The following is a 57671-nucleotide window of genomic DNA, read 5'->3' on the forward strand; positions in this document are numbered from 1 at the left end:
GGCGGGTGCGGCGAAGATTCGCGTGACCTTCCAGGTCGACGCCGATGGCTTGCTCAGCGTGGCCGCCCGCGAGTTGGGTTCGGGCGTTGAGGCGAGCATCCAGGTCAAGCCGTCCTACGGCCTGACCGACGGCGAAATCGCCCGCATGCTCAAGGATTCGTTCCAGCACGCCAACGATGACAAAGTCGCCCGCGTATTGCGTGAGCAGCAAGTCGATGCCCAGCGTTTGATCGAAGCGGTGCAGGGCGCCCTCGATGTTGACGGCGAGCGTCTGCTCGACGCCGAAGAGCGCATGGTCATCGAGTTGCAGATGCAGGAACTGACCGAATTGATGAAAGGCACCGATGGTTACGCCATCGAGCAGCAGACCAAGCGTCTGTCGCAAGTGACCGATGCCTTTGCTGCGCGCCGCCTGGACTCGACGGTGAAAGCCGCGCTGGCGGGGCGTAACCTGAATGAAATCGAGGAATAACTGATGCCGCAGATCATTTTTCTGCCACACGCCGAGCATTGCCCGGACGGTATGGTTGTAGAGGCTGAGACCGGCAAGTCCATTCTCGAAGTCGCCCATGACAACCATATCGAGATCGAGAGCGCCTGCGGCGGCGTCTGTGCCTGCACCACCTGTCACTGCATCATTCGCGAAGGCTTCGACTCGCTGAATGAGGCCGATGAGCTGGAAGAGGACTATCTTGATCGGGCCTGGGGTCTGGAAGCGCAGTCGCGCCTGACCTGCCAGGCAGTCGTCGGGACTGAAGACCTGACCGTCGAAATTCCTAAATACTCGCTCAACCATGCAGCCGAAGCGCCGCATTGATTCAAGGAACTGGCATGAGTCTTAAATGGGTTGATGTGCTGGAAATCGCGATCCAGCTGGCTGAAAGCAAGCCGGATGTGGATCCGCGTTACGTGAACTTCGTCGATCTGCACCAATGGGTGCTGGCGTTGCCGGAGTTCAATGATGACGCTGCTCGCGGTGGCGAGAAGGTGCTTGAAGCCATTCAAGCGGCCTGGATCGAAGAAGCCGACTGAACGCACCGTACGCCGTTAGGCAATACCAAAGAACCCGCGTATAATTCGCGGGTTTAATTTTTCGCAAATTACCGTTTCTGGAGTTACACCATGGCTGTTCAACGTACTTTCTCCATCATCAAGCCTGACGCAGTTGCAAAAAACGTTATCGGCGAGATCACCACTCGTTTCGAAAAAGCTGGCCTGCGCGTTGTAGCTTCGAAACTGAAGCAACTGTCCAAAGCTGAAGCTGAAGGCTTCTACGCTGAGCACAGCGCTCGTGGTTTCTTCAACGACCTGGTTGCTTTCATGATCTCCGGTCCGGTTGTCGTTCAGGTTCTGGAAGGCGAAAACGCTATCGCTCTGAACCGTGAGCTGATGGGCGCTACCAACCCTAAAGAAGCTGCTGCCGGTACCATCCGCGCTGACTTCGCTGACTCCATCGACGCCAACGCTGTGCACGGTTCGGACTCCGAAGCCGCTGCTGCTCGCGAAATCTCGTACTTCTTCGCAGCTACTGAAGTAACCACTCGCTAAGCATTGGCTTATGAGTGAAGGTGAATCCATGACTACATCGACTGCAAAAACTAACCTGCTGGGTCTGACTCAGCTGGAAATGGAAAAATTCTTCGACTCAATCGGGGAGAAGCGTTTCCGTGCCGGTCAGGTAATGAAGTGGATTCACCACCTTGGCGTCGATGATTTCGACGCCATGACGAACGTCAGCAAGGCCTTGCGCGACAAGCTCAAGGCTATTGCCGAAGTTCGCGGCCCCGAAGTGGTCAGCGAGGACATCTCCAGCGACGGCACCCGTAAGTGGGTGGTGCGCGTGGCGTCCGGCAGCTGCGTCGAGACCGTCTACATTCCCCAGGGCAAACGCGGCACTCTGTGCGTTTCGTCCCAGGCAGGCTGTGCCCTGGATTGCAGTTTCTGCTCCACCGGCAAGCAAGGTTTCAACAGCAACCTCACCGCCGCCGAAGTCATCGGCCAGGTGTGGATTGCCAATAAATCGTTCGGCAGCATCCCGGCAACCGCCGACCGTGCCATCACCAACGTGGTGATGATGGGCATGGGTGAGCCGCTGCTGAACTTCGACAACGTCGTTGTCGCCATGCACTTGATGATGGACGACCTGGGCTACGGCATTTCCAAGCGCCGTGTGACCCTGTCGACCTCAGGCGTGGTGCCGATGATCGATGAGCTGTCCAAGCACATCGACGTTTCCCTGGCGTTGTCCCTGCACGCACCCAACGATGCGCTGCGCAACCAGCTGGTGCCGATCAACAAGAAGTACCCGCTGAAAATGCTCCTCGAGTCTTGCCAGCGCTACATGTCCTCCCTGGGCGAGAAGCGCGTGCTGACCATCGAGTACACCTTGCTCAAGGACATCAATGACAAGGTCGAGCACGCGGTTGAAATGATCGAGTTGCTCAAAAATGTTCCGTGCAAGATCAACCTGATCCCGTTCAACCCGTTCCCCCATTCCGGTTACGAGCGGCCGAGCAACAACGCCATCCGTCGTTTCCAGGATCAACTTCATCACGCTGGCTTCAATGTCACCGTGCGCACCACCCGTGGCGAAGACATCGACGCTGCGTGTGGCCAATTGGTAGGACAGGTGCTGGATCGCACCCGTCGTAGCGAACGTTATATCGCCGTGCGTGAGTTGAGCGCCGACAACGATATGGCGCAAGACGCTGCGAATCGCACTTAAGAGAGGATCTCTATGTCACTGCGCCTAGCGCTGCTTCTGCTGTTCGCCAGCCTGTCGGCTGGTTGTGTTCTGTCGGGTGATTTCAATCCGATGAAAACCAGCAAGGGGCGCGACGAGGCGCGTGCTGCTTACGTGCAGCTGGGCGTGGGGTATCTGCAACAGGGCATGACCGAGCGGGCGAAAGTCCCGTTGAAGAAGGCCCTTGAACTGGATAGCTCCGACCCGGATGCCAACGCGGCGTTGGGCCTGGTATTTCAGGCCGAAATGGAGCCTGAGCTCGCCGATCAACATTTTCGCAAGGCACTGTCCGGTCGTCCGGGCGATGCACGCATCCTGAACAACTACGGCAGCTTTCTCTTTGAAGAGAAACGTTACAAAGAAGCGTACGAGCGCTTTGAGCAAGCGGCTGCCGATAGCCTTTATCCTGAGCGTTCACGGGTTTTCGAGAACCTTGGCATGACTGCTTCAATGCTCGGCCAGCGTGACCTGGCCCAGCAGCAACTGGAAAAAGCCCTGCGCCTGAACCGACAACAGCCACGTGCGTTGCTGGAAATGGCTGAGTTGTCGTACGAAGACAGGCATTATGTGCCCGCGCGTGACTATTACGATCGTTTTAGCCTGCTCGCCGAGCAAAATGCACGTAGTCTATTGCTCGGCGTTCGGCTGGCCAAAGTGTTCGAAGATCGCGACAAGGCCGCCAGTTTTGGCCTGCAATTAAAACGACTCTATCCCGGTACGCCGGAATATCAGCAATACCTGTCGGAGCAATGATGAAAGCGGCGCATCCAGAAGTTGTAGCAGCGACTCGCGTAAACCCCGGAGAGACCCTGCGTCAGGCCCGCGAAGGCAATGGTTGGTCGCTGGCGGAAGTAGCGCTCAAGCTCAATCTCACCGTGAATTCCTTGAAGAATCTGGAAGACGGCGCTTTCGACAAGCTGCCTGGGCATACCTTTGCTCGCGGCTATATCCGTGCTTACGCCAAACTGCTGGGCATGGACCAGGCCGTTCTGGTGCAGCAGTTCGACCAGCACACCGGCACCGATTCCAAGGGCAGCAACGTGCAAGGCCTTGGGCGTATCGAAGAGCCATCGCGGGTTTCCCACACCATTTTGCGCATCGTCAGCCTGTTGCTGCTGATTGCCGTGGTGGGAGGCGGTTTTGTCTGGTGGCAGGATCAAACGTCGTTGCGCACCAAGGACCTGATTGGTCTGAGCCCAGAGCACGTCGAAGTCGAAGGCGCCGATGGCACCACACAGATCCATCCGCTCGACGAGCCGGAAGATCAGGCTGTGGTAGAAGGTCAGACCGAAGCCGGGACGCCTCTTGCACTGCCTGAAGGCCCGGCGACTAGCGACGTTCAGGCAAATGTTGAAGCGCCAGCTCCGGCTGCTCCGGTAGCCCCTGTAGTCGTGCCGGCTGCTCCGGTTGTCGCGCCAGCGCGCACTGCGCCGGCCCCGGTTGTTGCGACACCCGTGGCACCGGTCGCGCCTGTTGCGCCAGCGCCAGTCGTGGCCGCCGCGCCAGCACTAGCCGCTCCGGCTGCTGCACCGGCCGCTCCGGTTGCCGGTGCGGGTCAGGTTCGGATTCAGTTCTCTGCCAACTGCTGGACGCAAGTCACTGACGGCAACGGCAAAGTACTGTTGAGCGGTCTGAAGCGTAAAGGCGAAACCGCCGACGTCAGCGGCAAACCACCGTTTGCAGTACGCCTGGGCTATGCCCGTGGCGCACAGGTCAGCTACAACGGGCAAGTGGTCGATGTAGCTCCGTTCACCAGTGGCGAGACTGCTCGCCTGAAGTTGGGTCAATAAGTCATGCACGGCGAATCTCCAATCAAGCGTCGCGAGTCCCGCAAAATCTGGGTTGGTTCGGTACCGGTGGGCGGTGATGCGCCTATCGCTGTACAGAGCATGACCAACAGCGACACCAATGACGTTGCCGCCACCGTGGCCCAGATCAATCGTCTGGAAGCGGCTGGCGTCGATATCGTGCGGATTTCCGTTCCAGACATGGACGCCGCCGAAGCCTTCGGTCGAATCAAGCAACTGGTCAAGGTGCCGTTGGTTGCCGACATTCACTTCGACTACAAGATCGCCTTGCGCGTAGCCGAACTGGGCGTCGATTGCCTGCGGATCAACCCGGGCAACATCGGTCGTGAAGACCGTGTGCGCGCGGTGGTCGATGCCGCCCGTGACCGCGGGATTCCGATCCGTATCGGCGTCAACGCCGGTTCTCTGGAAAAAGACCTGCAAAAGAAATACGGCGAGCCAACGCCTGCCGCGCTGGTCGAGTCGGCCCTGCGTCACGTCGAGCACCTTGAACGCCTGAACTTCCAGGACTTCAAGGTCAGCGTGAAGGCCTCCGACGTGTTCATGGCCGTCGAAGCCTATCGTCTGCTGGCCAAGGAAATCGTCCAGCCACTGCACTTGGGTATCACTGAAGCCGGCGGTTTGCGTTCAGGCACAGTGAAATCCGCCGTGGGCCTCGGTATGCTGCTCGCCGAAGGGATTGGCGATACTATTCGCATCTCGTTGGCGGCTGACCCGGTCGAGGAAGTGAAAGTCGGCTACGACATTCTCAAATCCCTGCACCTGCGTTCCCGTGGCATCAACTTCATCGCCTGCCCGAGCTGCTCGCGGCAGAACTTCGATGTGGTGAAAACCATGAACGAACTGGAAGGGCGCCTCGAAGATCTGCTGGTGCCGCTGGATGTTGCAGTCATCGGTTGCGTGGTCAACGGTCCCGGCGAAGCCAAAGAGGCCCACATTGGCCTGACTGGCGGTACGCCGAACCTGATTTACATCGACGGCAAGCCGTCGCAGAAATTGACGAATGACAATCTGGTGGATGAGCTGGAAAGGCTGATCCGTCAGAAAGCGGCCGAAAAGGTCGAAGCCGACGCGGCAGTTATCGCCCGCGGCTGATCGAACGAATTAAGGAATTTTTGTGAGCAAGTCTCTGCAAGCCATTCGTGGCATGAACGACATCCTGCCCGAACAGACCCCTTTGTGGCGTCATTTCGAGGGCACCGTTTCGCGTCTGCTGGATAACTACGGTTACAAGCAGATTCGCATGCCGATCGTCGAATTCACCGAGCTGTTCAAACGCTCCATCGGTGAAGTGACCGACATCGTCGAAAAAGAGATGTACACCTTCGACGACCGTAACGGCGACTCGCTGACGCTGCGCCCCGAGGGCACGGCGGCGTGCGTGCGTGCAGTGCTTGAGCACGGCATCACGGGCGGTGGTCAGGTGCAGAAACTCTGGTACATCGGCCCGATGTTCCGCCACGAGCGTCCGCAAAAAGGCCGTTATCGCCAGTTCCACCAGATCGGTTGCGAAGTTTTCAACCTTGATGGTCCGGACATCGACGCCGAACTGATCGTGCTGACCTGGCGCCTGTGGGGCGAGCTGGGGATCCGTGACGCGGTCAAGCTTGAACTCAACAGTCTGGGCACCAGCGAATCTCGCGGTCGTTATCGCGATGCACTGGTGGAGTACCTGACAGCACGTCTGGACCAGCTGGACGAAGACAGCCAGCGCCGTCTGAAAACCAACCCGCTGCGGGTGCTGGATACCAAGAACGCCGATACCCAGGCGGCACTGCTCGATGCGCCGAAGATGGCGGACTACCTCGACGAAGAGTCGCGTACTCACTTCGAGGGCCTCAAGGCGCGTCTGGATGCTGCCGGCATTCCTTATGTGATCAACCCGAAGCTGGTGCGCGGGCTGGATTACTACAGCAAAACCGTATTCGAATGGGTCACCGACAAGCTCGGCGCCCAGGGCACCGTCTGCGCGGGTGGCCGTTACGACGGTCTGGTCGAGCAGATGGGCGGCAAGCCGACCCCGGGCGTTGGTTTCGCCATGGGCATCGAGCGTCTGGTGCTGCTGCTCGAAACACTGGAGCAGATCCCGGAAGAAATCTCCCGTCAGGTTGACGTCTACCTGTGCGCCTTCGGCGAGGCGGCCGAACTGGCTGCGTTGACGCTGAGCGAGCGGGTGCGCGATCAACTGCCTAACCTGCGTCTGCAGATCAATGCTGGCGCCGGCAGCTTCAAAAGTCAGTTCAAGAAGGCCGACAAGAGTGGTGCGTTGTACGCATTGATCCTCGGTGACGACGAAATGGCCCAGCAAGTGGTAGGTTTCAAACCCCTGCGTGGCCAGGGCGAACAACAAAGCATTGCCTGGGATGCGCTTGCCGCTCACCTGGCCACCTGCGTCGTGCAGGGTTGAAGCTGTCAAACAGCCGATTTAGCGAATAAGGAGTATTGGGGTGTCGAGTACCGAAGACGAACATCTGGCGGAATTCAAAGACTGGTGGCAGCGTAACGGCAAACCTCTAGTGACTGGCGGCCTGTTGGCGCTGGTCATCGTGTTCGGCTGGCAGGCGTTTCACAAGTATCAGAGCAATCAGTCGCAAGGCGCCTCGATGCTCTATCAGCAATTGCTGGAAACCACGCTGACCCCGGACGGCAAGCCTGACATGGCCCGCGTAGCGGACCTCGCCAACAAGCTCAACAGCGAGTTCGGCGGCACGGCTTACGCACAATACGGCAGCCTGTTCGTGGCGAAAGTCGCGGTCGACAGCGGCAAGCTGGACGACGCTGCAAGCCAACTCAAGGCTGTGACTGACAAACCTGCCAACCCGACTCTGGGCGAAGTAGCGCGTCAACGTCTGGCTCAGGTTCTGGCCGCACAGAACAAGGCTGACGAAGCGCTGAAACTGCTCGAAGGCGATGCCGACAAGGCATTCCTGGCCACTCGCGAAGAACTCAAGGGTGACCTGCTGGTCCAGTTGGGTCGTACCGATGAAGCCCACGCTGCTTATCAAAAAGCCAAGGCTGCGCTGTCGGATGAAGCGGCGGTCGGTGGCTTACAAATCAAGCTGGACGACCTGGCCAAAGGGGATGCGTGACGTGATCCGTTGGAAACATGCAGCATTGCTGGCTCTGGCCATTCTGGCCGCGGGTTGCAGCAGCAACAGCAAAAAAGAACTGCCGCCGGCTGAGCTGGTCAACTTCAAAGAAGAAGTTGTCCTGCAAAAGCAGTGGAGCCGTTCGGTCGGTAATGGTCAGGGCGAAACCTACAACATGCTGGTGCCGGCCATCGATGGCAATACCATCTATGCCGCCGACGTCAAAGGCATTGTGATGGCGCTGGATCGCATGAACGGCGACGTCAAATGGAAGAAAGATCTTGAACTGCCGGTGTCCGGCGCCGTTGGCGTGGGTTACGGGCTGGTCATGGTCGGCACGCTCAAAGGCGAAGTCGTTGCCCTGGATGCGAGTTCGGGTGAAGAGAAATGGCGCGCTCGCGTGACCAGTGAAGTCCTCGCGCCGCCAGCCAACAACGGTGACGTTGTAGTGGTGCAGACTCAGGACGATCGTGTGATCGGTCTGGATGCTGCCACCGGTAATCAGCGCTGGTTGTATGACAGCACTCCAGCGGTACTGACTCTGCGTGGCACCAGTGCGCCGATCGTTACCAACCGCCTGGCGATTGCCGGTCTGTCGACCGGTAAAGTCGTGGCGCTGGATATCTCCAACGGCGTGCCGGTCTGGGAGCAGCGCATTGCTATTCCACAGGGTCGCTCGGAGCTGGAGCGTGTGGTCGATATCGACGGTGGCCTGCTGCTGTCCGGCGACAAGGTCTATGTGGCCAGCTATCAGGGGCGCGTTGCGGCCCTGGACCTGCAAAGCGGTCGTCAGCTCTGGCAGCGTGATGCTTCCAGCTATGCCGGTGTCGCTCAAGGTTTCGGCAGCGTCTACATCAGCCTCGCTTCGGGTACCGTTGAAGGCGTCGACGAGCGTTCGACCACGTCTTTGTGGGCCAACGACTCGCTGGCCCGCCGTCAACTGTCGGCGCCGGAAGTGTTCTCCAGCTACGTTGCAGTCGGTGACCTGGAAGGTTACCTGCACCTGCTGAGTCAGGTAGACGGTCGTTTCGTCGGCCGTGAACGCATCGACAGCGACGGCCTGCGTGCCCGTCCGCTGGTGATGGGTGACATGATTTACGTGTATGGCAACAGCGGCAAACTGGAAGCCCTGACCATCAAGTAATGGTTTGACTATGCTTGGGGTTAATTCTCCAAGCGGCCTTGCTCTGCAAGGCTCGCAGCGCTTACAGGCGCTGCCCCGAGCACCAGCCGCTGCCTCGCAGCGGCTTTTGTATTTTCTGAAATAACGAAGTGGAGAGCCGCATGGTTCCCGTAATCGCCCTGGTGGGCCGACCGAACGTCGGCAAGTCCACCTTGTTCAACCGCCTGACCAGGACGCGTGACGCCATCGTCGGCGACTTGTCCGGTCTGACCCGTGATCGCCAATACGGTGAGGCCAAGTGGCAAGGGCGTTCCTACATTTTGGTCGACACTGGCGGTATCTCCGGTGACGAACACGGTATGGACGAAAAAATGGCCGAGCAGTCGCTGCTGGCCATTGAAGAAGCGGATGTCGTTCTGTTCCTGGTAGATGCCAAAGCCGGTTTCACCGCGGCCGACCAGATGATCGCCGAGCACTTGCGCAAGCGTAACAAGCGTTCTTACGTGGTTGCCAACAAGGTCGACAACATCGACCCTGAAATGGCCCGCGCCGAGTTCGCCCCGTTGGGCATGGGCCACGCGATCCCGATCGCCGGTGCCCACGGTCGTGGCATCACCCAGATGCTGGAAATCGCCCTGAGCGACTTCCCTAAAGACGACGAAGAGCCGGAAGACGGCGAAGAAGAAATCGTTGCCGAAGGCGAGGAAGCCAAGCGCATTCCTGGCCCGAGCGAAAAAGACGGTATCAAGATCGCTATCATTGGTCGCCCGAACGTCGGCAAGTCGACCTTGGTCAACCGCATGCTCGGTGAAGACCGGGTGATCGTGTATGACCAGCCAGGCACCACCCGCGACAGTATCTACATCCCGTTCGAACGTAACGACGAGAAGTACACGCTGATCGATACCGCCGGTGTGCGCAAGCGCGGCAAGATCCACGAAGAAGTCGAAAAGTTCTCCGTGGTCAAAACCCTGCAAGCGATCAAAGACGCCAACGTGGTGATCTTCGTGATGGACGCCCGCGAAGGCGTGGTAGACCACGACCTCAACCTGCTGGGCTTTGCCCTGGAAGCGGGTCGTGCGTTGGTGATCGCGATCAACAAGTGGGACGGCATGACGCCGAGCGAGCGCGACTTCGTGAAGGTCGAGCTGCAACGTCGGCTGTTCTTCGTCGACTTCGCCGACATCCACTTCATCTCGGCCCTGCACGGTACTGGCGTGGGCAACCTCTACGCGTCGGTGCAGAACTCGTTCAAATCCGCGGTCACTCGCTGGCCGACCAACCGCCTGACCCAGATTCTCGAAGATGCGGTCGGTGAGCACGCGCCGCCGATGGTCAACAACCGCCGGATCAAGCTGCGTTATGCCCACTTGGGTGGCGCGAACCCGCCGATCATCGTGATCCACGGTAACCAGGTCGAGAAGGTTCCAAAGTCTTACGTCCGTTACCTGGAAAACACTTACCGTCGCGTCTTGAAGCTGGTCGGTACGCCGATCCGCATCGAGTTCAAAGGTGGTGAGAACCCGTACGAAGGCAACAAGAACACGCTTACCGACCGTCAGGTCAACAAGAAGCGCCGCTTGATGACGCACCACAAGAAAGCCGACAAGAAGCGCCGCGATAAGCGATAAAGCAGCGGCAAGTTTTAAGCTACAAGCGACAAGTAAAAGCCGAGTCGTTTTAAAAAAAGGGTCCTTTTCAGGACCCTTTTTGCGGGTGGAAGTTTGACGCTTGACCGCTTGCAGCTTGTCGCTTGAAACTTGTAGCTCACCTGCAGGGGCCCACCGATGATCACCAGCAAGCTGCCGAATGTCGGCATCACTATCTTCACCCAAATGTCTCAGCTCGCGGCACAGACCGGCGCGATCAACCTGTCTCAGGGGTTCCCCGATTTCGATGCTCCGCAAGCCTTGTGCGATGCGGTCGGTCGGCACATCGCCAATGGCCATAACCAGTATTCACCGATGACCGGCCTGCCGGCGCTACGCCAGCAGGTGGCGGCGAAGATCGCCCGCAGTTATGGCGTAAACGTCAATGCCGATACCGAGGTGACCATCACCCCCGGCGCGACCCAGGCGATTTTCTGTGCCATTCAAACGGTTATCCACAGCGGTGACGAAGTGATCGTCTTCGATCCGGCCTACGACAGTTATGAGCCCTCGGTGGCGCTGGCCGGCGGTCGTTGCGTGCATGTGCCATTGGGGGGGAAGGATTTCGCCATCGACTTCCAGAAACTCGGCGAAGCGCTGAGCCCGCGGACACGAATGATCATCCTCAACTCGCCGCATAACCCGAGTGGTGCGCTGATCTCGCGCGCCGAGCTGGACCAGTTGGCCGCATTGATCCGCGACCGCGATATCTATGTGATCAGTGACGAGGTGTATGAACACCTGGTGTTCGATGGCGTGCCGCATGTCAGCGTATTGGCCCATGAAGAGCTGTATCAGCGTGCTTTTGTGGTCAGCTCGTTTGGCAAGACTTACCACGTCACTGGCTGGAAGACCGGCTACGTGGTCGCGCCACCGGCGCTGACGGAAGAACTGCGCAAGGTGCATCAATACGTCAGTTTCTGCGGCGTGACCCCGTTGCAGTACGCGCTGGCCGACTTCATGGCCGAGCATCCGGAGCATGTCGAAGAGTTGCCGGGTTTCTATCAGGCCAAGCGTGATCTGTTCTGTGATTTGCTGGCGCCTTCGAGGTTCAGTTTTACCAAGGTCACCGGGACCTATTTCCAGTTGGTCGACTATTCGCAGATTCGTCCCGACCTGAACGATGTCGACATGGCCAAGTGGATGACTCGTGAACACGGCGTGGCGGCGATCCCGATTTCGGTGTTCTACCAGCACCCGCTGCAGGAGCAGCGTCTGGTACGCCTGTGTTTTGCCAAGCGTGAGGAGACGCTGCGTCAGGCAGCGGAAAAACTATGCGCGATCTGACAGCCTTGCCCAATCTGAACGTTGCGCTAATCCAGACCACGTTGGCCTGGCATGACCGTCAGGCCAACTTCGAGCATTTCGAGCAGTTGCTGGAGCAGGCGCGGGGCGCCGACCTGATCATCCTGCCGGAGATGTTCACCACCGGCTTCTCCATGGAGTCGCAGACCCTCGCCGAAGGGGAGAACGGCCCGACCAGCAAATGGCTGCGAGTGCAGGCCGCCAGGCTTGATGCGGTGATTACCGGCAGCGTGATTGTCCAGGCCGCCGACGGCAGCCATCGCAATCGGCTGTTGTGGGCGCGGCCGGACGGTGAGGTCTTGCATTACGACAAGCGTCATCTGTTTCGCATGGCCGGCGAGCACAACCATTTCACTCCGGGCGAGCATCAGGTGCAGTTCGAGCTCAAGGGCTGGCGGGTGCGTCCACTGATTTGCTACGACCTGCGCTTCCCGGTGTGGAGCCGCGATGCGCAAGACACCGATTTGCTGCTGTACACCGCCAACTGGCCGGGTGCCCGTCGTCAGCACTGGAACCGTTTGCTGCCGGCGCGGGCCATCGAGAACCTCTGCTATGTCGCAGCGGTGAACCGGATTGGTACCGACGGTAAGGGCTTTGCCTATACCGGTGATAGTCAGGTGCTGGATTTCCAGGGCGAGACGCTGCTCAGTGCCGGTGAGGCCGATGGAGTGTTTCAGGTCGTTCTGAGCGCTGCGGAGTTGGCGGCTTATCGCACGCGGTTCCCGGCGAATCTGGATGCCGATACCTTTGAGCTGACCTGAGATATCCGCTGGCTGACAGTCCGTCATCGCGAGCAAGCTCGCTCCCACATTGGATTTGTACAGGTCCAACAATCAGCACATAACCCTGTGGGAGCGAGCTTGCTCGCGATGAGGGCCTGACAGGCAACGAAAACCTGAAGATAAAAAAGGCCCCGAGGTTTTCACCTCGGGGCCTTTTGCGTTTCAGCTGGCGGGTTACGCCGCTTTCGCTTCCGGCTGGCTCAGGGAGCGGTTCAGCGCGCTGAACAGGGCCTTGAAGCTGGCCGTGGTGATGTTTTCATCGATGCCCACACCATGCACCGCACGCTCGCCGTTCACGCGCAGTTCAATGTAGGCCGCAGCCTTGGCATTGGTGCCTGCGCCGATCGCGTGTTCGTTGTAGTCCATGATTTCCACCGGGATCGGCAGACCCGCCACCAGTGCTTCCAGGGCGCCGTTGCCCTTGCCACGCCAGTGCAGGTTGGTTTCGCCTTGGCCTTTGCTGGAGACTTCCACTTCGACGGCACTGTGACCGTTCTCTTCCTGCAAGCGATGGCTGACCAGCGCGTACGGCGTGTTGGCCTGCAAGTACTCGCTGTGAAGCAGAGCATGGATTTGCTGGGCGGTCATCTCAAGACCCAGGCGATCGGTTTCGCGTTGTACGACCTGGCTGAACTCGATCTGCATGCGGCGTGGCAAGTTGATGCCGTATTCCTGTTCCAGGAGGTAGGCGATACCGCCCTTGCCCGACTGGCTGTTGACGCGAATCACCGCCTCGTAGCTGCGACCGATGTCGGCCGGGTCGATCGGCAAGTACGGCACTTCCCACAGCGCGTCCGGTTTCTGCTGGGCGAAGCCCTTGCGGATAGCGTCCTGGTGCGAGCCGGAGAACGCGGTGTGAACCAGGTCACCGACGTATGGGTGACGTGGGTGCACCGGAATCTGGTTGCACTCTTCAACGACTTTGCGCACGCCGTCGATGTCGGAGAAGTCCAGCTCAGGATCAACGCCCTGGGTGTAGAGGTTCAAGGCCACGGTGACGAGGTCGACGTTACCGGTACGCTCGCCGTTACCGAACAGGCAGCCTTCGACACGGTCGGCGCCGGCCATCAGGCCCAGTTCGGTGGCCGCAACGCCAGTGCCACGGTCGTTGTGGGTGTGCAGGCTGATGATCACGCTGTCACGACGATTGATGTGACGGCCGAACCACTCGATCTGGTCAGCGTAGATGTTCGGTGTGGCGCATTCGACGGTAGCCGGCAGGTTGAGGATGACCTTGTGCGCAGGCGTCGGGTTCCAGACCTCGATCACGGCGTCGCAGACTTCCTTGGCGAATTCCAGCTCAGTGGCGCTGAAGGTCTCTGGCGAGTATTCGAAGGTCCACTCGGTGTTTGGTTGCTGGGCGGCATATTTGACGAACAGCTTGGCGGCGTTCACGGCGATGGCCTTGATCCCGTCCTTGTCCTGATTGAAGACAATCCGGCGGAAGGAAGGGGAGGTCGCGTTGTAGAGGTGAACGATGGCTTTTTTCGCACCGCGCAGAGATTCGAAAGTCCGCTCGATCAGGTCTTCACGGCCCTGGGTCAGCACCTGAATGGTGGTGTCGTCCGGGATGTGGCCGCCTTCGATCAGGGTACGCACGAAGTCGAAGTCGGTTTGCGAAGCGGCCGGGAAGGAGGCTTCGATTTCTTTCACGCCGACGGCGACCAGGGTTTTCCAGAAGCGCAGCTTTTTCACTGCGTCCATTGGCTCGATCAGCGACTGGTTACCGTCGCGCAAGTCGGAGCTGCACCAGATCGGCGCGGCAGTGATGGTCTTCGACGGCCAGGTGCGATCCGGAATGTCGATAGTCGGGAAAGCGCGGTATTTCGAAGACGGGTCTTTGAGCATGCTCATCGGGAAATCCTTATTGTGTGGGCCGAAAAAAGGCGGCCTGCCGGTGGGTCAAAAAAGCGTTGGATAAAACGTAAGACGAGGCACCGCGATTCAGCCCGGCAGTCGTGCGCTGACAAGGCACAGACTGCGGTGCTGGCGGAGCTGAATGAGGGTGTGAGAGGTTTTCATGTCTTCAACCCTAACCGCGAGGGTGAAAGATGGCAAGCAGTCGAAAAACTTTGAGAGGAATACTCGAAAATGGTTTTTTGGCGAGATTTTATTGCTGTGTATGGCTGCGATTGTTGTGTTGTTTGCGCGAGGGTAGGGCTAAGCGCAATTGAATATTTCAGGCGGCGGAAAGTTCTTCGGTGCCTGTGAAATTGTCATCGCGAGCAGGCTCGCTCCCACGGGGTATCGGTGTGACCACAGATTTGGTGAGCACCCCAAATCCACTGTGGGAGATTTCAGGGGGCGGGGAGTTCTTCGGTGCCTGTGAAATTGTCATCGCGAGCAGGCTCGCTCCCACGGGGTATCGGTGTAACCACAGATTTGGTGAACACCCCAAATCCACTGTGGGAGCGAGCCTGCTCGCGATGAGGCCAGTGGCCTTATCCAGGATTCAGGGTTGAAAAGCGCCGATGAAAATCGCCGGGTCCACTCGGGCGTCATTGAGGCTGACGTTCCAGTGCATGTGCGGCCCGGTGGCTCGACCGGTGGAGCCGACTTTGCCGACCACGCCGCCGCGCGCCAGTTGCTGGCCGACTTTCACGTCGATTTTCGACATGTGGCAGAACATGCTGATAAAGCCCTGGCCGTGGTCGACGAATACCGTGTTGCCGTTAAAGAAGTAGTTGCCGATCAGTATCACCTTGCCGGCCGCCGGGGTCTTGATCGGCGTACCGGCCGGCACCGCGAAGTCCAGCCCGGCGTGGGGATTGCGCTCTTCGCCATTGAAGAACCGGCGCACACCGAACTTGCTCGACAGCGGACCATTGACTGGTTTGTCCAGTAGCAGATTGCTGGGCGTTACCGGGCTGAAGCTGCGATAGGCGCGAATCTGTTCGTCCAGTTCGGCATCGATGCGTTTCAGGTCGTCCGGGTTCGGATTGACCTGACGCTGGTTCTTCAGGGTGATGTGCTGTTCCGGGTACTTCTTGTTGCCGACCATGAACGTCAGGTTACGACCGCCCGCGCTGAGTGCCTGGCTGCCGGGTTTGACGGTCAGGGGTACGCCGACAATCGCCAGCCAGTTGTTCTGTTCCTTGACCACCAGCACCGGTTTGCCTTGGTAGCTGGCCTTGGGCGCCTGAGCCGAAGTGCCCAGATCGACCACCGCCACGCCACCGGGCACCGGTTTGTTCAGCAGGCGCGTGATGTAGCTGTCGGCGTGGGCGTTGAAGGTCAGGCAAAGCAACAACAACGGTGCAAGAAAACGCGGCATGGATCAATCCAGTAAAGAAAGGGTGACAGGTGTCAGATGGTTGTCTTCGACCCGGACCTGCAATTCGCCTTCGCCAAGTTTGGCTTTCAGGCGTTGGCCGTTCTGGGTCTGCGCGGCGCTGCGGATCGCGTTGCCGCGCTCATCGAGCAAAATGCTGTAACCACGGCCCAGCGTCGCCAACGGGCTGACCACATGCAGGGTTTGCATCTGTGTTTGCAGTTGCAGGCGACGGGCCTTCAGGCCTTCGCGCATTGAGCGCGGCAGGCGCTCGGCGAGGCTGTCGAGGCGCTGGCGAAGCAGCGCCAATTGCCGTCCCGGATGTTGCCCGGCGAGGCGGGTTTCCAGGCGAATCAGCCGTTCGCGACGGGTATTGAGGTTGCGTTCGAAGGCCCGGCGCAGGCGCATGTCCAGGTCGTCGAGACGTTGCGCTTGCTGACGCAGGCGTTCGCCGGGGTGGCGCAAGCGACGCGATATGCCTTCCAGGCGCAGGCGATCACGCATCAAGCGGTCGCGGATACGCATCACCAGCCGTCGATGCAGGCTTTCGACCCGACGCACCAGGTCGCTGGAATCCGGCGCCAGCAGTTCAGCTGCGGCGGAAGGCGTCGGTGCACGGACGTCGGCCACGAAGTCACTGATCGATACATCGGTTTCATGGCCGACGGCGCTGACAATCGGGGTGACGCAAGCATCCACCGCACGGGCCACGGCTTCTTCGTTGAAGCACCAGAGGTCTTCCAGCGAGCCGCCGCCACGCGCGAGGATCAGCGCGTCGAAACCGCGGGCGTCGGCCAGCTTCAGTGCGCGGACAATCTGCGCGGTGGCTTCGCGGCCTTGCACGGCGGTGGGGATCAGGGTCAGCACCACTTGCGGCGCACGGCGGCGGAATACGCTGATGATGTCGCGAATCACTGCGCCGGTTGGTGAACTGATGATGCCGATGCGTTGCGGGTGTGCCGGCAGCGGTACTTTGCGTTCGGCACTGAACAGGCCTTCGGCGCTGAGTTTTTCCTTCAGCGCATCGAACGCCAGGCGCAGCGCACCGTCACCGGCAGGCTCCACGGTGTCGAGTATCAGTTGATAGTCGCCACGCCCCTCGAACAGCGAAACCTTGCCCCGGACCTTGACGGCCAGGCCATCCTTCAGCGCCTGACGGACCCGCGCAGCGTTCTGCCGGAAGAGTGCGCAACGCACCTGGGCGCCGCTGTCCTTGAGGGTGAAATAAATGTGGCCGGACGCTGGGCGGGCGAGGTTGGAGATTTCGCCTTCGACCCATATGTTGCTGAACACGTCTTCGAGCAACACCCGCGCGCGGCCGTTGAGCTGGCTGACCGTCAGGACCTCTCGGTCCAGGCCGAGTCTTGCAAAGGGATCTTTAATCATGGGGCGCAGTTTAATGGCATTCGACGCTCAATCTCCATGGCCGATTACCTTCTTGCTGAAGTGAACTCTGTGCGGGCTTGTGTGGGAGCGAGCTTGCTCGCGATTACGGTTTAACATCCAACACTATTATTGAATGTCACACCTCAATCGCGAGCAAGCTCGCTCCCACAAGGGGCTGCAGGCTAAAACCATCACAGTGATAAAAAGGAAGTTGCATTGCTGGAATTATTGAGTCAATGGGCCTTTGGCCCCACGGACTGGCTGGTGATCGGGCTGGGCATCAGCCTGGCCTATATCGTTTTTGGCATCGCCGGGTTTGGTACGGCGCTGGTGGCAGGTCCCATCCTGATTCTGTTCATGCCACTGTCGAAAATCGTGCCCTTGTTGGTGCTGCTGGATTTCGTCGCGGCATTCGGCAATCTGCTGCCGTCGCGACGCGATGTCGCCAAACCCGAATTGTTGCGGTTGCTGCCGTGTATGGCGGTGGGTTGCACGTTGGGGGTGATTTTTCTGCTGAACCTCAAATCCGATCTGTTGCTGTTATTAATGGGGCTGTTTATCAGCGCTTATGCGATTTACAGCCTGTGGGTAAAAGTCCGACCTGCGCAGTTGGCTGCCGCGTGGGCTATTCCGATGGGGACGGTGGGCGGAATGTTCGGGGCGCTGTTCGGCAGTGGCGGCTTTTTATATGCGATTTATCTGAACAGTCGCTTACCCAAGGACGCGGCCCGAGCGACCCAAAGTGCGCTGATCAGTTGCAGCACGGTGGTGCGTTTGAGCCTGTTCACGCTCGCCGGCGTTTATGCCGAGCTACCCTTGTTGGTACTGGCGGTGTGTTTGTTGCCGGCAATGGCGCTGGGGCTGTGGATCGGTCGACGGTTGACCATGAAGATGTCCCGCGAGGCCTTTGTGCGGCTGGTAACCTGGCTGGTGCTGGCCAGCGGCATTGCCTTGATCGGGCGCTATATCAGTACTTGACGGGATTTCGTCAGGGATTAAGCTGCCGGCCGCTCTATCGCCTTCGCGAGCAAGCTCGCTCCCACACTGGATCTCCTGTGGATACATAATTGTGTGACCACCAGAGATCACCTGTGGGAGCGAGCTTGCTCGCGAAGGCGTCATTCGGTACGCCGCAGAACATCCATTTGACGCAGTAGGCTGCACCCATGAATTCGCAAAGTATTATCGTCCCGAAAATCTCCACACTGCCGGTGCATGAGCCTCGGGCGCGGGCGATTGTGCGGTGGCTGGTGCGCAAGAACATCATTGAAGAACAACTCACCACCTGCGGTCGTACTGGCAATCGTATGGCCCACGCTATTGCGCCTGGCGCGCGGGCGGTGGTGTTGCATCCCGAAGCGCTGCCGTTTGGCGAGCCGATCAATGGGCTGGAAATCATCACCAAGCGCTGCATCTATACACCGGCCAAAGGGTTTCTCGAAGAGGCCGGTTGTGCGGAATGCCGTAAAGAGATTGGCGAAGCTCTGTTCGAAAGCCTCGAAGACTGGATGCCGGGGCGCACCGACAACTTCATCTGCCCTGAATGCGGGCATGAAGATGACATCAATGGCTTTCTGTTCCTGCAGGAGTGCGGGTTTTCGAACCTGGGGTTTATCTTCAATAACTGGGCTGAAGCCGGGTTCAAGCAGAGCTTCATCGACGAATTCGCCGAATGGCTGGACCTGCCGGTAAGTTGGGTGAAAGTAGAACTATAAACGCTGGACACATTGTAGGAGCTGCCGAAGGCTGCGATCTTTTGATCTTCAGTGCCCTCGCAGAGGCCAAAAGATCGCAGCCTGCGGCAGCTCCTACGGGAGCGATAATTCCCGTATATCAGTAATACCAATAATAGACAGAGTTTTGCATTGAGCCGGTGGGGGTGTCTGAGTATAATGGCGCGCTTCCATTTTCCCGCTCGGGAGCCCCCGCGATGCTGCGTATCAGCCAAGAAGCTCTGACCTTCGACGACATTCTTTTAGTGCCCGGTTATTCCGAGGTGCTTCCTAACGAAGTCAGTCTCAAAACCCGCCTTACCCGTGGCATCGAGCTGAATATTCCACTGGTTTCCGCTGCCATGGACACCGTCACTGAAGCCCGTCTGGCCATTGCCATGGCTCAGGAAGGCGGCATCGGCATCATCCACAAGAACATGACCATCGAGCAGCAAGCTGCCGAAGTGCGCAAGGTCAAGAAGTTCGAAGCCGGCGTGGTCAAGGACCCGATCACCATCGAGGCGGATGCCACGGTTCGTGATCTGTTCGAACTGACCCGCATGCACAACATCTCCGGCGTTCCGGTACTGCACGATGGCGACCTGGTCGGCATCGTCACCTCCCGTGACGTGCGCTTCGAAACCCGTCTGGATGCCACCGTTCGTGAAGTCATGACGCCCAAAGAGCGTCTGGTGACCGTCCGTGAAGGCGCCAACAAGAACGAAGTCCGCGAGCTGCTGCACAAGCACCGTCTGGAAAAAGTCCTGATCGTCGACGGCAAGTTTGCCCTCAAAGGCATGATGACCGTCAAAGACATCGAAAAAGCCAAGGCCTACCCACTGGCCAGCAAGGACGATCAGGGTCGTCTGCGCGTTGGCGCTGCGGTCGGTACCGGTAAAGACACCGGCGATCGCGTCGCGGCACTGGTTGCTGCCGGCGTTGACGTGGTGGTGGTCGACACTGCCCATGGTCACTCCAAAGGTGTGATCGACCGCGTTCGCTGGGTCAAACAGAACTTCCCTGAAGTCCAGGTGATCGGCGGCAACATCGCCACCGGCGCTGCTGCCAAGGCGCTGGCCGAAGCGGGTGCGGACGCGGTCAAGGTCGGTATCGGCCCTGGCTCGATCTGCACCACCCGTATCGTTGCCGGTGTCGGCGTGCCGCAAATCAGCGCCATCGCCAACGTCGCCGCTGCCCTTGAAGGCACTGGCGTTCCGTTGATCGCCGACGGCGGCATCCGTTTCTCCGGTGACCTGTCCAAGGCCATCGTTGCCGGTGCTTCCTGCGTGATGATGGGCTCGATGTTCGCCGGTACTGAAGAAGCGCCAGGCGAGATCGAACTGTTCCAGGGCCGTTCGTACAAGGCTTACCGTGGCATGGGTTCGCTGGGCGCCATGTCCCAGGCGCAAGGCTCTTCCGATCGTTACTTCCAGGACTCCTCGGCAGGTGCCGAGAAACTGGTTCCGGAAGGCATCGAAGGGCGTGTTCCGTACAAGGGCAGCCTGAGTGCGATCATCCATCAACTGATGGGCGGCCTGCGTTCTTCCATGGGCTACACCGGTAGCGCCGATATCGAAGAAATGCGTACCAAGCCAGAGTTCGTGCGCATTACCGGCGCGGGCATGGCGGAATCTCACGTCCACGACGTGCAGATCACCAAAGAAGCGCCAAACTACCGCGTAGGTTGATGCTTCCAGCAAAAAGTTAAGTAACCGGGGCTGTTCTAATCAGCCCCGAGTTGTTTCTGATTCACTAGACGAGAATGAGTCATGGCCCTCGACATTCACGCTCACCGCATCCTGATCCTCGACTTCGGTTCCCAGTACACCCAACTGATCGCCCGCCGCGTGCGTGAAATTGGTGTTTACTGCGAACTGCATCCGTTCGACATGGACGACGAAGCGATTCGCGAATTCGCACCGAAAGGGATCATCCTCGCCGGCGGCCCGGAGTCCGTGCACGAAGCCGACAGCCCACGCGCCCCGCAAGCGGTCTGGGACCTCGGCGTACCGGTTTTCGGCATCTGCTACGGCATGCAGACCATGGCCGAGCAGATGGGTGGCAAGGTTGAAGGCTCCGAACTGCGTGAGTTCGGTTACGCCCGTGTCGACGTCGTCGGCAAGAGCCGTCTGCTGGACGGCATCGAAGACCATATCGACGCTGATGGCCTGTTCGGCCTCGATGTATGGATGAGCCACGGTGACAAGGTCACCAAAATGCCGCAGGATTTCCACATCCTGGCCAGTACTCCGAGCTGCCCGATTGCCGGCATGTTCGACGATGCTCGCGGCTACTACGGCGTGCAGTTCCACCCGGAAGTGACCCACACCAAGCAGGGTGGTCGCATCCTCTCGCGCTTCATCCTCGACATCTGCGGCTGCGAAGCCCTGTGGACGCCTTCGAAGATTGCTGAAGACGCGATCGCTCAGGTACGCGCTCAGGTCGGCACCGACAACGTCCTGCTCGGCCTGTCCGGCGGTGTGGACTCCTCGGTGGTTGCCGCGCTGCTGCACAAGGCCATTGGCGACCAGCTGACCTGCGTCTTCGTCGACAACGGTCTGCTGCGTCTGCACGAAGGCGAGCAGGTGATGGCCATGTTCGCCGAGAACATGGGCGTCAAGGTGATCCGCGCCAACGCCGAAGAGCAGTTCCTGAACAACCTGGCCGGCGAGTCCGATCCAGAGAAGAAGCGCAAGATCATCGGCCGTACGTTTATCGACGTGTTCGATGCCCAGTCCAACAAACTGGACAACATCAAGTACCTGGCCCAGGGCACCATCTACCCGGACGTGATCGAGTCGGCTGGCGCCAAAAGCGGCAAGGCTCACGTGATCAAGTCGCACCACAACGTGGGTGGCCTGCCGGAAGAAATGAACCTCAAGCTGGTTGAACCCCTGCGCGAGCTGTTCAAGGACGAAGTCCGTCGTCTGGGCCTGGAACTCGGCCTGCCGTACGACATGGTCTACCGTCACCCGTTCCCGGGCCCGGGCCTGGGTGTGCGGATCCTTGGTGAAGTGAAGAAGGAATACGCCGACCTGCTGCGTCGCGCCGACCACATCTTCATCGAAGAACTGCGCAAAGCCGACTGGTATCACAAGGTCAGCCAGGCGTTCGTGGTGTTCCAGCCAGTGAAATCGGTAGGCGTGGTCGGTGACGGCCGTCGTTACGCCTGGGTTGTCGCATTGCGTGCGGTAGAAACCATCGACTTCATGACTGCGCGTTGGGCGCACCTGCCTTATGAACTGCTGGAAACCGTCAGCGGCCGCATCATCAATGAAATCGAAGGCATCTCCCGCGTCACCTACGACGTGTCGAGCAAGCCGCCAGCGACCATTGAGTGGGAGTGATCCCGCGCAAGCCTTGATGGCTTGATCGCAGGTAACTGAAAAGGCCGTGTGAACCGTGTTCACACGGCCTTTTTGCGTTTTAGACGATTCGCTCACGGACGGCGGTCATTCCGTGGGACTCGAGCCGGTGAGTCAAGTCTGCGACGGTGTTAAAGCGCTGGTTGCTGATCCACGGCCAGGACTCTCGCAGGATGTAGACCCCGTGGCCATCCCGGAGGAGTTCGGTGCGAACGAGTTTGCCCTTGGTGATGGCGCCGTTGGCGCTGGTGGTGGAACTGCTACGGTGAATCAGCGTGGCTTTACCGTCGCTGTTGCCGAGGGTGAACATCCCGGCGTCGGGCAGGTGTTCCTCTAGCTTTCGCGCAAGGATCACGCTTTGCGGTGTCTTGATTTGCAGCAGCAAATCATTTTTTGCAAAGCCAGCGGCCTGACCGGGTCGAGCTTCGTCCGAGACGCCCGGATCTGCCTTGATGCCGGCGAACTCATCCGGCCCGACACTTTCGATGCGCAGCCCTATGCTGCCTTCGAGTTCGCTGACGCCTGCTACGCCAGCGAAGGTATTGGCGTGGCTGTTACCCATCAATGCCACCCATCGATGGGCACCCCGTGCGGTCTGATCGGCGCCGATCACCTGGTGGGCGAAGTAGTTCATCATCTTCTGTCGAAAGCCGGTATCCGCCCCCTCGATACCGGTGCTGCGATAGCTGGCCATGGAGTCGATGGCCTGAACGCGGATGCGGTTTTTTTGTGCGGTCCTGACCACTTGCTCAAAGGTGAATTGACCACTGGGATCAGTCCCGTGGCCAGCATCAAGGTTCTTGAGGTAGCGTTCCAGATCCTCGGACATCACGCCCGTTCTATTGAACACGTCCAGATCAGCCTGATGGAAATCTGTCAGCAGATGTTCCATGTACAGGGTTTTGACCTTCTGCTGACGCAGTACTTTCATGTTTTCGATCAGAAACTGTTTGCTGCCGACGCTGGAATGACTCTCGCCAATTACCAGGCCAGTTGATCGCTTGAACAGGGTCTTGATGACGTCCTTGAACTTGGCTGTCGGGTTGAACGATGGAATTTCCGGCCTGGCTGGCAGGTGGATGTCTGAATAGTAGGCGACGGCGTCGTCGTGCAGCTTTCGGCGTAATTTTTTGAAGGACTCGAACTCATTGTCCGGGTTGTTCGTATCCACAAAGCCGTCTTTCAAATCCCATTTCAGTGCATTGCCTTCGGCTGCCTGTTTGAGCGCTGGTTTCATTTCCTGGGGAACATCATAGGGGGTCGCCGGTGCATCGAAATCGGGGAATGGAGGCTCGGCGCTGGCAAATAGCTCGGCAAATTTGCCACCACCGACCAGGCCGGGGCGTGTGACGGGCAGCCATTCCCCTGCTTCATTCAGGCGCACCGGGATGTTGCGGTAAAAGGAGTGGGGATTGACCGGGTCGATGAGGGTCCAGGTCTTCAGTTCATTGCTGTAGCGAACCAGGTAAAAGCGGTCATCGATGGCGATGTAATTGCCCCCTGTTTCAGGCTGATAAATGCCCTGGAACTTGCCTTCGTCGCTGACCGGAGAATAACCATCGAGAATCTCGTTGGTTTCAAACGGGGCCAGGATGTCGGCGTCGGTCGGGCCGGGAGCAACGGCTTCGATGCCCGGTGATGGCGCGGTGCCGGCTTCAACTTCTGCGTTCAGCTCTTCCTCGGGTGTGAGGACCTCTTCAACCTCCAGCGCCTCAGCCAATTCGGCCGCACCTCGTAGAAACGGCAAGTTGAACAACACATCCACGCTGCCAAGAATGGCGCCAGTCACTGCGGCCTTGCGTTCAGCCGGGGTGGTGCCGTTGATGGCCTGGTCGATATGCAGTGCGACATTGGCGATGCCGGCGCCGATAACGACCAGCGCTGCCGGCCATGCCAGGGCGGCCATCGGCCCGAAGGTGTGGCTGAAGGCATTGAGATAGCCAATCCACAGCTTTTTCCTGATCTCGCCGTTGGAGTGCAGCAGGTAGTTGGCATCGCTGAGCATGCGCTCATGGGTGGACTGGCTCAAATGGGTGAACGCATCCCCGCTAATTATTTCACCACGGTAGTGGAGCAGACGATGATCGGCGGCAGTGTCATCGCCAGGTAAAACGTCGTATGTGTGGGTGAGGCCGACATTTTCATACTCCGTGTTCTCCAGGAAATGAACGATCAGGCCAATGCCGGTGAAATTGGCAAGCTTGTGCCCCAGCGAAGTGGGCTTTTCCTGAACAATGTCGCGCTCTTCCTGTTTGAAGTGCATGAGCATGCGTTCACGGCCTTCGGCGTCCTTGACCTCATCGACCAGCCATTCGTGCAGTTCTTCGACCTTGCTGAAGCAATGGAAACCTCTAGGTTCGCCTGGAACGTAGAGAATGTTCAGGTCGCTGTCGTCAGTGATGCTGAAAATGTCCGTCGACACGAACTCATCAATACAAAACTTGCGAATCGATAAACCGCTGCCCGTTGGCGCTTCGTCCATCAGCATTTGCCGGGTGAGTGGCCTGCTTACATCACCGACTGTGGCCCTGAGCACTGTGGTGAAGTGTTCGCGGGTCAGGTGTCCCTTCTCATAGTCTTCAATGGCTTTGGCGATAAAGGTGCACTTGGCCAGCGCGCGGAAGTTGGCGCTGTGTTTTTCCCAGAACGTCGCGATGGCCGTCTTGTAGCGGTCACTGAAGTTGATGTCCCAGAAGGCTTTCAGTGCATCCCTGGAGTGCAGGCGGACTTCGTTGGTTTCATCGTAGTTTTCGGCATCCGCACCGACGCGATAGAAGCCGCTGTCAGCGTCCAGCAGGTCAGCGTTGTCCTGGTCATGGACACTGAAACGCTGCATGACCAGTTGCGGGAAGGTCATCGACTCCCTGGGCTTTTCAAAGACGTGCTGCCAACCGGTAAAGGTCTTCGAGCTGCTTTGAGCGGCGCGAAAACGGTGCCAGTAGACCTTGTCGGGCTCGATATCGGTGATGTGGTGTCGGACGAGAATATCTTTGGCGACCTGGTACGCCATGGCGTACATGTCGGGGCAATCGGCAACCAGATCAGGGATCAGTGACTTGAGTGCCAATGCATCGACGGCATTGGGCTGGGTGATGTCTGCGGTATCTTCCATGATGCGCTCCTTGAGAGGCGGTTGAGGGCCGCTCACTATCTCAAGGGCTATCGGTTCTATCTGTAAGACGCAGGGTAGCGGGCTGCGTGCAACGGCTGACAGATGAAGCAGGACATGGAGAGTGCCGGGGTAGGGTTCAGCGCCGTGCCACGTCCGAAAAATAGAACTTGTCCAGGGTATGCCGCGACTCGGTGTACTCGAACTGGCGGCCGTCCTGCAAAAAGGTCTGGTTGCTGACCACGATCACGTGGCTCTGGCCGTCGAGGTCCAGGTGCTGTTGGTCATCCTTGCTGCGCGGCACCGCTTCGATGGTGCGTTGGGCGTAGGCGATTTGCAGTTGCAGGGTCTGCTCGATGAAGGCGTAGATCGAGTGTTCGGCGATCTCGCGATTGAGCCCTGGAATCAGCTCGGCGACAAAGTGGTTGATGTCCAGAATCACCCTTTTTCCATCGATTCGACGCACGCGTTTGATCCGCGTGATCAGGCTGCCTTCTTCGGCTTTCAGGTGTTCGAGCAGCGCGCCTTGCAGGGGAATCTGCTCGAACTCCACCACCTCGGTGCTGACGTCGTTGCCCAGCCTTGGGTAGGTTTCCTGAAAACTGACGATGCCGCCGAGCTGGAACTCGATCGGGTTGGTAGACAGCACGAAGGTGCCTTTGCCGTGGACTTTCTGGGCGAAGCCGCGTTCCTGAAGCAGTTCGATAGCCTTGCGCACGGTGCCGCGACTGGCCTGGTAGCTGTCCATCAATTCGGTTTCGGAAGGCAGCCGAGCGCCGCGTTCCAGACGTTCGGTCGTGATGCTGGCAAGCAGATCGCTGTAGATCTGGTTGTATTTACTCATGGGAATGGCTGCGTTGTGCACAAGGCAGGAACCTTAGGGAACGCGTGAGGGTTTGTCTATTGCGCTGATGGTGGGGTGGTCGTGGCTGTCGGAAATATGGCCGCTGGTCGGCTGCTCATTAAACAAATTCAAACTCGTCTGTACGAGTTGTTGCAATAACTCGTACAGACGAGTACTTTTCGCTTCGGCATGCTGCCAACAACAAAAAAACACAGTGGATGAAAAAGCATGAGCCACGATTACGCGACTATCGCCAGCGAGCTGCTTCAGAGCCTCGGTGGTGCTGACAACCTTGAACAGGCCGCACATTGCGTCACGCGTCTGCGCCTGGCCCTCAAAGACCCACGCCTGGTCGACAGCGCGACGCTGAATCAGATCGACCTGGTCAAAGGTTCGTTTTTCACCGGCGGCCTGTTTCAGGTGGTCATCGGTCCCGGCGAGGTCGAGAAGGTCTACGCCGCACTGCGCGAGCAGACCGGTCTCGCCGCGTCGACCATCGCCGACGTGAAACAGAAGGGTGCCGACAAGACCAACGCGATACAGCGGCTGGTGCGGGTGTTCTCCGATGTGTTCATGCCGATTCTCCCGGCACTGATCATTGCCGGTCTGCTGATGGGCGTGAACAACCTGATCGGCGCCAAAGGCATGTTCATTGCCGGCAAGACCTTGCTTGAGGCCTATCCGACGCTGGACGGTGTCTGGAGCCTGATCAACCTGATGGCCAACACCTCGTTCGTGTTCCTTCCGGCGCTGGTCGGCTGGTCGGCAGCCAAGCGTTTTGGCGGCAGTGAAATCCTTGGCATCGTGCTCGGCCTGATGCTGGTTCACCCGGACCTGCTCAACGCCTGGAACTACGGCAAAGCGGTGGCCGGGCTGGACGGCCAGAGCCTGCCGTACTTCGATATTTTCGGCTGGTTCAAGATCGAGAAGGTCGGTTATCAGGGTCAGATCCTGCCGATCCTGATGGCCGCTTACGTCATGAGCGTCATTGAAAAATGGCTGCGGGCACGAGTGCCGAACGCCATTCAACTGCTGGTGGTGCCGATTACCACCATCGTTGTGACCGGGGTGCTGGCGCTGGCGGTGATCGGCCCGGTGACCCGTCACCTGGGGATTCTGATCACCGAAGGCGTGGTGACCTTGTTCGAGCTGGCGCCGATGGTTGGCGGGGCGATTTTCGGGCTGCTCTATGCGCCGCTGGTGATCACCGGCATGCACCACATGTTCCTTGCGGTGGACCTGCAGTTGATCTCGACGCAGGGCGGCACGTTCATCTGGCCGATGATCGTTATGTCCAACCTCGCTCAGGGCAGCGCGGCGCTCGGAGTGTTCTACATGACCCGCAGCGCGCGGGATAAAAGCATGGCCTCGACCTCGGCGATTTCCGCCTATTTCGGCATCACCGAACCGGCCATGTTCGGCGTCAACCTGCGCTACAAGTTTCCGTTCTACGCAGCCCTGATCGGCTCGGCGCTGGGCTGCATGTTCCTGTCGCTGAACAAGGTTCAGGCCTCAGCGATCGGTGTCGGTGGCTTGCCCGGTTTCATCTCGATCATCCCGCAGTTCATTCCGATGTTCGTGATCGGGATGGTCATCGCCATGGTCGTACCGTTCGTTCTGACCTGTGGCTTGAGCATGAAAATCGTTCGGCCCGGGTACCGAGTCGCTTGATAGATCGCTATCGCGAGCAAGCTCGCTCCCACATTGGAATGCGATCAACTGTGGGAGCGAGCTTGCTCGCGATGAGGCCCTCAGGGCCAGTACAAAACCAATTGAAGGATTTGCGCCATGCAAGACTGGCAGCGTTCGGTGATCTACCAGATCTACCCGAAGAGTTTTCACAGCCACGCCGGCAACGCCACGGGCGATCTGCTCGGGGTGGTGGCCAAGCTCGATTACCTGCAATGGCTGGGTGTCGATTGTCTGTGGATCACCCCGTTCCTGCGCTCGCCGCAACGCGATAACGGCTACGACATCAGCGACTACTACGCCATCGATCCGAGCTACGGGACCATGGCCGACTGCGAGTTGCTGATCGCTGAGGCCGGCAAGCGTGGGATCAAGCTGATGCTCGATATCGTGGTCAACCACACCTCCATCGAGCACACCTGGTTTCAGCAAGCGCGCAGCAGCCTCGACAACCCGTACCGTGACTTTTACATCTGGCGCGATCAGCCGAATAACTGGGAGTCCAAGTTCGGCGGTTCGGCCTGGGAGTACGAGGCGCAAACCGGTCAGTACTTCCTGCACCTGTTCGACCACACCCAGGCCGACCTGAACTGGGACAACCCGCAGGTCCGTGCTGAAGTCTTCAAGCTGATGCGCTTCTGGCGTGACAAGGGCGTGGGTGGTTTCCGTCTGGACGTGATCAACCTGATCTCCAAACCGGCGGACTTCCCTGAGGACAACACAGACGGCCGGCGCTTCTACACCGACGGCCCGAACGTGCACGAGTACTTGCAGGAAATGCACCGCGAAGTGTTCGAGGGCCATGACCTGATCAATGTCGGCGAGATGTCTTCCACTAGCCTTGAGCACTGCATCCGCTATTCGCGGCCGGACTCCAAAGAACTGTCGATGACCTTCAACTTTCATCACCTGAAGGTCGATTACCCGAACATGCAGAAGTGGGTTCGCGCCGACTTCGACTTCCTCGAGCTCAAGCGCATCCTTTCCGACTGGCAGACCGGGATGCAGGCCGGTGGCGGCTGGAATGCGCTGTTCTGGTGTAACCACGATCAGCCGCGCGTGGTGTCGCGGTTTGGTGATGACGGCGAACACCGTGTGGTGTCGGCGAAGATGCTCGGCACCGCGCTGCACTTTCTGCAGGGCACACCGTTCATCTATCAGGGTGAAGAGTTGGGCATGACCAATCCGGGCTTCGAGAGCATCGAGCAGTACCGCGATGTCGAGACCTTGAACATCTACCGCCTCAAGCGCGAGGCGGGCGAGTCCGCGGTGTCGAGCATGGCCGCGATCATGCAGAAATCCCGCGACAACAGTCGCACCCCGATGCATTGGAATGCGCAACCGAATGCGGGTTTCAGCAGTGCTGAGCCGTGGATCGGCGTGCCGGCCAACGCCACGCAGATCAACGTCGAAAACCAACTCGACGACACGACTTCGGTACTGCACCACTATCGCCAGTTGATTGCCTTGCGCCGCAGCGAACTGCTGATTCAGGACGGCGTGTATCGCCAGCTCTTGCCCACGCACCCGCAGGTCTGGATTTACCTGCGTGAAGGCCAAGGCGAGCGTCTGCTGGTGGTGAATAACTTCTACGGCACGGCGTGTGAAGTCGAGCTGCCGGAACGGGTGATCACCGACTGCATGTTGCAACGTCTGGTGATCAGCAACTACCCGGATTGTGAGGTGCGCAATCAGCAGCTGTTCCTGCGGCCTTATGAGTCGTTCGTTCTGCACCTGACCGACCACTAAAAAAACACGTTCTTCCTTTCGTAGGAGCAGGCTGCGCCAGCTCCTACGGGGATTGTTTCGCCCGAAAAAAGACTCAAGACAATAAAAAAATAATGGGGTGGCTCTTGAAAACAACAATAAATCGCAGCCTTGCAGCGTCGTGCGTGTGCCTGGTATTGCCGTTCTCGGCGCACGCTCTGGAGTTCGCCGGTTACTTGCGTAGCGGCGTCGGAACCTCGGTCAACAGCGGTTCGCAATCGTGCTTCAAACTGCCCGGCGCAGAGTCGAAGTACCGTCTGGGCAACGAGTGCGAACAGTACGCGGAACTGGAATTGCGTCAGAACCTGCTGACCCTCGATGACGGTTCGGTACTCAGCGTCGACGGCATGGCCTCGTTGTACAACCAGTACGACCGCAACCTGACCTTCCAGGGTGACAACGGTTCGGTACGGATGCCGCAGATGTACGCCCAGTGGTCGAACCTGCCGAGCCTCAATGGCGGTTCGTTGTGGGCCGGGCGGCGTTACTACAAACGAAACGACATCCACATTTCCGATTTCTACTACTGGAACCAGAGCGCCACCGGTGGTGGTATCGAGGACGTGAAGATCGGCGATCTGAAATACAGCTACGCGTTTTCGCGCAAGGACAACCTGTACCAGAAGGACTACGTCACCCGGCAGGATTTCAACGTCTCAGGCTTCGACACCAACCCTGGCGGTGAGCTGGAGTTTGGCCTGAGCTACATCGACAAACCCGACCGCCGCGACGCGCACGCAGGCTGGGCAATCACCGCCCAGCACGTGCAGAAAAACTTCCTTGGCGGCAAGAACAAACTGGCGCTGCAATACGGCGAAGGGCCGGGCACCGGGTTGGGCTACACCGGCGATGTGGGGCTGGACGACCACAACAAAAGCTATCGTCTGGTGGAGTTCTTCGACTGGCAAGTGACACCGCGTTTTGGTGGTCAGGTCGAAGCGGTCTATCAAAAGGACATTCGCCCGGACGGTAACGGCCAGAACTGGCTTTCTCTCGGCATTCGTCCAACCTACGCGATCACCGAGCAATTCAAACTGGTCACCGAACTGGGTCACGATCAGGTTCAGGCATCGGATGGCACGCGCAAGTTGAGCAAATTCACCTTTGCCCCGACCTGGTCGCCAAAAGGTCCGGACTTCTGGGCGCGTCCCGAGGTGCGTTTGTATTACACCTACGCTAGCTGGAACGAAGCGGCCAAGCGTGCGGCCAATGAACTGGCGCAAGGTTCGGCGTTATCCGATACCGGCGCGTTCGGCACGGCACTGCATGGGTCGAACGTCGGATTGCAGGTCGAGTACTGGTGGAAGTAATTGCACCGCATGTATACCGGTAGGAGCTGCCGGAGGCTGCGATCTTTTGGGGCGCTGAAGATCAAAAGATCGCAGGCTGCGCCAGCTCCTACGGGAAATGCCTTTATAAAGAACAAAACTGCAGGTGAAGTCATGACCATAACCCAACCATTGCAATTGCTGGCGCCGCTGTCCGGGGTGCTGATGCCGCTTGATCACGTGCCGGATCCGGTGTTTGCCAGCCGCGTGATCGGCGACGGTCTGTGCATCGATCCGACCTCGCAGATCCTGTGTGCGCCGTTGGCCGGTGTGGTCAGCAACCTTCAACACACTGGTCATGCGATCAGCATCACCGATGACAGCGGCGTTCAGGTATTGCTGCACATTGGTCTGGACACGGTGAACCTCGCGGGCCAGGGATTCAGCGCATTGGTCGAGCAGGGCCAGCGTGTCGAGGCCGGGCAGCCGTTGATCGAGTTCGATGCCGACTATATCGCCCTGCATGCCCGCAGCCTGTTGACCTTGATGCTGGTGGTCAGTGGCGAGCCCTTCAGTCTGCTGACACCGGACAACGGTCTGGTGGCCTGCGCACAGCCCCTGTTGCGCCTGAGCCTTGGCGATCCACGTTCCAGCACTACGCCGGAGGAGGGCGAAGCGCTGTTCTCCAAACCGGTCCACCTGCCCAACCCCAATGGTCTGCACGCACGGCCGGCGGCGATCTTTGCGCAGGCGGCGAAAGCTTTTGCGGCAAGCATTTGCCTGCACAAGCAACAGGACAGCGCCAACGCCAAGTCGCTGGTGGCGATCATGGCGTTGCAGACGGTGCACGGCGATGCGCTGCAGGTCAGTGCGGTGGGCGAAGATGCCGAATTGGCAATCAGCACGCTGGCCCAATTGCTGGCGGATGGCTGCGGTGAGGCTGTGACTCCGGTTGCGCTGGTAGCGCCAGTGGTTCAGGCGCAGGCCGTGTCGACGAAGCTGCTGCGCGGTGTCTGTGCTTCGGCGGGTTCGGCCTTCGGGCACGTGGTGCAAGTGGCTGAGCGCACTCTGGAGATACCTGAGTTTGCCGCGGATCAACGCGTGGAGCGCGAGTCGCTGGAGCGTGCGCTGACCCACGCGACGCAGGCACTGCAACGCTTGCGTGACAACGCGGCGGGCGAGGTGCAGTCGGACATTTTCAAGGCGCATCAGGAATTACTCGAAGACCCGAGCCTGCTGGAGCAAGCCCAGGCCCTGATCGCCGAGGGCAAGAGCGCGGCGTTTGCCTGGAACAGCGCCACTGAAGCCACCGCTACGCTGTTCAAGACGCTGGGCAGCACGTTGCTCGCCGAGCGTGCGTTGGACCTGATGGATGTCGGCCAGCGCGTGCTCAAGCTGATTCTCGGGGTGCCGGACGGTGTCTGGGAGTTGCCGGATCAAGCGATTCTGATTGCCGAACAACTGACACCGTCGCAGACCGCTGCCCTGGACACCGGCAAAGTGTTGGGTTTCGCCACCGTAGGCGGAGGTGCCACCAGCCATGTAGCGATACTCGCCCGGGCCCTGGGTTTGCCAGCCGTGTGTGGCTTGCCGCTGCAAGTGCTGTCGCTGGCCAGTGGCACCCGAGTGCTGCTCGATGCCGACAAGGGTGAATTGCACCTGGATCCGGCGGTGTCGACCATCGAGCAGTTGCACGCCAAGCGTCAACAGCAAAGCCTGCGTCATCAACACGAGCTGGAAAACGCTGCAAGGGCGGCCATCACCCGCGACGGTCATCACTTCGAAGTCACGGCCAACGTTGCTTCGCTGGCTGAAACCGAGCAGGCCATGAGCCTCGGGGCCGAGGGTGTCGGCCTGTTGCGTTCGGAGTTTTTGTATCAGCAGCGCAGTCTGGCGCCGAGTCATGATGAACAGGCCGGCACCTACAGCGCCATCGCCCGCGCACTGGGCCCGCAGCGCAATCTGGTGGTCCGTACGCTGGATGTCGGCGGCGACAAACCCTTGGCCTACGTGCCGATGGACAGCGAGGCCAATCCGTTTCTGGGCATGCGCGGAATTCGCTTGTGCCTGGAGCGTCCGCAGCTGTTGCGCGAGCAGTTTCGGGCGATTCTGAGCAGCGCCGGCCTGGCGCGTCTGCACATCATGTTGCCGATGGTCAGCCAGCTGTCGGAGCTGCGCTTGGCGCGGCAGATGCTCGAAGAAGAGGCGCTGGCGCTCGGGTTCAAGGAGCTGCCGAAACTGGGCATCATGATCGAAGTCCCGGCGGCGGCGCTGATGGCGGACCTGTTTGCGCCCGAGGTGGATTTTTTCTCCATCGGCACCAACGACCTGACCCAATACACCTTGGCCATGGACCGCGACCACCCGCGTCTGGCCAGCCAGGCCGACAGTTTTCATCCGTCGGTGCTGCGCCTGATCGCCAGCACCGTGAAGGCCGCCCATGCCCATGGCAAGTGGGTCGGAGTGTGTGGCGCGCTGGCCTCGGAGACGTTGGCGGTGCCGCTGTTGCTGGGGCTGGGGGTGGATGAGCTGTCGGTCAGCGTGCCGCTGATTCCAGCGATCAAGGCGGCGATTCGCGAGGTCGAGCTCAGCGATTGCCACGCCATCGCCCATCAGGTGCTAGGACTGGAGAGCGCCGAGCAGGTTCGCGAGGCGCTGTACGTGCAGCAACAGGCGATGGTCGAAACTTCACAGGTGTTGGAGAACTGAACATGTTCGAGAAAATGCAACGTGCGTTCTGGAAGGCATTGACCCCGGATCTGCTGGTGGATGAGCCGAAGGTGGCACGGTCGTCTTCAGCATTGCTGGCACCGAGCGTCATGGCCGCGTTGGGCGGGGTGGATAACCTCAAATCCCGGCAGCGCGTAGCACTGACGCGGGTGCGGGTGGAGTTGCGGGATGTGGCGCGGATGGATCGACAGGGGTTGAGTGCGGCAGGTGTGGCGGGAGTCATGATGCTGGAAGATGGGGTTGTTCATCTGATCACCGGTCTTCAAGCGTAAACGTCATCCTGTGGGAGCGAGCTTGCTCGCGATGCTTTTGGCGTATTCAACGACGCCATCGCGAGCAAGCTCGCTCCCACAGGGCATTGCCAGCCATGATTTGACTGTGACCAGTCGCCGTGTTGCCCTTACTGTTTCTCAACCGCAGGTGTATCGTATTCGCCTTTTGCGGGCATAGGCCTGCCGCTGATACGTGAGGTTGTTGAGTTCATGTCTTTTACCCGTCGACAAATACTGGGTGGTCTGGCCGGTCTGGCAGTGGTGGGCGTCGGGGCCGGTGGTGCATCGCGTTACTGGCTGGGGAAAATGGCAGACGCCAACGCGGGTCATGACTACGAACTGATCGCCGCACCGCTGGATGTCGAGCTGGTACCGGGGCACAAAACCGAGGCCTGGGCTTTTGGTCCATCGGCGCCGGGGACGGAGCTGCGGGTGCGCCAGGGCGAATGGCTGCGAGTGCGTTTCATCAACCACCTGCCGGTGCCCACCACCATTCACTGGCACGGTATCCGTTTGCCGCTGGAGATGGACGGCGTGCCGTACGTCTCGCAACTGCCGGTGTTGCCGGGCGAGTATTTCGACTACAAGTTCCGCGTGCCGGATGCTGGCAGCTACTGGTATCACCCGCATGTGAACAGCAGCCAAGAGCTGGGTCGGGGGCTGGTCGGGCCGCTGATCATCGAAGAGCGCGAGCCCACCGGTTTCAAGTACGAGAAGACACTCAGCCTGAAAAGCTGGCACGTCGATGAAGAGGGCGCCTTCGTGCCGTTCAGCGTTCCTCGCGAAGCGGCCCGTGGTGGTACGGCCGGCCGTCTGGCGACCATCAATGGTGTACCGCTGCCGGTGGTTGAGTTGCCGGCCGGGCAAATCACCCGCGTGCGCCTGCTGAACCTCGATAACACCCTGACTTACCGCCTCAACATTCCCGGTGTCGAAGCGCAGATCTACGCGCTCGACGGCAACCCGATCGAGCCGCGTCCGCTGGGCAAGGAATACTGGCTGGGCCCGGGCATGCGCATTTGCCTGGCGATCAAGGCACCCAAGGCGGGTGAAGAATTGTCGCTGCGCAACGGCCCGGTGCGCATTGGCACGTTGCGTTCGGTGGCCAACACTGACGCGCCAACCCAGTGGCCACCTGCACTGCCGGCCAACCCGATTTCCGAGCCAGACCTGGCCAATGCCGAGAAGCTCAACTTCAATTTCGAGTGGGTCGGTTCGGTCTCGGTGAACATCGACAATGGCAAGCCGCCGAGCCTCTGGCAGATCAACGGCAAGGCCTGGGACATCACCGATAAAACCTGCGCCGACCGCCCGATTGCTAAGCTTGCGAAAGGCAAAAGCTACATTTTCGAATTGAAGAACATGACCCAGTACCAGCACCCGGTTCACTTGCACGGCATGAGCTTCAAGGTCATTGCCTCGAACCGAAAAAAGATCATCCCGTACTTCACCGACACCTACCTGCTGGGCAAGAACGAGCGCGCCCAGGTGGCGCTGGTGGCGGATAACCCGGGGGTGTGGATGTTCCACTGCCATGTGATCGACCACATGGAAACCGGCCTGATGGCCGCCATCGAGGTGGCCTGATGCGTCAGATACGCGCCGCACAAATCATCGACCGTAGCCGCGATCAGGACTTCATGCGTGAAGCCCTGGCCCTGGCCGCGCAAGGTGCCGCCCTCGGCGAAGTGCCGGTGGGCGCGGTGCTGGTGCAGGACGGCGAAATCATCGGGCGTGGCTTCAATTGTCCGATCAGCGGCAGCGACCCCAGCGCCCACGCCGAAATGGTCGCGATCCGCGCTGCGGCGCAGGCCGTGAGCAACTATCGTCTGCCGGGCAGCACGCTCTACGTCACGCTGGAACCGTGCAGCATGTGCGCCGGTTTGATCGTGCATTCGCGGATTGCGCGGGTGGTCTACGGGGCACTGGAGCCCAAGGCCGGGATCGTGCAAAGCCAGGGGCAGTTTTTCACCCAGGGCTTTCTCAACCACCGGGTGCTGGTCGAAGGCGGGGTATTGGCCGACGAGTGCGGCGCGGTGTTGAGCGAATTCTTCAAGGCCCGGCGCGCCAAGCCTGCTGAATAAACACCAAACCAATGTGGGAGCGAGCTTGCTCGCGATGAGGCCCTAACATCCAACATCAATGTTGAATTTCAGGCCGCCATCGCGAGCAAGCTCGCTCCCACAGGGGATATCCAGCGATCAGGAGATAGGTATTTTATTTACGGGCGACTATCACCGCGCGCATCGGCGCCGGCAAACCTTCAATGGTCTTGCTGTGATCTTCAGGGTCGAGGAAGTCGCTCAGTGACTGATACTTCATCCACTCGGTCCCGCGTTGTTCCTCGACTGTGGTCACGCTCACATCCACGCAGCGCACATCGCTGAAGCCTGCACGGCGCAGCCAGAGCATCAGCGCCGGCACCGACGGCAGGAACCAGACGTTGCGCATCTGCGCATAACGGTCTTCCGGCACCAGCACCTGCTGTTCGTCGCCTTCGATTACCAGCGTTTCCAGCACCAGTTCACCACCCTTGACCAGGCAATCCTTCAGCGCCAGCAAATGCTCGATCGGCGAGCGGCGGTGGTAGAACACGCCCATGGAAAACACCGTGTCGAAGCCCTCGAGATTGGGCGGAAGATCCTCAAAGGGAAACGGCAGGTGCCAGGCCGAGGGTTCTGACAGGTAACGCTGCACTGCCTGGAACTGGCAGAAGAACAACCAGTTCGGGTCGACGCCGATCACGCTGTCGGCGCCGGCGCCGAGCATCCGCCACATGTAATAGCCGTTGCCGCAGCCGACATCGAGGATGCGTTTGCCTTTGAGGTTCAGGTGCGGGGCGACCCGCGACCACTTCCAGTCCGAACGCCATTCAGTGTCGACGTGTACGCCGAACAAGTCGAATGGACCTTTGCGCCATGGCGACAGGCCCATCAGTGCGGTGCGCATTTGCGCGCGGGTTTCATCGTCGCAGTCGGTGTTGAGCACCAGGCCGTTCAGCAGATCCACTTCACTCGGTTGGATCTTTGGCAAAGCGTCCAGTGCACTCTGCCAGCGTTCCAGGTCGCCGTGACCCTTTTCCATTTTTGCGTCGAGTTGCGCTTGCAGGGTGTTGGCCCAGTCGGCCAGTGGCGTGCCGGCCAGACGGCGGGCGAGGGGAGACAGATCAATCATGGCAAGGCAATCAACGAGGCAAAGTTAAGACACTGGAACCACGGCACGACTTTCGAGAACCCGGCGGCCAGCAGGCGTTCGCGGTGTTCTTCGAGGCTGTCGGGCTTCATGACGTTTTCGATGGCGCTGCGCTTCTGGGCGATTTCCAGTTCGCTATAGCCGTTGGCGCGTTTGAAGGCGATGTGCAGGTCGGTGAGTAGCGCGTGTTCTTCGGCGTCTTCGAAACGCAGTTTCTCCGAAAGGATCAGCGCACCGCCCGGCAACAGCGACTGGCGAATGCGGCTCAGCAGTGCAGTGCGCTGGTCCCGGGCGATGAACTGCAAGGTGAAGTTCAGCGCCACCACCGAGGCCGGCTCGAACGCCAGCGCGAGGATGTCGCCTTCGATCACTTCAACCGGCAGCAGCTCCTGGAACATCGAGTCCTGCGCGTTGAGGTATTCGCGGCAGCGCTCGACCATCGCCGCCGAGTTATCCACAGCGATCACCCGGCAACCGTCGGTGCGTACGTGACGGCGCAGGGCCTGGGTCACTGCGCCGAGGGAAGAACCGAGGTCGTAAAGCACGCTGTTGGGCTGGGCGAACTGCGCCGCGAGCACGCCGAGGTTTTCGACAATGGTCGGGTAACCCGGCACCGAGCGCTTGATCATGTCCGGGAACACCCGCACCACGTCCTCGTTAAAGGCGAAGTCGGGCACCTGGGCCAGGGGCTGGGCGAAAAGGCGATCGGGTTCTTTGCTCACGGCGGTTCCAGCGGCGGATGTGGAAAAGGCCGGCATTTTAGCCAACTTGGCGCGCGGATGCGCGGGTTGTCTGATAAACCGCCGGGTAGGCGCTGATGTCTGTGTCTTCAGTTATGCCGCTATCGCGAGCAAGCTCGCTCCCACAGTGGTTCTGAGTCGGGCACTTACTATGTGTGCAGCACAAATCAAATGTGGGAGCGAGCTCGCTCGCGATGGGTTCAGCGCGGTTTCTGGGAGAACGCCGACGCCGCAATCCCCCATTGCCCCAGCCAGTAGCTGAGGATGATCACATAGGGTGCGGCCTCGAACGGCAGCACAAAGCGGCTGATGCCAATCACGCTGTCGGAAAACACGAACGCCACCGCGCCAGCGGCCGCCAACAGTGCTGAGCGCTTCGGCACGTTACTGCCCAATCGGGCCAGGGCACGCCAGAGCATGGCGCTGATGGCCACGCCGTAAACGATCACCGGAATCAGCAGCGGCCCCAGGCCATGGCTGATCAGTATCCCCAGCAGCAGCGCGCCAACCCCAAGCGCCAGAATCAGCGGCACCAGCGCCAAGCGCCGGCAATCACTCAAGTACGCCTTCAAATACGCCAAGTGCGCGAGCAGAAACGCGCCGAGACCAAACACGAATAAATCCCCAGGCCACGCCAGCAGCACATCGCCGAGCAGGGAAAAGATCAAACCCAGGCTGATCCAGCGCCGATAGTCGCTGGGCGGTGCGTCGTGCAACCAGCCGAGCAGCGCCAACACCGGCAACGGTTTGACCAGCAGACACAGCAACTCGGCGTGAACGCTCACCCCGTAAAGAAAGGTCACCGCGCCCATCAGCGCCAGAATCAGCCAGCCCACGATCAGTTAACCGAAATTGTGCAGTCGAAGGTTTGCGCAGGCTCGACTTCCGGTTCCCACGGCTGTTGATAAGTCAGACGCAAGCGCCCGTTACCGGCAGCGAAGGCTTGAAAGCGCCAGGTCGATTGCCCGCCACTGCCCACCAGCCCGCTGTTTTCCGGGTTGGTGTAAACCTCCGGGCTGATCGCCCGCAGCACACCGCCAGCCGAATCCTGGATCGCCCAGCGATAACCGGTGGTTGGGTTGCTTGGCAGCGTCAGGATCAGGTGTTGCCCGTTGTTCAGTTGCACCGGACATTCGCTCTGTTTTTCCACCGTCACGTTGTGTTTCGGTTGAGTGGCGCAGGCGGCCAGCAGGGCGAGGCTCAGGGGTAGAAGCAGACGGGTTGGGGACATTGGATCGGGAACTCCGGTAATCACGACGAACGGCGAGCATAACCGAAGATGAATCAAAGTGTGATGGGATGGATGATCGTTCCCATGCTCCGCGTGGGAATGCATCCAGTGACGCTCTGCGTCGCGCTTGCGAAGGGACGCGGAGCGTCCCGGGCGGCATTCCCACGCAGAGCGTGGGAACGATTAGGTCGCGGAGGTCAGAACAACACCTTCGCCACATCCGCAAAGCGCTTGGCAAAGTGCACGGTAATCCCTTCTTTCAGGTAGTCCGGCAACTCTTCGAAACTGCCCCGGTTAGGCTCTGGCAAAATCAGTTCAAAGATCTTCTGCCGGCGCGCCGCAATGACCTTCTCGCGCACCCCGCCAATCGGCAGTACGTGCCCGGTCAGCGTCAGTTCACCGGTCATGGCCACACCTTTTTTCGGCGGTTGGTTGCGCGCCAGCGAGAGCAGGGCGCTGGCCATGGTCACGCCGGCACTCGGACCGTCTTTCGGTGTTGCACCTTCGGGGACGTGCAGGTGGATGAAGGCTTCGTCGAAGAACTTCGCGTCGCCACCGAATTGCTTGAGGTGTGAGCTGACGTAGCTGTAAGCGATTTCGGCCGATTCCTTCATCACGTCACCCAGTTGCCCGGTGAGTTTGAAGCCGCGGTTGAGGGTGTGGATGCGTGTGGCTTCGATCGGCAAGGTCGCGCCGCCCATGCTAGTCCAGGCCAGACCGGTGATGACCCCAGTACCGGACAACACTTGTTCGTTGCGGAACACCGGCATGCCCAGTGAGGCTTCGAGGTCTTTGGGGCCAAGCTTGATCACCGCTGCAGGTTCGTCGATCAGTTTCACCACGGCCTTGCGCACCAGTTTGCCCAGTTGCTTTTCCAACTGACGTACCCCGGCTTCGCGGGCGTAACCGTCGATCAAGGCTTTCAGCGCGCTGTCGCTGATAGACAGGCTGGTTTTGGAGACCCCGGCTTTCTCAAGCTGTTTTGGCCACAGGTGACGCTTGGCGATGGCGACTTTTTCTTCGGTGATGTAGCCCGACAGGCGAATCACTTCCATCCGGTCGAGCAACGGGCCGGGGATCGAGTCCAGGGTGTTGGCGGTGCAGACGAACAGCACTTTCGACAGGTCCAGGCGCAGGTCCAGGTAATGATCGAGGAATTCGACGTTCTGTTCCGGGTCGAGGGTTTCCAGCAGCGCCGAGGCCGGGTCGCCCTGATAGCTTTGGCCCATCTTGTCGATCTCGTCGAGCATGATCACCGGGTTCATTACTTCAACGTCTTTCAACGCCTGGACCAGTTTGCCCGGCAGCGCGCCGATGTAGGTGCGGCGGTGGCCCTTGATCTCGGCTTCGTCGCGCATGCCACCGACGCTGAAGCGATAGAACGGCCGCCCCAGCGATTCGGCGATGGATTTTCCAACGCTGGTTTTGCCTACACCCGGAGGGCCGACCAGCAGCACGATGGAGCCGGAGATTTCGCCTTTGTAAGCCCCGACGGCAAGGAACTCGAGGATCCGGTCCTTGATGTCGTCGAGCCCGGCGTGGTGTTTGTCGAGGACTTTGCGTGCGTGTTTGAGGTCGAGTTTGTCCTCGCCATAAACGCCCCACGGCACCGCCGTCGCCCATTCCAGGTAGTTGCGGGTCACGGCGTATTCCGGCGAGCCGGTTTCGAGGATCGACAGCTTGTTCATTTCCTCTTCGATGCGCTTCTGCGCCTGTGGCGGCAGGACTTTGCCCACCAGCCGCTGCTCGAACTGCTCGACGTCGGCGCTGCGGTCGTCTTTGGTCAGGCCCAGCTCTTGCTGGATGACCTTGAGTTGTTCCTTGAGGAAAAACTCGCGCTGGTGCTCGCCGATCTTGCGGTTCACTTCGGCGGAGATTTCTTTCTGCAAACGCGCGACTTCGACTTCCTTGCGCAGCATCGGCAGGACTTTCTCCATGCGCTTGAGCATTGGCACGCAGTCGAGCACTTCTTGCAGCTCGCTACCGGTGGCCGAGGTCAGGGCGGCGGCGAAGTCGGTCAGCGGCGACGGGTCGTTGGGGCTGAAGCGGTTGAGGTAGTTTTTCAACTCTTCGCTGTACAGCGGGTTGAGCGGCAGCAGTTCCTTGATCGCGTTGATCAGCGCCATGCCGTAGGCCTTGACCTCATCGGTCGGCTCGCTCGGCTGGTGCGGGTATTCGACTTCTACCAGATACGGTGGGCGATGGTGTTTGAGCCAGGTGCGGATGCGCACGCGGGTCAGGCCCTGGGCGACGAATTGCAGTTTGCCGTTTTCGCGGCTGGCGTGATGGACCTTCACCAGGGTGCCGTAGAGCGGCAGGGCGGACGTGTCGAAGTGTCGTGGATCTTCCTGCGGGGTGTCCATGAAGAACAGCGCCAGCGAGTGATGTTCGGACTTGGCGACCAGGTCGAGGGTTTCGGCCCAGGGTTCTTCATTGACGATCACTGGCAGCACTTGCGCCGGGAAGAATGGGCGATTGTGGATCGGGATGATGTAGACCTTGTCCGGCAGGTTCTGGCCGGGCAGGGCCAGGCCTTTGCCTTCGGAGGTGGGGTGTTCGGCGTTTTCGGGGTCGGCGTAGTCGCTCGGGTTTTCCGGGAATTCTTGCTGGTCGCTCATGGGGCACCTGCGCAATGGGGTATGAGAGATAGATGGGGCAGGTGGAGGGTGGTTTCAATGGGGGGCATCTGTAGGAGCTGCCGAAGGCTGCGATCTTTTGATCCTGGCGGCCTGACAGCCGGCCTATCTTTCACAGATGTACACCAATCAAACCTGTGGGGCTGGCTTGCCTGCGAAGGCGGCCTGACAGCCGGCCAATCTCCTGCAGACGTACACCAATCAAAACTGTGGGAGCGAGCTTGCTCGCGATGGCGGCCGGACAGCCGACTAATCTCTTGCAGGTGTACATATCCATTCCTGCGGTAACGGCCACTTGGGGTTTCGCCTGACGGCGACTCACTTTTTTTACAAGCGCCTAAAAAAAGTAAGCAAAAAAACGCTCGCCCCAAGCGTCCGGCACCTCGCCTAGGCTCGGCGTTCCCTCGCTCCGGTGTCCATCAGGGGGCATCGCCTACGGTCTGCTGCGCGACGACCTCCTCTCGATGTGTCCGGCTGCGCCGTACGGCGCTGCGCGCCAACCCCCTGATGAACACCTGCGCTCGGCCTGCCGAAGGGGCGGGTGGATCAAAGTCAAAAGCCACAGCACGGCGACCTTCCGGTCGGCCTGAGTGGTTGGGGGGGCTTACGGCTTTAGATGCTGATCGTTCGCAGATGTACATCGATCAAAACTAACGTGGGAGCGGGCTTGCTCGCGAAGGCGGACTGGCAGTCAACTGAGATGTTGAATGTGATGAACTCTTCGCGAGCAAGCTCGCTCCCACAGTCCAGTGTTACGGCTCTTCTGGCTGATCGAAACTATCCAGCGCTCGGTTCACCAACAGCTCCCCCAACGAGATCATCTGCTGAATCGCCAGCGCTACATGTCGGCGTGTGCCTTCGAGCTCGAATGCCAGATCGCTGGCCAGTACATTGACCGAGGTGAGGGTTTCCGAGGCATGGGCCAGCAGGGTTTCGTTATCCAGATCGGGGATTACAGCGAAGATGTTGGAGGGACGTTTGTCGGGCAGGTTGGCTTGGGCGAACGGTGGTTTGAGGTGGTGGTCCAGTGCGCGTTCGGCGGCGTCGTGGAGTTTTCTGGAGTCGGTGGAGGCGTACGGGGAAGTGCTTGGGGTTTCAGGCGGATTTGTAGTGATTTTGTCCATGATGACGCTCCTAAATGCGCCTAGAGTGTGCTCGGACGGTCAAACCCGGTCGCTGAATTGGCAGCGACCACCCAAGACTAGTGATGTGGCTTCCCACCGACAACCTGAAAACCATGTCAGAAGCTTCTCTGAGTCCTACTCATGGGATAAACACTCAACCCGTGGCAAAGCCGAAGCTGACAGCCCCCTACATGGGGTTTGCATCGTGTCGGGCGTTTTGTAGATAAGTGGTAAAAACCACTTTAAACCGATAGACGGTCGTAAAACCTGTCAGATCTGACAGTAGCCGGTGCAGGGGATAGGGCGTTTAATTTCCAGCAGGTCCACTCGATCACCTCTTGTTGAAGAAGGACCACCAGCAACGCCTGTTCGGAGGTGCATCAATTCAACTGCGATGGAGAGCGTGAAATGACTGTTAAAGAAAACCTGACCCAACTCCCTGCACCTAGTGCACCTGTTTATCGAGTCGATGACGGCACATTAGTAGTGAACTGTCGAAGCTTGACGGTAGAGGGAACAAATCGGTGGTTGCCTGTGACCATCAGTACCGATTCTGTGCACATGCCAAAAGGCACGATTGTCACGGTGCATTCGGTCGGTACTACTGACGCTGCCGGGCTTGTTGTCATCCCAGGGACCGAGTTCTCGGAAAAGTACACTGTCACTGGTAGAGAGGTGGGTGGGGAGTTCCAGGTGAAGGTACCGTACTTGACCAAAATCAAACCCATTCAGCCACCGCAAGAGTCTGGTCTTCCCTCTGGATTTATCAGGATCCGGTACAGCTTGCTGGTAGATGGCGAGCCGACCAAGTCTCATGCTTTTTTGCATGGGGTGAGGTTGCTCGCCAATGGTCGCTACTGCGAAGAAGTGTCAGCACATTAATCAAGAAGTTGTTTGTCTAGTCCTGAAACAGGTGCAAACCGGTTTCAGGAACAGACATATTCAGGGCGAGACATGACCCACAAAAAAGGCGACTACCTCACAGTAGTCGCCTTCTTTTTAACTGCCGCTAACGCTTATTCCGACAGTTTGTAAGCGATCACATAGTCGCCCATCTTGGTACCCAGCGAACCATGACCGCCCACAACCAGCAGCACGTACTGTTTGCCGTCCTTGCCGGTGTAGGTCATCGGTGTGGCTTGGCCGCCGGCCGGTAGGCGCGACTTCCACAGTTCTTTGCCGTTGTTGACGTCATAGGCGCGCAGGTACTGGTCCAGGGTGCCGCTGAGGAAGCCGACGCCACCGGCAGTGACGATCGAGCCGCCCATGCTTGGCACGCCGATTGGCAGGCCGATAGGCAGCGGCGAGCTGTCGCGGCTGGTGCCGTTTTTGCGCTTCCACACCACTTTGTTGGTGGTCAGGTCGATACCGGCGACATAGCCCCAGGCCGGAGCCTGGCACGGTACGCCGAATGGCGACATGAACGGGTGCATGGTCACCGCGTACGGTGCGCCGGTGTTGGGTTGGATGCCGGAGGTCTCGCTCTCGCGCTTGCTCCCGGCAGCCACTTCAGCCTGCGGGATCAGTTTGGAGACGAACGCCATGTAGTTCGGGCTGGTGAACAGCATCTGGCGAACCGGGTCGAGCGACACGCTGCCCCAGTTGAACACACCGACGTTACCCGGATAGATCAGGCTGCCCTGCAACGATGGCGGGGTGTACTGGCCTTCGTAACGCAGTTGCTTGAACTGGATGCGGCAGAGCATCTGGTCGAACGGGCTGGCGCCCCACATGGCTTTTTCGGTCAGGTCCGGGCCGAGCAGGTTGAGGTCCGAGCGTGCCTGGGTCGGTGCGGTATGGTCGCCGGTGACCGCGCCTTGCGGTGCTGGCACTTCGCGAATCGGCACGATCGGTGTGCCGTTGCGACGGTCGAGCACATACAGGCTGCCCTGTTTGGTCGGTGCGATCAGCGCCGGCTTGATGCCGTCGGCGGTCTTCAGGTCGAGCAGGGTCGGCTGGCTGCCGACGTCCATGTCCCACAGGTCGTGGTGGGTGAACTGGAAGTTCCAGCGCACCTTGCCGGTCGCCAGGTCCAGGGCAACCATGCCGGCGCTGAATTTTTCTGCACCCGGTGTGCGGTCGGCACCCCACTGGTCAGGCATCTGGTTGCCCAGCGGCAGGTAGACCATGCCGAGTTTCTCGTCGACGCTGGCCAGCGACCACATGTTCGGCGAGTTGCGGGTGTAGACCTTGCCCGGGGCCAAAGGCTCGGTCGCCTCAGGGTTGCCGCTGTCCCAGTTCCACACCAGGTGACCGTCGCGGATGTCGAAGGCGCGGATCACGCCGGATGGCTCGTTGGTCGACTCGTTGTCGGTGACGTGACCGCCCATGATCACCAGATCACGGGTGATCGCCGCCGGCGAGGTGGCGTAGTAGCCACCGGGGGTGAACGGGCCGATACCTTGGGTCAGGTCAACCACGCCGTGATCGCCGAAGCCTTCGCAGACCTTGCCGGTGTCGGCGTTCAGGGCGATCAGACGCGCATCGGCGGTGGGCAGGTAGAGACGACGCGGGCAGGCTTGCGCAACGGCTTTGCCAGCCTCGGAGATGACGGCGGCCGAAGCGTTGTCAGCCTTGGCGTAGGCGTTCTCGTCGTAGTAGGAAACGCCACGGCAGGTCATGTGGGCAAAGCCCTTGAAGCCCACCGGGCTCTTGATCTGCGGGTCGAAGCGCCAGAGTTCCTTGCCGGTGTCCGGGTCCAACGCCAGCACCTTGCTGTGGGCGGTGCAGGCATAGAGCATGCCGTTGACCTTCAGCGGAGTGTTCTCGTTGGTCAGCTCCACCGGATCGTCGGCGGTCGGCAGGTCGCCGGTGCGGATGCGCCAGGCTTCCTGCAGCTTGCCGACGTTGGCCGGGGTGATCTGCTTCAGTGGCGAGTAGCGGTCGCCGAATTCGGTGCGGCCATAGGACTGCCACTCGCCTTCGGGCATGGCTGGCGCGGTGCTGGTCATGTCGGCAGTGTCGCGGCCCAACTCGCCCATGATCTCACCCGGGTGGGTGAACTGGCTGGCAACGGCGGTGGCGCCGGCCAGGACCACGGCCACGCTCAGCGCAGCGGTACCCAGTGGCGCGGCGCCGTCACGCAGCAACGGACGGCGGAACCACGGCAACAGCAGGACCACGCCAAGGGCGAACCACAACGACAGACGTGGCACCAGTTGCCACCAGTCGAGGCCGACTTCCCACAGCGACCATACCGTACTGGCGAACAGCACCACGGCGTACAGGCCCAACGCTGCACGGCGCGTGGCCAGCAGCAAAATCCCGGTCAGCGCCAGGCCGATACCGGCCAGCAGGTAGTACAGCGAGCCGCCGAGCATGCTCAGCTTGATCCCCCCGGCCAGCAAGGCCAGGCCCATTAGCAGAAGCACGATACCGAGCAGGCTCGGTAGCAGACGGCTTCGACTCAAAGCACCATCAGTGCTCATAGTGTGGTTCTCCGTGACGTTTTAAGTAGTCCCGCGCCTGTTCACTGTAGATGACGATCAGGCGTGGGCAGGTTTCAGTACAAAAAGTTCGGTTGATGCATTCCTTGTGGGAGCGAGCCTGCTCGCGATAGCGGCTTGAGATTCAGCACAGATGTCGACTGACAGACCACCATCGCGAGCAAGCTCGCTCCCACAGGTTTTGTGTTGTTGATTAGAACGACGACTGGATTTTGATCCCGCCGATCAGCGCGTCATCGACCTCATTCACTCCTCCGGGATGGCGGATGTATTGCAGGTTCGGGCGCACGGTCAGCCAGTTGGTCACATGCACGCCGTAATAGAGTTCGGCGCTGTATTCGGTGTCTTGCGGCGGCAAAAAGGACGGGTCGTTGAAGTCGAAGACCGCGTGCGCCTGGTTGGTCGCCTCGGCGTTCTTGCGGAAGGCCGGGTTGACGTGAACCCGGGCCATGGCGAAGCCGATGTCGTCTTTGCTGCGGGCATCGAACAGGCCTTTGTAGACGACGCCGGCCTGGACATAGTTGTCGACGGCGTTGGTCTTCTTGTCGTGCATCGTGCCGTTGGCGAACACACTCAAGCCCCGCGAATGATCACTGGCGCGGCTGGTCAGCTGTTGCTGCACGCCCAGCCAGACACCGTGTTTGCTCGATGCGCTGCGATACGCCTCGCCACTCAGGGCCGCCGGCTGACCGTTGCTGTCCTTGTAGACGTCGGTGGCCTTGGCGCTGCTGTAGTAGTAACCGGCGCGGTATTCGCCCGGCAGACCGTTGAGTTTTGGCGTCCAGACCAGCTCCACCGGCAGCACCGTGCCCTGGGTGCCGCTGCCGCTGAGCTTGAAGCCGTTGTCGCGATCCAGGTTCGACGGGTTCTGTTCATAGGCGCCGATTTGGGCGTAGAGCTCAGGCGTCAGGTGATATTTGACCCGCAGCGCCCATTGGCTGACCGGCCAGTTGTACCAGATGCCACCGGCCCAGTTGCCAACCTGAGAGCCGCAGAACGCCAGGTTCTGGAAGTCGCAGGGAAAGCTGTTGAAGTCTTCGCCTTCACCAAAGCGGCCGGCTTTGATGTCGAGTTTCTGATCGAAGAATTTCTGCTGATACCACATCTGCGTCAGCCGGGTGGTCTGGCCACGGCCCCAGACTTCCTGGGCCGAAGTGAAACCGCCGACACGCGGATCGTTGATCCGGTCGTTGCTGATGTTGTTGCCGCTGCGTTCGGTGATGGTCAGCTGAAATTCAGCGTCGTGCCAGCCGAGGATCTTTTGCAGGTCCAGGTGCGTACCGAGGCCGAACTGGTCGCTATAGCGCGCGGTGCGATCGTGGTCGTAGCCGCCGTGCAGGTTGCTGCCCATCTCGCCGGTGTAGTCGAGCTTGAAGTCGTAGCCTTTTTCCGCGAGTTCGGTGCGTGCGCCGTTCCAGTCGCCGAGCATCCACGGTGAGTCGCTATCGAATGCAGGGGCAGCTTGAATGCAATTGGCAAGGCCGAGGGCGCTGAGTCCGCCGATCAGGGTTATGGCTTTTCGGGCAGCAACAGTGGGGCGGACAGCGCTGTCTCGCAAAGTCTGAATGTCGGGCATAGAGAAGGAATTCTTGGTCTTTTAGGGGGGAGAGCGCTGAACGCTGCGAGGGTGAGTCGGGCAGGTGAAGCGTTTCAGCTTTAGGGGCGCAAGGATAATGATCTGTTACACAGAGAGAAAGGGCTTTTCTTGACATGGATCATTTCGGATTTGGTAACAGTGTGAATAACGCATAAGCATCTTGCTGTCCTACGGGGGGACCTACAGTTAACCCGGTATCCGACAAACACCTTTGCCGAAGGTCCTTCCACCGGACAGCACCCTCGGCTATGGTGCGCGGCTTCCTTTACTTTCTTCGTTCAAAGGCCTGGCATGACCGAACAGAACACCAACCCGCTGCACGGCGTGACCCTGGAACAGATCCTCAACGCGCTGGTTGAACACTACGAATGGTCGGGGCTGGCCGAGCGCATCGACATTCGTTGCTTCAAGAGTGATCCGAGTATCAAGTCGAGTCTGACCTTTCTGCGCAAAACCCCGTGGGCCCGCGAGAAAGTCGAAAAGCTCTACGTGAAATTGATGCGCACCAAACGTCCGCTCTAAGGAATATAGATGCCCGCCGAGCCGACTCGACACCCAACGCATGTGAAGGGATTCACCTGCCTGGCCGCTGTATTGGGCTGGCTGGGATTGAGCATTCAGCTGTACCTGGTGTTTTACGGTCGCTGGAGTATCGACGCCAGCCTGCTCGGTGGGCTGATGAGCTACTTCAGTTACTTTACGGTCCTGACCAATACGCTGGCGGCGACGGTGCTGACGTGTGCCGTAACCTCACGGGAATCAAAGGGCCGCGAGTTTTTCCTGCAGCCATGGGTCAGCAGCGGGATCGCCGTGAGCATTGCCGTGGTCGGTCTGGCGTACAGCCTGTTATTGCGGCACTTGTGGCACCCGCAGGGCTGGCAGTTCATCGCCGACGAGCTGCTGCATGACGTCATGCCGTTGCTGTTTCTGCTGTATTGGTGGCGGTGCGTGCCCAAGGGCACCTTGCGCCTGAGCCACATCGGGTTGTGGGTGATTTACCCGGTGGTGTATTTCGCTTATTCCTTGCTGCGCGGACACTCGCTGGGGCTCTACCCCTATCCTTTCATCGATGTCGAAAAGCTCGGTTATCCACAGGTGTTCATCAATGCCAGCGGGATATTGCTGGGGTTTGTGGTGATTGCGCTGGTGGTGGTTGGGCTGGATCGCTGGCAAGGATGTCATGGTACACGTCCAGATGTGTAGCGCGGGTGACATTGCCTTCGCGAGCAAGCCCGCTCCCACAGGGGGCGCGGATCAAATGTGGGAGCGGGCTTGCTCGCGAAGGGGCCCTCGAAGGGATTACTCCTCGTCGCTGTCGTCGAGCTTCCAATAACCCACGGCCTTCACCTGATCTTGACTCAAACCCTTCTCGTCCAGCAGCACGCGGCGGATCTGTCGTGAGACTCTGGATTCGGTCGCGATCCATGCATACAAATCGCCGCTCGGCATTGGCAGCTGTTGCATGGTGGTCAGCAGGTGGTTCTGACCCGCTTCGCGCAAGACCCAGATCACCTTGACCTCTGCCGGGCTTTCAAGGACTTGCTGTTCAGCGCCGTTCTCGATTTCTACCACCACCAGTGCGCGCCGGTTGGCCGCCAGGCCTTCGAGGCGGCGGGCGATGGCGGGCAGGGCGGTCTCGTCACCGATCAGCAGATAACTGTCGAAGACGTCCGGCACGATCATCGAGCCGCGTGGCCCGCCGATATGCAGGAACTGGCCAGGTGTGGCCTGCGCCGCCCAAGTGGCGGCAGGGCCATCGCCGTGCAGGACGAAGTCGATGTCCAGCTCCAGCGTGTCCAGGTCGTAACGGCGTGGCGTGTAGTCGCGCATTGCAGGCAACGGCCCGTGGTCTTTGCCGGCGCCCAGTACCAGGGTTTCCAGTGTTGCGTGTTCCGCTGCGGTTTGTGGGAAAAACAGCTTTACGTGGTCGTCGGTTCCGAGGCTGACAAAACCGGCCAGCTCCGCTCCGCCGAGGGTGATCCGGCGCATGCGCGGGGTCAGGTCGAGCACCCGCAGCACTTGCAGACGGCGGCGTTTGAGTTCGTGGCTGACACGGTGAATGGTTTGCACGATGACTTCAGTCATTCGGCCTTCTCCTGAACAGGTTGAACGACAGGGCCATCGACGATGGCTTTGGCGGTGTTGTTGAGCAAATCGCGCACCCGCAGGATTTCTTCCGGGCTCCAGCGTCCGTGATGCATTTGCAGGGCATGACGCAGGTTGTGCACCGCTTCGTGAATTTCGGCGGGTCGATCCTGGCCGCGCAACGAGCGCTTGCTGACTTCGATACGCATGCGCACGCCATCCAGGGCGATCGCCTGTTCGCTTAATGACAGACGTCCGGCGTCGGTGATGCTGTAGCGTTTTTTCCCGCCCTCGGCGTCGCCGAGGATCATTTCGCTTTCTTCAAGAAAGGTCAGCGTCGGGTAGATCACGCCGGGGCTGGGGCAGTAGGCGCCGTCGAACATACTTTCGATCTGGCGAATCAGGTCGTAGCCGTGGCACGGCTGTTCGGCGATCAGCGCCAACAGCAGCAGTTTCAGATCGCCGGGGGCGAACACCCGCGGGCCACGACCACCGCGTTCGCGGCCGGGGCCTGGGCGTTTTTCGAAGCCGTCGCGGCCCTCGCTGTGGTCACGGTGGGAATGATGGTCTCTCATTTTTAAGTGCTCTCGTCGTGTTTAGATACAACTTAAGATATATCTTTACAGAAAATCAAGGGCACAGGACCAACGGTCAAGCGCGGGAGCGGGAGAAGGCAAGAGATCTATTTGTACAATTGTTGGACAATAACTATCGAAAAAACGCGGGGTTTTAATGCTGTCGTGTCTTCGGAAATTAGTGTTAACTCTCTAATAGTTCGGTTCAGGCCTTTATTTGCTAGTTATGAGGTGTTGGTATTACGGACAATGCGTTGTCTGGTGTGCTGTATTGTTTTTTTAACTTTTCTGTCTGTAGTCTGGCTCTTACAGCTGCTCACTGTTTTTTTTGATATTTCGGGTTTTGTCACTCTTTATCTGCGGCGCCCTGGCTACAGGCTCGCAGGAACTTGCCTGCTTACTTTCCATAGGAATTGCCCGATCATTCGCTGGCGTTGAAAGTTGAGATAAAGCGCTATCACGGTGTGTGATTGGCCTTCGGTTTGTTTCAACTTTCAATGATCCAAACCTTATTAAACAGACAGGTATCGAATGATGTTCAAGAAATTCGCAATTGCTGCTCCTTTGGCTGTTCTGGCGCTGGGTTCTTCCGTCGTATTTGCCGCCGGCGAAGCCAAACACTCCATCAGTCTGGTGGCCCACGTTCCGACCAATGGCTTCTACGTCGTTCCAGTCGATGCGGACCTGGTCAACAAGGATCAGGACATGAGCCACAACCCGGCGACAGGTACCATGCGTCAGGTGAACGGCTTCTTCGACATGCGCAACATCAACGGTTCGGTTCACGCCAGCGTGGAAGGCACACCGAAACTCATCTCCGGAGCCAATACCATTAACCTGTTAGTAGAGGTCAGCAACAAAGAGCTCAACAACACCCCACAATTGGTCGCGGGCGAAGTAGAGTCGAACGTGAACTTCCGCGCCCCTGTGCGTATTAGCGCAAAAGGGGCGACCTTTGCTCCGGGTGACTACACCGGTTCGGTGACCATGTTGTTCGACGCGGTTCCCCCTGTCGCGCTTTGAATTTCAAACATGATAGTAAACGCTTACTTGCCTAAGTAACGTAACCGGTTGGCAAACACTTCTGTTTGCCGGCCGGGCTTTAACCAATCTGTAATTAGAGTGCTCGTTCATGTTCCCGATGACGCCCATCGCGGCTGCACTTGCGTTGCTGTTTTGTAGCAGTGCATTCGCAGCGCCCGCTCCTGTTGGTCATACACCGAGAAGTTTGTTGGCCCAGGCCAAAGGCTTACCGGCGGATTTCGAAGAACACTTTTTCGATGTGCCGTTGGCGGTTCGGGTTGAACGTGATCAACAGCCACTTGGTGAGGCCATGATTGTGTTGTCCCGCGATGATCGCATCACCTTGCTCGAATTTACCGATACCAGCGAAAGCCGCTACAGCGCCAGCGAGCGTGAAACCTGGGCCGATTACCTCAAGCCTGGCGTGGCGCTGGGCGCCTGTGCCGGTACGTGTCCAGAGAAAATGCTGGCGATCCACTACAACCTCGAAAATTCATTGGTGTCGATCGTCACTGAAAATGCCGAGCGCGACACTGAAACCAAGCGTTATTACGACCAGCCCGAAGGCGGCAGCAGCGGCCTGATCGTGCGCAACCAGCTCAACCTCAATGGCGGTCAGGATCAGGACCTGGGCGGACGATTTGGCCTTGAGGCCAGCGGCAGCCTGGGCAACTGGAGCCAGACTCTCAACCTGCAACTGGCCCGTCTCGGCGGACCGGATGACAAGCTGTATCACTCGATCTACGAGCTCTACACCCAGCGCGAGTTACAAGGCAGTTTTGCCCGGCTGGGCTATTTCACCCCGAATTCCGAAGGTCTGACACGCCAGCCACGCTCGTTCGGCAACAGTCCCGATACCGCCGTGGGAGTGATGTTCGGCAGCTCCGACAGTCTGGCGATCGACAGCCTGAAGCCCAGCGTTTATCCGATTTATGTCACCGCCAATCGGCAGGCCTCGGTGGAAATCTACCGCGACGGTCTGCTGCTCAATACTCAATCGGTGCCCGCCGGCCTGCAGACCCTCGACACGCGACCGCTGCCCGGCGGTATCTATGAAGTGGAAGTGCGCTTGATCGAAGACGGTCAAATCACCTCGACGACCCTGGAGCTGGTGTACAAGCCGAACAACTGGCGCAACCACGATGAGCGCTGGCGCTACAACCTGTTTGCCGGGCAGGAAACCAAACTGCTCAGCAACTGGGATCAACAGGCCAGTGGCAGTGCGACCGCGGGGGCTTCGATCAACTACCTGCTGCACCCACGAGTCATTCTTGGGCTGTCGGCGCGTGAGGTGCGGGAAAAACTGCAATACGGCATTTCCATCGACTGGACCCTGGCCAACAGCACCAGCCTGTACGCCAACGTTTACCAGACCGAAGACCACGGCACCGGCGCGGATCTGCAAGGCCTTTACAACTATGGCGCTGGCAGTCTGGTGATCAGCCACAACCGCAGCTGGCTCGACACCCGCGACATCTACGAAACCCTGCCCGACGGCACCCGTGTGCGCCAGCGCAATGTGTTCACCGGCCAGACCAGTAACTCATCGTTGGCGCTGAACCATCGGGTCAGCCGCAAAAGCTCGCTCAACGCCCGGGTCTCCCACAGTGAGGGCAACACCGAGGGCGTAGGCGTGGACCTGGGCTGGACCCAACGCAGCGTGGTGTTTGGCAGCGACGCCCAATGGCGCTTGTCGCTGTTCGACCGCCCCGGCAGTTTCAGCAGCGGTGACGCGCGCAATCGCGGGGTCGACCTGAGTATCACCATGGCGCTGGGGGGGCCAGGGGAGCACTGGTCGGGCAGCATTGGTTCGCGCACGGCGCGTGACGGCAGCCGCGACAACAACGCCTCGCTCGGCTACCGCAAAGACTTGCAGGACCATGTGCTGCAAAGCGTCTCGGCCACGGCGCTCACCGACATCTACGGCATCGGCTTGTCCAGCCTGGCGAACTTTCGCACCGATACGATCAATGGCGACGGGTTTATTCAGCGCTCCTCTTTTAACGGTAATTTCACCGGTGGCCTGAACCTGGACAGCACGGTGGCCATCGGTGCCCGGAAGATGGTGATGACCAGCCAGTATCAGGGACGTGGCGCGGGGATGATCGTCGACGTCGAGTCCGACATTGATGGTATCGCCTTGCGCGCCGACGACCTGAGTGGCGGTAGCTCGGCCTTGCGACCGGGGCGCAACTTTATTCCGATCACCGCCTACAAGAACAGCTCGGTGAGTTTCGACTTCGAAGGCAACCATGTTCCGGCCGCAACCATTCAACCGGCACGCACTGCCTATCACCTGAACAAGGGCGGCGTGGACTATCGCAAGGTCCGCGTGATGCGAACCCTGACGGTGCTCGGTCGTTTGCTCGATCCTCAGGGCCTGCCGCTCAAGGGCCACCACATCATCAACCACGCCAGCCGTGGAGTGAGTGAAGTAGACGGGTTCTTCTCCATGGAAATGAACGCCGGTTCACCCACGCTGGAAGTGCGTTATGCCGACCAGTTGTTGTGCCAATTCCGGCTCGATATGGACAAACACCGCAGTGAAAACAATGTGTTGATGATCGGTGACTTGCGGTGCAGTCCAGATACGTTGGCCGATGCTAATTCCTCTGACCAGAAGGCAGGTTGAAGCCATGAAAATGTCCACGATTAGCCTGGGGTTGGCGATGACGCTGCTGGCTCCATCGGTTGGGGCGGTGGAGATCCGGGCGCTGTTCACCCCTGATCCATCGCAGCCGCAGAAAAATGTGTTCATCAACAAAACGCCGAACAGCGGCTACTGCGCGAGCTATCCGGACCAGTGCCGGGATAACAATATGTTCAGCATTCGGTTGCCGTTTCGTTTTGGGCCGAGGTCAAACATTGTGCGCCTCGACCTCATCCCGGTGAAAGTGCCGGCCAATTGGCGACAGTTGACCGTGACGAACAGGCAAACCATGGAAACTGAAACCGTCGAGGTGCGCATTACCGGAGTGGGTTCTGAATACGTCCTTAGTCATTCAGCCGCCAGTCTGGTTGGCGTAACTGACCTATTAGAAGGGCATCAGAAGCTTTGGTACGGCAGTAGCTGGGTGTACGCGCCGTCGCCCTGTGAGTACAGCGGTGTGGGTTCCTATACAGGTCAAACCTATCGGTTTTTCTGGAAGACGCCGGTAGAGGCAGCCTGTACCAAGAGAACCTACTTTCCTATCCCCCATATGTCTTTTAACACTCTGGATTTTGCCTACGAACTGCGTACGCCTAATCCTCTCGGGATGTCGAGCGGGCTCTATACCGGTTCGATTAACTATCGGGTCGGCCCGGGCGCCGACTTCGATATTGGAGGCACGCCTGCGGATGACAGCAACCTGAGCCTGGACTTCGTCCTGGATGTGCAGCACACCTTGAAGGTCGATATCCCTCCCGGCGGCAACAAAGTCCAGTTGGTGCCCGCGGGTGGCTGGCAAAGCTGGCTGCAGACGGGACGCAAGCCGGTGCGCCTGTTCCGGGATCAGACGTTCACTATCTCGGCGTCATCGAAATTCAAAATGCTGCTGGAATGCGAGATTTCGGCACCCTCCTACGAATGCATGATCCAGGACCCGGTCACCCACCGTGCGGTTGAGTTGCGGGTCAGCACCAGCCTGCCCAACGGGTTGACGGATCTCGCCGGGCAACCCGTCAAGCATCTGCGGCTACGAACCGGTGCGGCCAACGCGCCACAGTTTCAACCGGGATTTTATGTGGATAGAGCCCCCGGTGTGCTGCACTTCGAGGTCGATCAGATGGGGTTCATGCTGTCCCCCGGTCAGCCAGGCCACTATTCCGGCAAAGTCACGGTGATCTGGGATTCGGAGGTCTGATGGGCTGCGCATCGATCGGTCACGCCCGTGTTGTGTTCAATGTCATGAGGTTCAAGGTTATGAGGCGTCTGGTAGCACTGTTGGGTTTGAGCGGGTTGTCCCTGGCGATTCAGGCAGCACCGAATATCAATGTCGGGACGGTCTATGACTACTTGGATGGCGATAAAAGTACGTACTTGAAACGGGTGTTCAATGGCGGTGACAGCACTGCCTTCGTCAAGGTCAACGTGCTGGAAATTATCTATAACGCCGATGGCACGCCTACCGAAGTTCCGCTCAAGACTCAGGCGGGGGCCAGTGCCCGCGATGGCTTGATGGCCAGCCCAGCCCGGTTGATCGTGCCGGCCAACGGCATGCAGGGCACGCGTTTGCTGTACATGGGCGAGCGGGAAACCGAGCGCTACTTTCGTGTGCGTTTCGTGCCGGTGGTGCCGGAAAAGGAAGATGAGTTCGCGGTGTCCAGCGAGGAGCGTGAAGACTACAAGAAACAACTGACCGCCGGGGTCAACGTCATGGCCGGTTTCGGTACGGTGTTCTTCGTTCGGCCGAAAAACACTCGTTTCGACAGCGTGATCGAGGACGGCGCCGGTACGTACAGCCTTCGCAACAACGGCAACACGGTGGTGGTGATCGATGAGTTCAAGAACTGCTCGTTGAAAGACGAAACCGCCTGCGAGCCGACGACCAAGCACCACGTTCTGGCGGGAAAGACCTTTGCGTTCCAGAAGCAGGCGGGCCGCGAGTATCGCTTCAACCTGATCGAAGGGCAGTCAAAAAAGGCGCTGCACATCGTCAGCCAATAGCTCTCGCGCAGGTTTCTCTTTGAGGCAACAGGTACCCGACATGATCAAGCAATGGTTAATCGCGGCGTCGGTGGGCGTCATGGCGCTCATGAGTCCCCAGGCTTTCGCGGCGCGCGAAGTACACGAATTCGAGGTGTCGGTGGATATCCCCACCTTGGGGTTCTACGTGATACCGACCGAGACCGACTGGATTCATCGCGAGCAGATTTTGGTGTGGAATCTGAACACCAACACCCTGGGGGGGGTGCACAAGACCTTTGACGTCAGGCACGACTCCAGCGCGATTGAGGCTCGTCTGGAAAGCGAGCCGTATTTGTCCAATGGCATCGACAATATCTACTTGCGCGTGCGCTTCAACGACCGGGAACTGAGTCATGACCCGCAGCCCCGGGAAGTCGTGTCTGCCGCAGACGCCATGGCGGGGAGTCGCGTGCGCCTGGACATCGAGCCAAAGGTGCCGGTGGGCGGGTATAAATCGGCGGGCAGCTATTACGGCAATGTGATGTTGGTCTTTAGCGCCGTGGCCCCGTGATTCATCGAGACAGGAGTCGGCTACTTGAATGCTGGCTTGAATTCAACGCATTTAGGCTCGACAGATGAAAGCGCACTTTCATCTGTCGAGCACATCGCAGTGAGGGCGGGATCAGCCTGTTACAGGTCGGCTTTATTCAGAGCTTCGTGTGTCAGGCGTCTGCTCAGGTTCTTTTCCTGATCGTACATTTCATTGTTCAGGCGATCCTCTGTTTGCAGGGACATCGGCTGATCGGTAAAGACCTCCTCGTGAGGCATCGATAGCCTGTCTGCCAGGACTTTCAAGCGGTCCTGTAGTTCGGTTCGTTGCTCGGTGGTCAAGTCCTCGGAGGTGGCCCATTCGCGTTGCGCCGTAATCAGGTCGGTCAACAGGCCCGACCTTGTCTGATACAGCGCTTCATTTGCTCTGAATTCGCTTGGGTAGCGGTCATTCAGATAGTTGATCCAGAAGTCTCGCTCATTCATCGAGTCCACCAGGCCGTCACCTTCCTCGAGTGCGGTTACCGTTTCAAAGGCTTGCTCGATATTGGCTTCGCTGACACCGGCAACGCGCCGGAAGAGCATGCGTTGCGACTGCCACGGCAGATCCAGGCGCTGGGCCAGGGAGGTCTGGTAGGCCAGATAGACTTCGACGTCATCCGGGTTGCCTCCGCGTGCCAGGATGTCGGCGCGCGCAATTTCGTTGACCCGCTCCAGGCGTGCGGTGCCCCTGGCCAGGGCCACCAGTTTGTTTTCCAGCACGACGTTCGAGGTCGAAAACGCGTGCGCCTCGGCGGCCAGCACTTGCACACCCATGTTGTTGAAGAGTTGAGCGCCCGCGTCGGCGCAGTTGGCAGGGGTAGACGCCATGGCGAACAGCTTTTCACGCAACCCGGGGTTCAGGTCCATGGCATCGATGGTTCGCCACACCCGTGAAGATAATTGCAGGCGT

General features: G+C 59.4%; 49 protein-coding genes (2 of these 49 running past the window's edge). 33 read left to right on the top strand and 16 right to left on the bottom strand.

The genetic code is table 11. The features are described 5' to 3' along the window. From hscA to AC1RKH_RS15740, 14 genes are all read left to right on the top strand, one after another. Positions 1-472, top strand: the 3' portion of a protein-coding gene (gene hscA, locus AC1RKH_RS15675; RefSeq protein ID WP_493062956.1) for a Fe-S protein assembly chaperone HscA. The gene continues 1391 nt to the left of window position 1, outside the view; the window shows 472 of its 1863 coding nt (coding positions 1392-1863); its start codon lies off the left edge, out of view; its stop codon occupies positions 470-472. 3 nt (positions 473-475) lie between these two features. Continuing rightward, entirely contained in the window at positions 476-817 is a 342-nt protein-coding gene (gene fdx, locus AC1RKH_RS15680) for an ISC system 2Fe-2S type ferredoxin (protein ID WP_071553502.1), read from the top strand. Between the two features lie 14 nt (positions 818-831). After that, entirely contained in the window at positions 832-1032 is a 201-nt protein-coding gene (gene iscX / locus AC1RKH_RS15685) for a Fe-S cluster assembly protein IscX (RefSeq protein WP_071553503.1), read from the top strand. A gap of 90 nt (positions 1033-1122) precedes the next feature. After that, entirely contained in the window at positions 1123-1548 is a 426-nt protein-coding gene (gene ndk, locus AC1RKH_RS15690) for a nucleoside-diphosphate kinase (protein ID WP_007903599.1), read from the top strand. Between the two features lie 28 nt (positions 1549-1576). After that, positions 1577-2725: a dual-specificity RNA methyltransferase RlmN gene (rlmN, locus tag AC1RKH_RS15695; protein ID WP_493062957.1), complete on the top strand. Its 1149-nt coding sequence runs from the start codon at positions 1577-1579 to the stop codon at positions 2723-2725. A gap of 12 nt (positions 2726-2737) precedes the next feature. Continuing rightward, positions 2738-3496, top strand: a complete 759-nt coding sequence (pilW, locus tag AC1RKH_RS15700) for a type IV pilus biogenesis/stability protein PilW (RefSeq protein ID WP_493062958.1) — start codon at positions 2738-2740, stop codon at positions 3494-3496. Further along, positions 3496-4533, top strand: coding sequence for a RodZ domain-containing protein (locus tag AC1RKH_RS15705; protein ID WP_493062959.1), 1038 nt, complete (start codon positions 3496-3498; stop codon positions 4531-4533). Before pilW ends, AC1RKH_RS15705 begins: the two co-directional genes overlap by 1 nt. A 3-nt stretch (positions 4534-4536) precedes the next feature. After that, the gene (gene ispG / locus AC1RKH_RS15710) at positions 4537-5646 is read left to right on the top strand and encodes a flavodoxin-dependent (E)-4-hydroxy-3-methylbut-2-enyl-diphosphate synthase (RefSeq protein ID WP_019693460.1); all 1110 of its coding nucleotides are present in this window, start codon (positions 4537-4539) and stop codon (positions 5644-5646) included. Between the two features lie 22 nt (positions 5647-5668). Next, a complete protein-coding gene (gene hisS, locus AC1RKH_RS15715; RefSeq protein WP_123425098.1) occupies positions 5669-6958 on the top strand; it encodes a histidine--tRNA ligase in 1290 nt (429 codons plus the stop codon). A gap of 40 nt (positions 6959-6998) precedes the next feature. Further along, positions 6999-7640, top strand: a complete 642-nt coding sequence (locus tag AC1RKH_RS15720) for a tetratricopeptide repeat protein (protein ID WP_493062960.1) — start codon at positions 6999-7001, stop codon at positions 7638-7640. Continuing rightward, positions 7633-8784, top strand: a complete 1152-nt coding sequence (gene bamB / locus AC1RKH_RS15725) for an outer membrane protein assembly factor BamB (RefSeq protein WP_123425100.1) — start codon at positions 7633-7635, stop codon at positions 8782-8784. Before AC1RKH_RS15720 ends, bamB begins: the two co-directional genes overlap by 8 nt. A gap of 140 nt (positions 8785-8924) precedes the next feature. Continuing rightward, positions 8925-10394 (top strand): ribosome biogenesis GTPase Der, encoded by a 1470-nt coding sequence (gene der / locus AC1RKH_RS15730; RefSeq protein ID WP_123425101.1) that lies wholly within the window; start codon positions 8925-8927, stop codon positions 10392-10394. A gap of 156 nt (positions 10395-10550) precedes the next feature. Continuing rightward, on the top strand, positions 10551-11699 hold the full coding sequence (locus AC1RKH_RS15735) for a pyridoxal phosphate-dependent aminotransferase (RefSeq protein ID WP_493062961.1): 1149 nt from the start codon (positions 10551-10553) through the stop codon (positions 11697-11699). Further along, a complete protein-coding gene (locus tag AC1RKH_RS15740) occupies positions 11687-12478 on the top strand; it encodes an amidohydrolase (protein ID WP_493062962.1) in 792 nt (263 codons plus the stop codon). Before AC1RKH_RS15735 ends, AC1RKH_RS15740 begins: the two co-directional genes overlap by 13 nt. Before the next feature lie 195 nt (positions 12479-12673). On the opposite strand, the gene leuA is transcribed toward AC1RKH_RS15740, so the two are convergent. From leuA to xseA, 3 genes are all read right to left on the bottom strand, one after another. After that, entirely contained in the window at positions 12674-14353 is a 1680-nt protein-coding gene (gene leuA, locus AC1RKH_RS15745) for a 2-isopropylmalate synthase (RefSeq protein ID WP_216741125.1), read from the bottom strand. A 598-nt stretch (positions 14354-14951) separates the two neighbouring features. Then, a complete protein-coding gene (locus AC1RKH_RS15750) occupies positions 14952-15773 on the bottom strand; it encodes a M23 family metallopeptidase (RefSeq protein WP_123582291.1) in 822 nt (273 codons plus the stop codon). Positions 15774-15776: 3 nt separating this feature from the next. Then, positions 15777-17156, bottom strand: coding sequence for an exodeoxyribonuclease VII large subunit (gene xseA, locus AC1RKH_RS15755; protein WP_123425105.1), 1380 nt, complete (start codon positions 17154-17156; stop codon positions 15777-15779). Between the two features lie 216 nt (positions 17157-17372). Between xseA and AC1RKH_RS15760 the strand changes: the two genes are divergently transcribed. From AC1RKH_RS15760 to guaA, 4 genes are all read left to right on the top strand, one after another. After that, positions 17373-18134, top strand: a complete 762-nt coding sequence (locus AC1RKH_RS15760; protein ID WP_493062963.1) for a sulfite exporter TauE/SafE family protein — start codon at positions 17373-17375, stop codon at positions 18132-18134. 188 nt (positions 18135-18322) lie between these two features. Further along, positions 18323-18871: a hypothetical protein gene (locus AC1RKH_RS15765; RefSeq protein ID WP_019693449.1), complete on the top strand. Its 549-nt coding sequence runs from the start codon at positions 18323-18325 to the stop codon at positions 18869-18871. A gap of 215 nt (positions 18872-19086) precedes the next feature. Continuing rightward, positions 19087-20556 (top strand): IMP dehydrogenase, encoded by a 1470-nt coding sequence (gene guaB / locus AC1RKH_RS15770; protein ID WP_123425107.1) that lies wholly within the window; start codon positions 19087-19089, stop codon positions 20554-20556. A gap of 81 nt (positions 20557-20637) precedes the next feature. Further along, positions 20638-22215, top strand: a complete 1578-nt coding sequence (guaA, locus tag AC1RKH_RS15775; protein ID WP_493062964.1) for a glutamine-hydrolyzing GMP synthase — start codon at positions 20638-20640, stop codon at positions 22213-22215. A 79-nt stretch (positions 22216-22294) separates the two neighbouring features. Here the strand turns inward: guaA and AC1RKH_RS15780 are convergent, their stop codons facing one another. Both AC1RKH_RS15780 and treR read right to left on the bottom strand, forming a co-directional pair. Further along, a complete protein-coding gene (locus tag AC1RKH_RS15780; RefSeq protein ID WP_493062965.1) occupies positions 22295-25345 on the bottom strand; it encodes a membrane-targeted effector domain-containing toxin in 3051 nt (1016 codons plus the stop codon). Between the two features lie 136 nt (positions 25346-25481). Further along, positions 25482-26186: a trehalose operon repressor gene (treR, locus tag AC1RKH_RS15785; protein ID WP_493062966.1), complete on the bottom strand. Its 705-nt coding sequence runs from the start codon at positions 26184-26186 to the stop codon at positions 25482-25484. Between the two features lie 228 nt (positions 26187-26414). On the opposite strand from treR, the gene treP reads away from it, so the two are divergent. The 7 genes from treP (at position 26415) to tadA (ending at position 35996) form a co-directional block, all read left to right on the top strand. After that, positions 26415-27857 carry a PTS system trehalose-specific EIIBC component gene (treP, locus tag AC1RKH_RS15790; RefSeq protein WP_493062967.1) on the top strand — a complete coding sequence of 481 codons (1443 nt, stop codon included), beginning with the start codon at positions 26415-26417 and terminating at the stop codon, positions 27855-27857. Between the two features lie 117 nt (positions 27858-27974). Continuing rightward, positions 27975-29624 carry an alpha,alpha-phosphotrehalase gene (gene treC / locus AC1RKH_RS15795; protein ID WP_493062968.1) on the top strand — a complete coding sequence of 550 codons (1650 nt, stop codon included), beginning with the start codon at positions 27975-27977 and terminating at the stop codon, positions 29622-29624. A 104-nt stretch (positions 29625-29728) separates the two neighbouring features. Continuing rightward, on the top strand, positions 29729-30952 hold the full coding sequence (locus AC1RKH_RS15800) for a maltoporin (RefSeq protein ID WP_123425294.1): 1224 nt from the start codon (positions 29729-29731) through the stop codon (positions 30950-30952). 132 nt (positions 30953-31084) lie between these two features. Further along, positions 31085-33619, top strand: a complete 2535-nt coding sequence (ptsP, locus tag AC1RKH_RS15805; RefSeq protein ID WP_493062969.1) for a phosphoenolpyruvate--protein phosphotransferase — start codon at positions 31085-31087, stop codon at positions 33617-33619. Positions 33620-33621: 2 nt separating this feature from the next. Continuing rightward, a complete protein-coding gene (locus AC1RKH_RS15810; protein WP_493062970.1) occupies positions 33622-33912 on the top strand; it encodes a PTS sugar transporter subunit IIB in 291 nt (96 codons plus the stop codon). Positions 33913-34122: 210 nt separating this feature from the next. Next, entirely contained in the window at positions 34123-35499 is a 1377-nt protein-coding gene (locus AC1RKH_RS15815) for a multicopper oxidase family protein (RefSeq protein ID WP_493062971.1), read from the top strand. Further along, entirely contained in the window at positions 35499-35996 is a 498-nt protein-coding gene (tadA, locus tag AC1RKH_RS15820) for a tRNA adenosine(34) deaminase TadA (RefSeq protein ID WP_493062972.1), read from the top strand. The genes AC1RKH_RS15815 and tadA overlap by 1 nt, the downstream gene beginning before the upstream one ends. Positions 35997-36129: 133 nt before the next feature. Here the strand turns inward: tadA and cmoB are convergent, their stop codons facing one another. The 6 genes from cmoB to AC1RKH_RS15850 all read right to left on the bottom strand — a co-directional run bounded on the left by cmoB (position 36130) and on the right by AC1RKH_RS15850 (position 42835). Next, positions 36130-37086 (bottom strand): tRNA 5-methoxyuridine(34)/uridine 5-oxyacetic acid(34) synthase CmoB, encoded by a 957-nt coding sequence (cmoB, locus tag AC1RKH_RS15825; protein ID WP_493062973.1) that lies wholly within the window; start codon positions 37084-37086, stop codon positions 36130-36132. Further along, the gene (gene cmoA, locus AC1RKH_RS15830; protein WP_493062974.1) at positions 37083-37862 is read right to left on the bottom strand and encodes a carboxy-S-adenosyl-L-methionine synthase CmoA; all 780 of its coding nucleotides are present in this window, start codon (positions 37860-37862) and stop codon (positions 37083-37085) included. The genes cmoB and cmoA overlap by 4 nt, the downstream gene beginning before the upstream one ends. A gap of 182 nt (positions 37863-38044) precedes the next feature. Next, the gene (locus AC1RKH_RS15835; protein WP_493062975.1) at positions 38045-38680 is read right to left on the bottom strand and encodes a lysoplasmalogenase; all 636 of its coding nucleotides are present in this window, start codon (positions 38678-38680) and stop codon (positions 38045-38047) included. A 2-nt stretch (positions 38681-38682) separates the two neighbouring features. Further along, complete coding sequence (locus AC1RKH_RS15840) at positions 38683-39075, bottom strand: protease inhibitor I42 family protein (protein ID WP_493062976.1); 393 nt, start codon at positions 39073-39075, stop codon at positions 38683-38685. A gap of 197 nt (positions 39076-39272) precedes the next feature. Beyond that, positions 39273-41693, bottom strand: coding sequence for an endopeptidase La (lon, locus tag AC1RKH_RS15845; RefSeq protein WP_493062977.1), 2421 nt, complete (start codon positions 41691-41693; stop codon positions 39273-39275). Between the two features lie 770 nt (positions 41694-42463). Then, complete coding sequence (locus AC1RKH_RS15850; protein WP_493062978.1) at positions 42464-42835, bottom strand: DUF6124 family protein; 372 nt, start codon at positions 42833-42835, stop codon at positions 42464-42466. A 408-nt stretch (positions 42836-43243) separates the two neighbouring features. On the opposite strand from AC1RKH_RS15850, the gene AC1RKH_RS15855 reads away from it, so the two are divergent. Next, the gene (locus AC1RKH_RS15855) at positions 43244-43717 is read left to right on the top strand and encodes a hypothetical protein (RefSeq protein WP_493062979.1); all 474 of its coding nucleotides are present in this window, start codon (positions 43244-43246) and stop codon (positions 43715-43717) included. A gap of 134 nt (positions 43718-43851) precedes the next feature. Here AC1RKH_RS15855 and AC1RKH_RS15860 read toward each other — a convergent pair whose 3' ends face one another. Both AC1RKH_RS15860 and AC1RKH_RS15865 read right to left on the bottom strand, forming a co-directional pair. Then, complete coding sequence (locus AC1RKH_RS15860; RefSeq protein WP_493062980.1) at positions 43852-46263, bottom strand: glucose/quinate/shikimate family membrane-bound PQQ-dependent dehydrogenase; 2412 nt, start codon at positions 46261-46263, stop codon at positions 43852-43854. Positions 46264-46474: 211 nt separating this feature from the next. After that, entirely contained in the window at positions 46475-47857 is a 1383-nt protein-coding gene (locus AC1RKH_RS15865; RefSeq protein ID WP_493062981.1) for a carbohydrate porin, read from the bottom strand. Positions 47858-48169: 312 nt separating this feature from the next. Between AC1RKH_RS15865 and AC1RKH_RS15870 the strand changes: the two genes are divergently transcribed. Both AC1RKH_RS15870 and AC1RKH_RS15875 read left to right on the top strand, forming a co-directional pair. After that, positions 48170-48400, top strand: a complete 231-nt coding sequence (locus AC1RKH_RS15870; protein WP_123425128.1) for a VF530 family protein — start codon at positions 48170-48172, stop codon at positions 48398-48400. Between the two features lie 9 nt (positions 48401-48409). Beyond that, positions 48410-49081 (top strand): Pr6Pr family membrane protein, encoded by a 672-nt coding sequence (locus tag AC1RKH_RS15875; protein ID WP_493062982.1) that lies wholly within the window; start codon positions 48410-48412, stop codon positions 49079-49081. A 96-nt stretch (positions 49082-49177) separates the two neighbouring features. On the opposite strand, the gene AC1RKH_RS15880 is transcribed toward AC1RKH_RS15875, so the two are convergent. Both AC1RKH_RS15880 and AC1RKH_RS15885 read right to left on the bottom strand, forming a co-directional pair. Next, positions 49178-49963: a siderophore-interacting protein gene (locus AC1RKH_RS15880; RefSeq protein ID WP_493062983.1), complete on the bottom strand. Its 786-nt coding sequence runs from the start codon at positions 49961-49963 to the stop codon at positions 49178-49180. After that, entirely contained in the window at positions 49960-50538 is a 579-nt protein-coding gene (locus AC1RKH_RS15885; protein WP_493062984.1) for a PadR family transcriptional regulator, read from the bottom strand. Before AC1RKH_RS15885 ends, AC1RKH_RS15880 begins: the two co-directional genes overlap by 4 nt. 531 nt (positions 50539-51069) lie before the next feature. Here AC1RKH_RS15885 and AC1RKH_RS15890 point away from each other — a divergent pair. The 5 genes from AC1RKH_RS15890 (at position 51070) to AC1RKH_RS15910 (ending at position 56741) form a co-directional block, all read left to right on the top strand. After that, positions 51070-51561 carry a CS1 type fimbrial major subunit gene (locus AC1RKH_RS15890; protein ID WP_493062985.1) on the top strand — a complete coding sequence of 164 codons (492 nt, stop codon included), beginning with the start codon at positions 51070-51072 and terminating at the stop codon, positions 51559-51561. Positions 51562-51670: 109 nt separating this feature from the next. Continuing rightward, positions 51671-54193 carry a CS1-pili formation C-terminal domain-containing protein gene (locus AC1RKH_RS15895; protein WP_493062986.1) on the top strand — a complete coding sequence of 841 codons (2523 nt, stop codon included), beginning with the start codon at positions 51671-51673 and terminating at the stop codon, positions 54191-54193. Positions 54194-54197: 4 nt separating this feature from the next. Then, entirely contained in the window at positions 54198-55406 is a 1209-nt protein-coding gene (locus AC1RKH_RS15900; RefSeq protein ID WP_493062987.1) for a hypothetical protein, read from the top strand. A gap of 59 nt (positions 55407-55465) precedes the next feature. Next, on the top strand, positions 55466-56209 hold the full coding sequence (locus AC1RKH_RS15905; protein WP_493062988.1) for a molecular chaperone: 744 nt from the start codon (positions 55466-55468) through the stop codon (positions 56207-56209). 40 nt (positions 56210-56249) lie between these two features. Then, entirely contained in the window at positions 56250-56741 is a 492-nt protein-coding gene (locus AC1RKH_RS15910; RefSeq protein WP_493062989.1) for a CS1 type fimbrial major subunit, read from the top strand. A gap of 119 nt (positions 56742-56860) precedes the next feature. On the opposite strand, the gene AC1RKH_RS15915 is transcribed toward AC1RKH_RS15910, so the two are convergent. After that, positions 56861-57671: the 3' portion of an NEL-type E3 ubiquitin ligase domain-containing protein gene (locus AC1RKH_RS15915; RefSeq protein WP_493062990.1), read on the bottom strand. Its footprint extends 4337 nt past the window's final position; the window shows 811 of its 5148 coding nt (coding positions 4338-5148); its start codon lies beyond the right edge, outside the window; it ends in the stop codon at positions 56861-56863.

Source organism: Pseudomonas sp. GW822-FHT06B12 (assembly GCF_058799675.1).

Excerpts from the sequence above, each read along its gene's own strand:
- AC1RKH_RS15900 (WP_493062987.1), top strand. The coding sequence starts at position 54,198 with ATGAAAATGTCCACGATTAGCCTGGGGTTGGCGATGACGCTGCTGGCT.
- AC1RKH_RS15735 (WP_493062961.1), top strand. The coding sequence starts at position 10,551 with ATGATCACCAGCAAGCTGCCGAATGTCGGCATCACTATCTTCACCCAA.
- AC1RKH_RS15905 (WP_493062988.1), top strand. The coding sequence starts at position 55,466 with ATGAGGCGTCTGGTAGCACTGTTGGGTTTGAGCGGGTTGTCCCTGGCG.
- AC1RKH_RS15815 (WP_493062971.1), top strand. The coding sequence starts at position 34,123 with ATGTCTTTTACCCGTCGACAAATACTGGGTGGTCTGGCCGGTCTGGCA.
- cmoB (WP_493062973.1), bottom strand. The coding sequence starts at position 37,086 with ATGATTGATCTGTCTCCCCTCGCCCGCCGTCTGGCCGGCACGCCACTG.
- AC1RKH_RS15895 (WP_493062986.1), top strand. The coding sequence starts at position 51,671 with ATGTTCCCGATGACGCCCATCGCGGCTGCACTTGCGTTGCTGTTTTGT.
- AC1RKH_RS15750 (WP_123582291.1), bottom strand. The coding sequence starts at position 15,773 with ATGCCGCGTTTTCTTGCACCGTTGTTGTTGCTTTGCCTGACCTTCAAC.
- AC1RKH_RS15810 (WP_493062970.1), top strand. The coding sequence starts at position 33,622 with ATGTTCGAGAAAATGCAACGTGCGTTCTGGAAGGCATTGACCCCGGAT.
- treC (WP_493062968.1), top strand. The coding sequence starts at position 27,975 with ATGCAAGACTGGCAGCGTTCGGTGATCTACCAGATCTACCCGAAGAGT.
- AC1RKH_RS15705 (WP_493062959.1), top strand. The coding sequence starts at position 3,496 with ATGAAAGCGGCGCATCCAGAAGTTGTAGCAGCGACTCGCGTAAACCCC.
- leuA (WP_216741125.1), bottom strand. The coding sequence starts at position 14,353 with ATGAGCATGCTCAAAGACCCGTCTTCGAAATACCGCGCTTTCCCGACT.
- AC1RKH_RS15885 (WP_493062984.1), bottom strand. The coding sequence starts at position 50,538 with ATGAGAGACCATCATTCCCACCGTGACCACAGCGAGGGCCGCGACGGC.
- fdx (WP_071553502.1), top strand. The coding sequence starts at position 476 with ATGCCGCAGATCATTTTTCTGCCACACGCCGAGCATTGCCCGGACGGT.
- rlmN (WP_493062957.1), top strand. The coding sequence starts at position 1,577 with ATGACTACATCGACTGCAAAAACTAACCTGCTGGGTCTGACTCAGCTG.
- AC1RKH_RS15840 (WP_493062976.1), bottom strand. The coding sequence starts at position 39,075 with ATGTCCCCAACCCGTCTGCTTCTACCCCTGAGCCTCGCCCTGCTGGCC.
- AC1RKH_RS15880 (WP_493062983.1), bottom strand. The coding sequence starts at position 49,963 with ATGACTGAAGTCATCGTGCAAACCATTCACCGTGTCAGCCACGAACTC.
- AC1RKH_RS15890 (WP_493062985.1), top strand. The coding sequence starts at position 51,070 with ATGATGTTCAAGAAATTCGCAATTGCTGCTCCTTTGGCTGTTCTGGCG.
- ptsP (WP_493062969.1), top strand. The coding sequence starts at position 31,085 with ATGACCATAACCCAACCATTGCAATTGCTGGCGCCGCTGTCCGGGGTG.
- AC1RKH_RS15865 (WP_493062981.1), bottom strand. The coding sequence starts at position 47,857 with ATGCCCGACATTCAGACTTTGCGAGACAGCGCTGTCCGCCCCACTGTT.
- iscX (WP_071553503.1), top strand. The coding sequence starts at position 832 with ATGAGTCTTAAATGGGTTGATGTGCTGGAAATCGCGATCCAGCTGGCT.
- ndk (WP_007903599.1), top strand. The coding sequence starts at position 1,123 with ATGGCTGTTCAACGTACTTTCTCCATCATCAAGCCTGACGCAGTTGCA.
- AC1RKH_RS15870 (WP_123425128.1), top strand. The coding sequence starts at position 48,170 with ATGACCGAACAGAACACCAACCCGCTGCACGGCGTGACCCTGGAACAG.
- AC1RKH_RS15860 (WP_493062980.1), bottom strand. The coding sequence starts at position 46,263 with ATGAGCACTGATGGTGCTTTGAGTCGAAGCCGTCTGCTACCGAGCCTG.
- AC1RKH_RS15855 (WP_493062979.1), top strand. The coding sequence starts at position 43,244 with ATGACTGTTAAAGAAAACCTGACCCAACTCCCTGCACCTAGTGCACCT.
- tadA (WP_493062972.1), top strand. The coding sequence starts at position 35,499 with ATGCGTCAGATACGCGCCGCACAAATCATCGACCGTAGCCGCGATCAG.
- treR (WP_493062966.1), bottom strand. The coding sequence starts at position 26,186 with ATGAGTAAATACAACCAGATCTACAGCGATCTGCTTGCCAGCATCACG.
- lon (WP_493062977.1), bottom strand. The coding sequence starts at position 41,693 with ATGAGCGACCAGCAAGAATTCCCGGAAAACCCGAGCGACTACGCCGAC.
- AC1RKH_RS15875 (WP_493062982.1), top strand. The coding sequence starts at position 48,410 with ATGCCCGCCGAGCCGACTCGACACCCAACGCATGTGAAGGGATTCACC.
- der (WP_123425101.1), top strand. The coding sequence starts at position 8,925 with ATGGTTCCCGTAATCGCCCTGGTGGGCCGACCGAACGTCGGCAAGTCC.
- AC1RKH_RS15850 (WP_493062978.1), bottom strand. The coding sequence starts at position 42,835 with ATGGACAAAATCACTACAAATCCGCCTGAAACCCCAAGCACTTCCCCG.
- treP (WP_493062967.1), top strand. The coding sequence starts at position 26,415 with ATGAGCCACGATTACGCGACTATCGCCAGCGAGCTGCTTCAGAGCCTC.
- AC1RKH_RS15740 (WP_493062962.1), top strand. The coding sequence starts at position 11,687 with ATGCGCGATCTGACAGCCTTGCCCAATCTGAACGTTGCGCTAATCCAG.
- AC1RKH_RS15780 (WP_493062965.1), bottom strand. The coding sequence starts at position 25,345 with ATGGAAGATACCGCAGACATCACCCAGCCCAATGCCGTCGATGCATTG.
- cmoA (WP_493062974.1), bottom strand. The coding sequence starts at position 37,862 with ATGCCGGCCTTTTCCACATCCGCCGCTGGAACCGCCGTGAGCAAAGAA.
- ispG (WP_019693460.1), top strand. The coding sequence starts at position 4,537 with ATGCACGGCGAATCTCCAATCAAGCGTCGCGAGTCCCGCAAAATCTGG.
- bamB (WP_123425100.1), top strand. The coding sequence starts at position 7,633 with ATGCGTGACGTGATCCGTTGGAAACATGCAGCATTGCTGGCTCTGGCC.
- guaA (WP_493062964.1), top strand. The coding sequence starts at position 20,638 with ATGGCCCTCGACATTCACGCTCACCGCATCCTGATCCTCGACTTCGGT.
- guaB (WP_123425107.1), top strand. The coding sequence starts at position 19,087 with ATGCTGCGTATCAGCCAAGAAGCTCTGACCTTCGACGACATTCTTTTA.
- pilW (WP_493062958.1), top strand. The coding sequence starts at position 2,738 with ATGTCACTGCGCCTAGCGCTGCTTCTGCTGTTCGCCAGCCTGTCGGCT.
- xseA (WP_123425105.1), bottom strand. The coding sequence starts at position 17,156 with ATGATTAAAGATCCCTTTGCAAGACTCGGCCTGGACCGAGAGGTCCTG.
- AC1RKH_RS15910 (WP_493062989.1), top strand. The coding sequence starts at position 56,250 with ATGATCAAGCAATGGTTAATCGCGGCGTCGGTGGGCGTCATGGCGCTC.
- AC1RKH_RS15765 (WP_019693449.1), top strand. The coding sequence starts at position 18,323 with ATGAATTCGCAAAGTATTATCGTCCCGAAAATCTCCACACTGCCGGTG.